Here is a 56925-nt window from a genome sequence, read left to right on the forward strand (position 1 = left end):
ATAAATTCTAAAAATTAAGACTATTCCAAGCCAGATCATAACATAGGTTGTGATCTGGCTTTTTTATGGATTATTCCGGAACGGAGGCAGGGAATTCAGCGTTTGTCTACCTGGGAGCTTTCGGCTCCTTTTTATATGGAGGTGGACATGAAAATGTTTCTGAAAGCATGCACGATTATTGCCACGGGCGGCCTTCTGTCGCCGATAGCCTTTGCAGACAATCCCCCTGCGGGGAACCCGGACCGCACGCAGGAAGCGCGTGAATGGGCTGAAGACCGCGCTGACCGTGCCGGAAATTGGGCATCTGAAACTGGCGATGCACTGAGCAACGCCATCCTTCCCGACCGTACGCGCCTGACGGCGCGGACCCTGACCTCTACCGACCTTCAATATGAAGGTGGCTCGGCGCCGATCCGTGACCTCCGCATGAGCACGGATGGCGAGATCGAGGCTATCGTGGTCGCCCATGGCGGTTTCCTGGGTGTGTTCGGTGACGAGGTTGAAGTTGATGCCGTGTCGGCGTCGGTTCGCCATGATCTGGACGACGGCGAGATTGTCGTCGAGGCCAATGTCACCGCGGCCCAGATGGAAGCCGTGGCAGAGGGCCAGCGTTCGGCCATGTCGCTCGAACTGGTTGAAGAGCGCTCCGATACGGCACTTTACTATTCTGACCTTTCAGGCGCGGAAGTCCACGGCGCAAACGGTGAAGCCATCGCGGTCATCCGCGATGTGGAACTGAGCGCAGATGGCCGGGCCGAGTACGCCATTGTACGCGATAACGGCTTCTTCAACATGCTGGGTGAAACGGGCCGTGTGGCCTTTTCCACCCTGTCACTTGAGCACAATGGTGACAGCTGGGAAGTACACGCCCGGTCGATCACCGAGGCTGATATCCAGCGTATTACTGCGGCAGATGATGCCCGCTAGATAGAATAGGCCTCCGCACCAGAATGGCCCCTGTGCAGCAATGCGCGGGGGCCTTTTTTATTCCGTGCCGGGCTGCAGGGTGAACAGGCCGCTCAACATGGACTGCTCGGCCCGGTGCAGGGGCAGGTCGAGAATGAATGCGGCCTCGGCCAGCGAGAAACCTTCTACACACACGAGTATCAGCAGGGCTCTTGCCGTAAATGGCAGGCCCCACAGGGCTGCCGCAAACGAGGCAGGGCTTGCCGGGGCCGACGCTGGAAATGACCGCAGATTGGTGTTGGCCACCGGGCTGGCGTACTGCAGCCGGGATGTAAACTGACGGAACAGCTCGCGCTCGGTGCTGGCCAGCTGCGCATCCGGGTCGTTGGCGGGCGTATCTGCCAGGAGCCGGCTGAGCACAAGGCCGGCGGCGGCCAGATCAGCGGTCAGCAGGAATCCGTACCTGTGAAGACGGATGGCGAGGGGGAGTTTGGTAACGGGCATTGGCTGACGGCATTGCCGCCTGCTCCTTTGTTTGACGCCCATTCCCCTTAGCAATCGCGCGCGTGAGGCGCGCTAACATAGATTGTCTGGCTACCTCATGCCTGCCCTGCGCCTGCGAGGTCCAGCGCATGGTCGGGCCGGGCCAGATGCAGATAGCGGGTATCGTAGTCGGCTTCGCGCGCCAGCGCGTCGATGTCGGTGATCCGCAGCCGACCTTGTGCTTCCAGGACAACCAGACCCTCACGCCGCAATTCACTTAACGTGCGCGAGACGTGGACAGGTGTCAGGCCAAGGCAGTCAGCCATCACCTCGCGGGTCAGCGCCACCTCGATAAGCCCGTCGCTGGGACCGCCGCCAAGCGCCTGACGCCGCACTAGTTCGAGCAGCAAATGCGCCAGCCGGACACGCGCGCTACGCCGCCCGATGCGCACGATGTGCTCGCGCAGAATGCCCTCTTCCTGAACCACGCTCCACAAAAGCGAGGTTGCCACTTCCGGATCGCCGTGGAGCAACTCCAGAAACCGCGCAGAATCCACTTCGCACAGCATGACAGCGGTCATCGTCTTGACGGAATGGTCAGCCCGGGTGTCGATCAGGCCTTGAAGATCGCAGATGTCGCCGGGCAGCAGCATGTTCAGTATCTGGCGCCGGCCATTGGCCAGATTGCGGTGACGCATCGCCCAGCCGCTTTCGATCCAGAAAAGCGAGTCCGTTTTCTCCCCCTGCCGCATAAGGCAGTGACCTGGCTCCACCAGACGGTTGCGTTTTCTGCAGGCGAGCAGCGCTTGTGCAGCGCGGTCACTCAGCCTGCCATGATGGCGCAGGCGCAAGATGAGAGGACTTGTCATCAGGGGGTATCTCCGTTGTGACCGCCCGCGCAACGGCCCGGACGACCTGAAGATATACGTCTCAGCGCGAAGCCCGGTTCCGGAGGCCCAATGCAAATGCGCCCGCCGGACCGGCGGGCGCATGGGAACATGCAGTCAAGACAGAATAGGAAAACTACAGGTCTTCCAGTTCCTTCTCCACCTCTTCACGACTCTTTCCGTAGCGCTCCTGTAGCTTGCCGACGAGCTTGTCCTTCTCGCCATCAATCTGTTTCAGGTCGTCATCGGTCAGCTTGCCCCAACGGCTCTTGATGTCGCCGGTCAGCTGCTTCCACTTGCCTTTGATTTCATCGGAATTCATCTGGTTCTCCTTACCATGCCCCGTCGGTAACGCTGCTCACGCCAGGCAGTTCCGCCAAAAAACTGGCAGATGGCAGGGATCGCGTTGGAAAGTGCCGCGTTAGATGGTCTACAGTGAGGAGGGCAGCTGTTTGCGGATTCGCCGCATACGGTTGAACTTCGTCTGTGACATCATATCTGGAAAACTCATCGTGGGGTCCGGCCGATCATCCGGATTTTTCAACAGTATTGATTTCAGGAGGCATTTTGTATGTGCGGTATTGCCGGTGAATTGCGTTTTGACGGAGAGCCTGCCGATATCTCCGCGCTTGGGGTGGTCACCGGCCGGATGACGCCGCGCGGACCGGATGCGGGCGGTCTCTATGTTCAAGGCGCGGCTGCCCTTGGTCACCGGCGTCTCAAGATCATCGATCTTACCGATGCCGCACAGCAGCCCATGGTCGATTCCGAGCTTGGACTGTCGGGCGTGTTCAATGGCTGCATCTATAACCATAAGGAGCTGCGCGCGGAGCTGGAGGCCAAGGGCTACCGCTTCTTTTCAGACGGCGACACCGAAGTGCTGCTCAAGGGCTATCACGCCTGGGGCGAGGATTTCGTCCAGCGTCTTAATGGCATGTTCGCCTTCTCCATTGTCGAGCGCGATTCAGGACGTGTACTGATTGGACGCGATCGTCTGGGCATCAAACCCCTCTATTATAACGAGACAAAAGGCGCGTTCCGCTTTGCATCGAGCCTGCCCGCGCTGCTGGCCTTTGGCGATATCGACACCTCGCTGGACCCCCAGGCGCTCAATTTCTATTTCTCCTTCCATGCTGTTGTCCCGGCGCCGTGGACGATATTGAAGGGCGTGCGCAAGCTGCCCCCGGCAACACTGCTGAGGATCGAGCCTGACGGCACGCGCTCCGAGCGCCGTTTCTGGACATTGCCCTTCGGCCCGCGCGATGACGAAGCCGGTCTGTCGCGCGGCGAGTGGAAAGAGCGTGTCGCCGATGCGATGCGCCTGGCGGTTAAGCGGCGTCTCGTTGCGGATGTGCCGGTCGGCGTATTGTTGTCGGGCGGGCTCGACAGCTCGCTGATTGTCGGCTTGTTGGCCGAGGCCGGGCAGACGGGCCTGAAGACCTTCTCCATCGGCTTTGAGAGCGTAGGTGAAGAAGCCGGCGATGAGTTTCAGTACTCGGACATCATAGCGCAACGCTTCCAGACCGATCATCATCAGATCCGCATTGATACCGCCCGCGCATTGCCCGCGCTGGAACGCGCGATCGGCGCCATGAGCGAGCCAATGACCAGCCATGACTGCGTGGGTTTCTTCCTTCTCAGCGAAGAGGTGTCAAAACACGTAAAGGTCGTTCAGTCCGGTCAGGGTGCTGATGAAATTTTTGCTGGATATCACTGGTATCCGCCCATGCTGGACGCGAACGACGCCGTCGAGACCTACGCCAAGGCCTTCTTTGACCGTGACAGCGCGGAAATGGGCGAGCTGCTGCATGATGGATGGGCCGATGGTGATCTCGCCCGCAAGTTCGTCGCCCAGCACTTCGCGAAAGGCGGGGCGGAGCGGCCGATAGACAAGGCCTTGCGCATCGATACCGAGATCATGCTGATCGACGACCCTGTAAAGCGGGTCGACAACATGACCATGGCGTTTGGGCTGGAGGCGCGCGTGCCTTTCCTTGATTATGAAGTGGTGGAGCTGGCGGCGCGCGTGCCTGCCGAGCTGAAAATCGCAGACGGAGGCAAGGGCATACTGAAGGATGTCGGGCGCGACGTGATCCCGTCCGAGGTCATCGACAGGCCCAAGGGATATTTCCCGGTGCCGGCCCTGAAATATCTGCGCGGCCCGTATCTGGAGCGGGTTCGTGACGCTGTCACATCAGACAGCTTCCGGTCGCGCGGCATTGTGCAGGATGGCTATGTCGACAGGCTTCTGGCTGATCCGGAGGCCCATATCACGCCTTTACGCGGCTCGAAGCTTTACCAGATCGGCTTGCTCGCCATGTGGCTTGAAGCGCATAATGTGTAATCGGGATGTGATCGGAGGCGGCACATGAGCCAGCCACGCAAGTCCGGCAAACGCAACCCGATGGGTCACCGCCTGAAGCGTATGCGCGATCAGTCCATGCGTGCTGCTGTTCCGGGTGCGGACGATGCGGCGCCCCCCTCTCTGCCTGCCAATGTTGTCGTTGATTGTGGCTGGGGGCGGCTGGCCTTTGCCCAGACCTTTGAAACCGCCGACGAGCTGGTGGACGTTCTACGCAGCGAGGAAAGCGCAAAGCGCGACATCGCCTTCTACATCCGTGACCCTCATGTGGTGCTGGCCGCTGCGCCGCAGGAGCTGTTTCTCGATCCGTCGCATACCTACAGGCTTGATCTTGCCACCTACCGCCCACGCCGCACCCCTGTTCGCGGCTATTTTGTCCGGCGGTTATGTTCCGAAGCGGATGCCAAGGCGGTAAACCGGATCTACCGGGCACGCGGCATGGTGCCCGTGGAACCAGAATTTTTCTGGCGCCAGCGCGACAGCCGCACACTGACAGTTCTGGTAGTCGAACACGATGAAACGGGCGAAATTCTGGGGGCCGTCACCGGTGTCGACCACAGCCGGGCCTTCAATGACCCCGCGCACGGCTCCTCGCTCTGGTGCCTGGCGGTGGACCCGCGTGCCAGCCAGCCCGGCATTGGAGAAGCTCTTGTGCGCCGCCTGGCGGAGCTTTTCCAGGCCCGCGGTGCGGCGTTTCTGGATCTCTCCGTGCTTCACGACAATGAATCCGCGATAGCGCTCTACGAGAAGCTTGGTTTCAAGCGCATCCCTGTGTTCACGCTCAAGCGCAAGAACACGATCAATGAAAAGCTTTTCATCGGTCCGTCTCCGGAAGAACAGCTCAACCCTTATGCCCGCATCATTATTGATGAAGCCCGGCGGCGCGGTATCGGCATCGAAGTGCTGGACGCGGAAGGCGGCTTCTTCAGGCTGAGCTGGGGCGGCAGGGCGGTAACCTGCCGGGAATCCTTGTCCGAACTGACGACGGCGGTGGCGATGAGCCGTTGCGATGACAAGGCCGTGACGCGCCGGCTGATGGAAGCGGCCGGGGTTCCGGTTCCGCGCCAGCTCAGCGCAACTGCCAGCGAAGCCGACCGTGCGGCATTTCTTGAGGCGTGCGGCTCGGTGGTGGTCAAGCCCGCGCGGGGGGAGCAGGGGCGCGGCGTCGTGGTCGGCATCGAGACGCTCGCTGATATGGATGCCGCACTGAAGCAGGCCGCGTCGACTGGCCCCCACATTCTGATCGAAGAGTGCGTGCAGGGCGATGATTTGCGCGTGGTGGTGATAAATGACGAGGTGGTCGCGGCTGCGCTGCGCAAGCCGCCTGAAATTCTCGGCGATGGCGAGCGCACCATCCGTCAGCTGATAGAGCGTTTGTCCCGGCGCCGGTCGGCGGCCACGCAAGGAGAGTCCCGCATCCCGCTTGACGAGGAGACGGACCGCTGTGTACGGGCAGGTGGCTACAGCCTGGATGATGTTTTGCCGCGCGGCGAGCAACTGCGTGTGCGCCGGACGGCCAATCTGCACACGGGCGGCACGCTGCACGACGTGACCGCGGAGCTTGGCCCGGCTATTGCGGCCAGTGCCCTGAAGGCGGCGCGCGCCATTGATATACCCGTGGCTGGCATGGACTTTATCGTCACCGATCCGGCAGGCACTCATCATGTCTTCATCGAAGCCAATGAGCGGCCGGGTCTTGCCAATCACGAGCCCCAGCCCACTGCCGAGCGCTTCATCGACCTGCTGTTTCCGCTGTCGGCGAGGCGCCCTGAATGAAGAATAGCGTCATGCCCCTTATCGACGACACCTATATTGCAGGCTTTCTCAAGACCTTACTCGAGACTCCAAGCCCGACCGGCTACACCGATGCGGTGACACGGGTGTGTTGCGCTGAACTGGAGCGCCTGGGTGTCAGCTACGAGATAACGCGCCGCGGCGCGATCCGCGCCCGGCTGCAGGGTGGCCGCCGGCAGCCGGCCCGCGCCCTTATCGCGCATGTCGACACGCTAGGCGCGCAGGTGAAATTCCTCAAAGAGAACGGACGCATGGAGCTGGTGCCGATCGGGCACTGGTCCTCGCGCTTTGCAGAAGGCGCGCGCTGCACGGTCTTTACCGCCGGGCACGGCGCGTTCCGGGGTACGATCCTGCCGCTCAAGGCGTCTGGCCACACCTTCAATGACGAAGTCGACACTCAGCCCGTGGCCTGGTGTCAGGTCGAATTGCGCCCTGACATAGTGGCTGAGAATGCGGAAGATCTGGCTGTTACGGGCTTCAATATCGGAGACTTTGTAGCCATTGATCCGCAGCCGGAGTTTCTCGATAACGGCTTTGTGGTTTCGCGCCATCTAGACGACAAGGCCGGTGTCGCGGCGATGTTTGGCGCCATCAAGGCCCTGGTTGAGGGCGAAGTGCAACTGGCGGTCGATACCTATTTCCTGATTTCAGTGACCGAGGAGGTGGGCCATGGCGCAAGCTCGGTTCTTACGCACGACATTGCCTCCATGGTGACCATCGATAATGGCACCACCGCGCCTGGACAGAATAGCCGGGAGTTTGGTGTCACCATAGCGATGGCCGACCAGACCGGGCCGTTTGACTATCACCTCACCCAGAAACTGTTGCGCCTGTGCCGGGAGGAAGAGATCGACCATCAGCGCGACATTTTCCGGTATTATCGCTCGGATTCGGCGGCGGCGATTGAATCCGGGGCCGATGTACGAACGGCGCTGGTCACGTTCGGCATAGACGCCAGCCACGGTTATGAGCGCATCCACATGCATGCCTTGCACTCAGTGGCGCGCCTGATTCATGCCTATGCCGCATCGCGCGTGGAGATTCGCCGCGACGCCGAACCGCTCACCGATTCGCTCAAAGGCTTTACCGGCCTGCCCATGGACCCGGCCAATGAGGAAAGCTGGGATGGGCGCGATGATGCACCGGAGCGCCCGTCTGAAGGCGGCCAGAACTAACCCGCAGCTGCCAGCCCGACAGGGGCCGGCTCCGGCCAGCTGATGTCCGGCAGGCCGGCGATTTGCGGGCGGGCAAAAAGGAAGCCTTGCATCAGATCAATGCCAAGCGACTGAAGCGCATGAAACTCTTCGACGGTTTCGATACCTTCGGCGACAACTTTCAGATCGAGAAGCCCGGCGGTCGCAACTATCCCTTTAAGGATGGCATTCCGGCCCTTGTCGGCGTGCACATTGCGCACCAGCCCCATATCCAGCTTGATGACGTCAGGGCGGAACTCTGCCAGCAGGCCGAGGCCGGAAAACCCGGCCCCGAAATCATCAATGGCGGTGATGAGATTACGGGCCTGATACTCGCGGATAATGGATTTGACGTGATCCACGTCCTCCATTTTTTCGCCTTCAGTAAATTCCAGCATGATCCGGTTGACCGGGAAGCCGGTCCGGTCTGCGGCGTCCAGTGTGGCGCGGATGCAGGCGGCTGGCACATAGACGGCGTTCGGCAGAAAGTTGATGGACAGGATCGGGCCGTCGGCCTCGTTGAACAGCGCTGCTGCCATCTCGATGGCTTTTACCCGGCAGGACTGGTCGAACGCGTAGCGGTTCTCGGCTGTCACCTGATCAAGGACCCAACCCGCTCCCTGGCCTTCCGGACCCCGAACCAGCGCTTCATAGGCCCACACCCGGTGGGCCCGGATGTCGATGATCGGATGAAACGCCATGGTGAAATCGAAGGGCGCCTTGACGCCGTCGCGGCATGCAGAACAGGGCATAAGGCTGATCCGTAAAGCTGAAATCGTCCTCAACCTTAGCTTCACAATTATAATAAATTCTTACAGTTAACAGGCATCGGCGGGGCCCGCTGCCTGCCAGGCTTAACAGGGCTTGCGTTGCGGCGAAAACTGCTAAGATACCTTCTGCATTGCAGCATAAACTGGATATTGCCCCATGAAATATGATCCCGCCCGCGCCGCCGAGCCCTTTCCCGTCGACAGTCAGGATGTGCAGGGGCTCGCCGATGGTTTGGCCCAGTTGCTGACCGTTGAAGAGCTGGACACCGATCTCTATCGGGGCCCGCGCAATCCCGGTGGCAAGGGCCGCGTGTTTGGCGGACAGGTGGTGGGCCAGGCACTGCGCAGCGCGGCAGCATCGGTCGATCCGGACCGCGTAGCTCACTCGCTGCACGCCTATTTCATGCGCGCGGGCAATGAGGACTACCCCATCATCTTCCGCGTGGAGCGCGATTTTGATGGCGGCAGCTTCTCCACCCGCCGTGTGATCGCCATGCAGAAGGGCCAGCCCATCCTCAACATGGCGGCCTCCTTCCAGCGCCACGAGGAAGGCCTCTCCCATTCGGATGACATGCCGGAGGTTCCGGGTCCGGAAGAACTCAAAAGCGAAGCTGAACTGGCGCTGGAGCAGAAGGATTCCCTGCCGGAAGCCTTCTTCAACATGGTCACCCGCCCGCGCCCGATAGAGCTGCGCCCTGTCGGCCCGTGGTCGCCCGGCAATCCGCCAAAGCTCGATCCCGTGCGCCATATCTGGTTTCGTGTGCGCGGCAATCTGGGCGATGATCCGTTACTGCACCAGGCGGCCCTCGCCTATGCGTCCGATATGGCGCTGCTGGGCACGTCCATGCAGCCGCACGGGGTCAGCTGGGTATCGCCGGGCCTGCAGTCAGCGAGCCTTGACCATGCTGTCTGGTTCCATGGGCGTGTACGCATGGATGAATGGCTGCTCTACACCACGGACAGCCCGTGGGCGGGCGGCGGACGTGGCTTTAACCGGGGTCGGCTCTTCACCCGCGATGGCAGGCTGGTCGCTTCTACCGCACAGGAAGGCCTGATCCGGGTACGCAAGAAGTAGGGCTGGGAAGATCCTCGCACATTGTCATCCTCCGGCCGCGAAGCGGTCCGGGGGACCCATGCCTCTTTTAGTTCCGCAACGCATCCGCGGTGCGATGTTCCGCGAAAAGTCGCGGGCAGCCGGTCGGCCTTGCGACCCCTGCCGGGGCCGGACTGGCTCCCCGGCGCGCACCGCCGCAAGCGCGAACGCGCGCCCGAGCTAATGCGAGGAGCGACGCACGGATGTGCGGAGCATCAAGAGAAAATGGGTGGCCCGGACAAGCCGGGCCATGACACCTCAAGAGCTTCTCAACGCCGCGAACCAAGGCTCCATGCGGGAAATCGCCTCCTTCACCTCCGGCGTCGATACCGCGAAGCTGAACCGCATAAAGCGGTGGCCATTGACCGGATCGAAATCGAGCCCAGGCGCGGTGGCCACAAAGGTGTCGCGCAGGAGGCGCTCGCAGAAGGCCAGCGAATTATCGGTCAGATGGCTGATATCGGCCCAGATGTAGAAGGCCCCGTCCGGCGGCGCGATTGAGCTCAGCCCCATGCGCGGCAGGGCCTCCAGCAGAGCGGCCCGGTTAGCGCGGTAGGTCTCCACATGGGCTTCCAGCTCCTCGCGGCAGTCCATCGCGGCGAGCGCCGCGTGCTGGCTTAAGGAAGGCGGGGAGAGGAAGAGATTGCCGCGATAGGCGCGCACCGTGTCGGCCTTGTCCGCAGGCGCGATCACCCAGCCCAGCCGCCAGCCCACCATGGAATAGTATTTGGAGAAGCTGTTGACGATGAAAGCCTCATCATCGAACTCCAGAACGCTGGGCGTCGGCTTGCCGTAAGCGATGCCGTGATAGATCTCGTCGGAGATGATCCGTATGCCGCGCGCCTTGCAGACTTCAGCGATGGCGGCGAGTTCTTCCGGTGGCAGGATGGTGCCGGTAGGATTGGCCGGGCTGGCGATGAGAATGCCCGCAGGCGCCGGGTCCATCTCCGCAATCATCTGCGCACTGAGCTGGTAGCGCGTCTCCGGCCCGCAATCGATCTCGACCGGCTCCAGATGGATGGCGCGCGAGGTGTTGCGATAGGCAACATAGCCGGGGCGCGCCATGGCTATCCGGTCTCCGGCTTCAAACCCCGCCAGCATGGATAGCAGCAGCGCAGGCGAGGCGCCTGCGGTGAGGATCACCCGCTCCGGCGCGACTTCGAGACCATAGGCCTCATGATACTGCGCGGCGATGCGGGCACGTAGCGGCGCGCTTTCCCAATAGCTCATCGCATCACTGTCGAGCACGCGGTGCGCGGCCTCTATCGCGGCTTTGGGCGCGCCGGTGGAGGGCTGGCCAAACTCCATATGGATGACGGGTTTGCCTTCGGCTTTCAGCCGGTGGGCAAGCTCTGAAATGGCGATGGCCTTGAAGGGTTCGATGCGTGTCGTCATGCGGCCTGTCTAGCCGCCAAACAGCCCCCGCAAAAGCCCCGATGCACGGCGCACCGGATCGCGCCGGATGGAGCGCTCCTCCTCACCAACATAGTGGAAGATGCCGCCCAGCGCGCGCTCCACGGCAAAGTCGGTCAACTGACCGCGCAAACTAGCCGCCGGGCTGTTCCCGCCGCCGCGCCCAAACAGCCCGCCAAGGCCTGAGCGCTGGGTCACAAGGCTCGACGCGCCATCGAGCGCGGAATACGCGCCGGATGCGGTGAGCGTTTCCTCCATGGGTGGGCGTAAGAGACGCGTCAGCGGCGTTTCAGTGCGGCCTCTCAAGTACTGCGTGGCGGCCGTATCCGGCCCACGCAAGATCGAGGCGGCATCCTGGATCGTCAGGGAGCGAATGGCATCCACAACAAGGCGGCGGGCAGGCGGCATGGCCTGTTCCGCCGCGCGGTTCATCCGCATCTCCACATCATCGAGCGGTCCGGCGAGACCCAGCGGTTGCAGGCGCTGCTGCGCGCTGCGCATCGTGCCGGGCAGGGGTATGCGCACCACCGGATCGCCAAAGAAGCCGTCACGCCGGCCAAGCCGCGTGGTCGCCGCTTCGGTGGCGGTGGTGAGAAGCTGGCGGATGGCCGCGCCGCCATCGGCTTGCGCAAAGCCCGCAGGCGTGATTGCGAAGGCCAGCCCCGTGGCCAGAAATGTGCGGCGGTCCATTGGTATAGCTCCTCAGCCCTTGATGCGTGCAAGAGTGACTATACGCCGATGAACGGGGGCTGACAGAAAAACCGGAGCCTATTTATTCCGCCGCGATTTTGTCGGCACCCGCCGCGCCTGCATCACGGTGGCGCAGCGCCCGGCCCAGCTTCGTCGTGCCATGATCCTTGGTAAAGCCGTTCTTGGTCCACACCAGCCCGCCACCGACCAGCACGTGGGTTACCACACCGTCAGAACGGTTCACCAGCTGCTCGTGGTCGAACACGTCGCGATGGATGAATTGCAGCCCGGCATCGGAATCGTAGGTCTTGAGGGCCTCAGGGTCGATGATCGCGATATCGGCGACATCGCCGGTTTCGATCCGCCCCGCCTCGATGCCGATGAAGTCTGCCGGATCACGCGTCAGGCGTTTGACCTGCGCGGCGACGCGCTCCATGCCGTCGGCCTGCGCCAGCTGCAGGCAACGCAAATTGCCGTCATAGAAGGCCATATTGGTCAGGTGCGCACCGGAATCGTTGAAGCCGGGGAATATCTGCGGATCAACCAGCAGCTTCTTCACCACCTCCATGTCCCGGTTGGCAGAGATCGTCCACCAGCGCAGATCGGTGTCGTAAAGCTGGAACAGGCCAAGCACGAAGTAGGGCTCGCCGACATCCGGCGTGGTCGCCATCAGCGGCAGGGCATCAAACGCCGCGCGCTCCTCCTCGGAGCGGATGACGTCCGGCATGCCAAAGCTAACCTGATAGCGCCGGAACACATCCTCGAAGGTTTCGCCCACCCAGTCGGCCGGGCAGCCTGAATGGAAGACCATCTGCGCCATGTCGCGGTCGAACGCCATCTGCTCGGCGCGCATCTTGCGCTTGAAACCAGCCAGCCCGCCCTGCTTGCCGTGCATCCACATGGCGGCAAAGCGCGCCTGATAGTCCGGGTCAGCAAGAATGCGCTGGCGCGCCTCGCGGTCTTCAAGATCAGGCTCGTTAAGCGCGCGCAGTTCGGGGATTTCCTCGGCCAGCGGATTGACCGGCCCGTCCCAGTAGAGCCGGAAGGGGGCGGCGAGAGCCTGAAAGCGGAAATGCCCCTTGAAGAGGCTGGAGTTGAGAAGCCGGGTGAGGATTTTCGCAAGCTTTACCAGGTTGCGGTTTGCGGCGACGTCCATCGCGGCGACGGCGGTGACTTTCAGTGGTTTGCCGTGCGCGCGTCCGCTGGTCAGCAGGAAGTTGCGGAACACTTCGGCCGGATTGTCCTTTGGCGGGGTCGCCTGCCACAGCCTGTCCCAGCGGCGCAGGATCGCCGTCAGGCGCTTCAATTCGGAGTAGCTGCCGAACTGGGAGGGGATTTTGGTCTTGCGGTGCGGGTCTTCGGCGAGGAAGTGGAAGGGCAGGGCGTCGGTGGAGAAGCCGACATAGCCCTCGCCCATAGCGGTCTCCAAAAGGCTCTCCATCTTCTGCAGCTCGTCTTCGCGCGGATCACGCGTGACGCTTTCCCTGAGCCCCATCACCTCGGCGCGCAGCATGGAGTGCGGCACCATCGGGATGACATTGATGCCGAGTTTCAGCGTATCGAGATGGTCCAGATACTCAGCCGTCGTCGTCCAGGTCGCGAGGTCGGCAGCTTTTTTCAGCACGTGCTTTGGCATGTTCTCCACGCGCGCAAAGCAATCGACGATCGGGTCCTCGCCATTGCGGCGCTGATGGCCAAAGCAGATGCCCAGCGAGCAGTTGGACATGAGCACGGTGGTGGTGCCGTGACGCACCGCTTCGGGCAGGCCCGGATCAAGCTCAACCTCAAGGTCGAAATGGGTGTGGATGTCGAGCAGCCCCGGCATCACCCACTTTCCATCCGCCTCGATGACGTCTGTCGCCATGGCCGGATCAAGCCCTGTCCCGCGCGCGGCGATCCGGCCATCCTTAATGGCGACATCGCCGGTCACCGGCATGGCGCCGGTCCCGTCAATGACGAGGCCGCCCCGGATCAGTGTGTCCCATTCGCGTCTGGCGGCCATCAGGGCCTCCCTTGTTTTGTTGCTCTAAAGAGTTTGCGGCATGCCGTGGAAATCCAGAAAGGCGGCCAGCACCGCGTCCGGCGCCTCCACCTGCGGGTAGTGGCCGATGCCCTCAAGGATCACCGTGTCGGGGTCCGGCACCAGCTCGCGATAGCGCGCGACCATGTGTGCGCCTGATACCGGATCAGCCCCGCCATCGATGACCCGCAAGCGGATTTGCGCCTCCTGCAGTGCGCCTACCCAGCGCTCGCGGTTCTCGCGCCGCTCGGCGATATAGCGGATCAGCTTGTGGCCAATGGCCGGCATGCCACCATTGGCGGTCACCAGCGTCCAGAAGTCCTTGAGCGCCGCATTATCGGGCTGGGTGTCGGGTCCGAACACTTCGGAGAAGCCCTTGCGGAAACGCTTCTCCGTCATCAGGCGCGAGACCAGAAAGCCGATCGGCGAATGCAGGAGCTTCTGGTTGAAGGTCGCGTGGTGGGTCTCCGGGAAGAGGCCGCCATTCAGGAACACGACCGATTGCAGCTTGGGCGTCCCGCCTTCGCTTTTGTTATGCCGGGCGAGCAATTCCTGCGCGACCGTATCGCCATAATCATGCGCCAGTACGTGGCATTCGGCGATCCCTAGCGCCGCGCACAGGCCCGCATGCAGGTCGGCCTGATCACGGATGGAATAGTCATAGGACGGGGGCTTCGCCGAGAAGCCGAACCCGATCATGTCCGGCGCGAGCAGGCGGAAACGGGCGCTTAGCGGCTCCCACATATCCACCCAGTCCCAGCTGGCGGTGGGAAAGCCGTGAACGAGCATCAGGACCGGCTTTGACGCGTCGGACCAGTCGCCGCCCTGCCAGAACGCGATTTCGTGCCCGCGCCACTCATGGCGCTGGGCGGTCTTGCGCCAGTCTTCCAGGCTCGGCCTTGCGGCCATGCGGTCTCCTCCCGTCATGCTTTTCGCTTCAGACTATTGTTCACTGACACATCACTCAACAGGTTTTGCCGTATTGCGGTGCGCGCCCGTATTGGGAATGGTGGGCGAACCTGTCTGGAGGTCTTGCGCGTGCGCCCCGATGTGGATGTCATCATTATCGGTGCAGGGCTTGCCGGCCTTATGCTGGCAGAGCGTCTGGCCGTTTCGGGCCGCCGCCGCATGCGGGTCGAGGTGCTGGAGCAGGCCGCCGCAATCAATTTATCAGGTCGCAGCTGGAGCTGGTATGAGGCGGGAAAGCCAAGGACCGCCTTCGCCGCCAGCTGGCCAGCCTGGCAGGTGGGCGGAGGCAATCTCACGGCCGGGCGCCGGTTTGCAGACGGCCGCTACGGCCTCATGCGCAGCGAGACGGTGGTTCAACGGGCGGTGGATACGATTCAAGCCAGCCAGGATGTTGAGCTGCGCACCGGAGTCACCGTGAACGCGATGTACAGGGCATCCGGTTTCGTCCGGCTGGAAACCTCTGATGGCACGTTGACCGCCCTGCGGGTGATCGACACCCGGCCCGCCGGAGCAGAGCTGATGGACGCCGCGCGCTGGGTGCGCACAGGCGTGCGCGCTGAAGTCCGTGCCGGCTCTGCTTGCTTTGCGCCTGACACGGCTATTCTGGTGCATCGCCTGCGCCAGGAGGGCCGCGCCCTGGCTTTTGAGACCATTCTGCCTCTGGCCCCTGATCAGGCGGTCGTGGAGGCCGTTCGCATAGCGCCTTCAGGTGATGAGCGCCGCCCCGAGTTCGACGGCGCGCTAGAGCGTATTACCGGGGGCGGTGCTGCTGATACCGGTGTGCGCACGCGCAGCGCCAGCCCTCTGGGGCTGTCTGACCATTGGCCGCTAATGGCTGGCCCGGCCCACCTCTCTGCCAGCCGCGGGGCGGGCCTTGCCCTTGTCGGCGCGCCGGGACGCGATGCGCACCGGGCACTTGCCTGGGTTGAACCGGCCTTTGGCGCGCTTGTCGATGGCCGCCAGCCGCCCGGCCTTCATGTGCAGCCTGTGCTGGCCTGGCTGGCTGGCCACGCCGTCATTAACCGCCTGATGTCCCGCCCCGCCCGGCTTGTCACGATGGCCGAGAGGACGGCTGGAGACGGCCTTGTGAGGTCACTGGGCGGGGCCGGCACGGTTCGCGGCGCGTTGAATCTACTCTGGGCCAGCCGCTAGGCGCTGGCGAACGGGAAGGACGTCACCGCGCCATCGGATGCCGATGATACCAGCGCCGCATACTTGGCATAGGCACCGGACGGGTAGCGTGGTGCGGGCGGCGTAAAGCCTTCCGCCGCGCGCGCTTCCAGATCGGCGTCCACGTCAATTCGCTGGGCTTCCACTTCGATGCGTATGCGGTCACCGTCGCGCAGGAAGGCAATCGGACCGCCATGGGCCGCTTCGGGCGCGACATGGCCGACCATGAAGCCGTAAGTGGCCCCGGAAAAGCGTCCATCCGTGATCAGGGCAACATCATCGCCAAGCCCTGCACCCTGCAGGGCAGCCGTGACGGCCAGCATTTCGCGCATGCCGGGCCCGCCGGCGGGCCCTTCATAGCGGATCACCACCACATCGCCTTTTGCGATGTGCCCGGACTGAACGGCGGCAAAGCAGGCATCCTCGCTGTCGAACACGCGCGCCGGACCCTCAAATGCCAGACGGTCATGGCCTGCCAGCTTGGCAACGCAGCCCTTCGGGGCCAGATCGCCGTATAATATTCCGAACCCGCCGCGCGCCTTGAGAGGTTTGTCCGCTGTAAGGATGACGTCCTGGCCTTCGGCCTCTTGCGCGTGGGCGGCAAGCCCGAACAGGCTATCGCCGGTAATGGTGGGCGCGTCGGTGATCTTGCCCGCTTCCATCAGCCTTCGGGCGAGGAGGGCGGTGCCGCCCGCCCTTGTCATGTCCGGTGCCATATAGCGTCCGCCGGGCTTCAGATCGGCGATGACGGGGGTCTGGCGCGAGATCGCGTCAAAATCATCAATGCCAAAGGCCTCAGGTCCCAGACCGGCCTCGCGCGCTATCGCCACAAGGTGCAGGACGGCATTGGTCGACCCGGCAGTGGCGCTGACGGCGGCGGCGGCGTTCTTGAGTGATTGAGGGGTAACATACTGTCTGGCATTACGCCCCTCACGGAAGGCTTCGACGACCAGCTCCCCGGCGCGCCGGGCGGCATCGGGCTTTCTGGGATCCGTTGCCGGAATATCATTGAGCCCCATCGGAGAAAGGCCCAGAACGGTCAGGGCCAGTGCCATCGTATTGGCGGTGAACTGCCCGCCGCACGCGCCTGCGCCGGGGCAGGCTTGCCGCTCTACCTCGCCAAGTTCGTCCTCGCTGATCTTGCCAGCAGCGCACGCGCCGACCGCCTCGAACACGTCCTGGATAGTGACTGCCTTGCCGTGCAGCTTCCCCGGCATGATCGATCCGCCATAGAGCACGACACTCGGCAGATCGAGACGTGCTGCGGCCATGGCAGCGGCCGGGATAGTCTTGTCGCATCCGGCCAGGAACAGGACCGCATCGAGGCAATGTCCCCGTACGGCCAGTTCGGCTGAATCGGCCACACATTCCCGGCTCATCAGGCTGGCGCGCATGCCCTCAGTACCCATCGCGATGCCGTCAGTGACCACGATGGTGTTGAAATCCACCGGCGTGCCACCGGCTGCGATGATGCCCTCGCGCGCGTAGTCAGCCAGCCGGTTCAGATGCATGTTGCAAGGAGTGACGCTGGTCCAGGTATTCACAATGGCGATCATGGGTTTCGCCATCGCCGCATCGTCATAGCCCGCAGCCCGTAACATGGCCCGTGCCGGCGCGCGGCTAGGCCCTTCGACAAGTGTTCGCGACGGTGAAGAGGGGCGCCTCGCCATTATACGTGTCCTGCTGCTGCTTGCGTGTACGGAAAGGCCGCGGCCAGCGCGTTGGCCAGTGCGCCGGAATTCGCTGCCAGCTCATCAACTCTCGACGGGCGGTCGATCACGGCTTTCAGCGGCGTGCTGGGCTCGATAGCCTGTCCGATTAGAGGTTCGACGATATCGGCAAACTTGTAAGGGTGAGCGGTTGCCGCCGCGATCCAGACGCGCTGTTCACGCGCGGCTTCAGGCAGGCGGTGCCAGGCCTCTGCCGCGATGGCGGAGTGCGGGCACCATATATAGCCTGTCCGCTCAAAATCGTTCCGGATCCGGGCGCGGATGGCGTCGTCATCGACAAGTTCAACGCTGATAGCGCGCTGGTCTGATGCCAGATGATCGAGCCGCTCGAAATTGCTGGGCGTGCCGATGTCCATCGCGTTCGCCAGCGTCGCGACCGAAGGACGCGGCCGGTATACGCCGGTCTGGTTCCATTCGTGCAAGGTGGCATTGGCATTGGTCGCGATGACCACCGGGCCGATGGGCAGGCCCATGGACCGCGCATATAGCGCCGCCAGTCCGTGCCCGAGATTGCCGCTGGGGATAATCAGTCCCGGGACAGTGCCGCTGGCGCGCCATGCTTTTAGCGCCGCGTCTGCCAGATAGACCATTTGTGGTAATAGCCGCACGATATTGATGGAGTTGGCTGATGTCAGCCGGAACCGGCGCACCAGCGTTTCGTCGGCAAACGCCTGCTTTACAAGGGCCTGGCAGGCGTCGAAATCGCCGCTGACGCGGTAGGCGCGTACCGGATCATTCCAGCAGGTCAGCTGGTGTTCCTGGAACCGGGACACCCGTCCTTCCGGGTACAGCACCGCCAGCCGCACACCCTTGCGGCCCTCTGCTGCCTGGGCTGCTGCGCCGCCAGTATCCCCGGAAGTGGCCACCAGAACCGTAAACGGATCATCTTCAGCGCCCAGATGATCCAGAGCACCCATCAGGAAGCGTGTGCCGAAATCCTTGAACGCGCCGGTAGGCCCGTGAAACAGCTCCAGCGCCCGCAGGCCGGGTCTCGCCGGGTCGGGAATCGTGAGGGGGACGGGAAAGTCAAAAGCGCCCGCGCACAGGGACGGCAAATGAGCTTCCAGTGCGTCGTCCTCGAAGAAAGGGCCGAGAAGCCTCTCCGCAAGGCCTGCCAGTGACAGGTCCGGACCCAGATCCTCAAGGGTCATCCGCGGCAGCGATTGCGGGATGAACAGCCCGCCTCCCGGCGCACTGCCCTGGCATATCGCCTCGCTCAGCCGGGCAGGCTGGCTGCCGCGCGTTGAGACGTATTTCACCCCACCGCCTCCGATACCGGCTCGAGCCTAGCGCCGCGCGAGTTTATCGCGGCGTGATAGGTGCGCGCCGACTGGCCTGCGGCGGCGAAAGCCGCGCGCATGGCCTCTTCAACACGGTCACGGTCGCCCTCCTGGCACCAGGCAAACATGGACGGTCCCGACCCGGAGAATGAACAGCCAAGCGCACCGGCCTGCAAGGCGGCAGCTTTCACGGCCGGGAGGGCGGGCAGCAGATAGCGGCGCTGGGGCTCGACCAGCACATCATCCAGTCCGGCACGGATCAGATCATTATCGTCTGCTGCGCAGCCCGCGACAAAGGCAGCCAGCCTGCGCGAATGTTCGACAACCGTCTCCATGGCCACGGACGGACGCAGTATCCCGCGCGCGGCGCGTGTCTCGATTTCGGCATCCGGGTGGGCAACGATGGAGACAAGGCCCGATGGCGCCGGTATGCGCCGCACCTGAGAGGCGTCCAGCCTGGCGGCAATAACCAGCCCGCCCAGAAGGCTTGCCATGACATTGTCCCAGGGCGGCGGATCAGACGATACGCGCTCGCCCTCAAGGCCGAAGGGCAAAAGCTCTGCATGAGGATAGGGCTTGTCGAGCAGGGCGTTGACGGCAACAGCGGCCGCAACCGCCGAGGCAGCAGACCCGCCCATGCCGGCGCTGAGCGGGACGCCTTTGTCTATGTCCAGCCTTACGCCGAAATCAGCTCCGGCATCATCCAGAAGGGCTTTGGCCGCCGCCAGCGCGGTATTGCGCTCGGGGGAATCGGGCAGGCTCTTCAGCCGGCCGGACACCTTGCCAAGCCGCACGCCGGGCTCGGCCTCGCGCCGCGCCGTGACCACGTCCTGAAGGGCGTCGAAGGCCTGGCCCAGAATATCAAACCCCGGCCCGACATTGCCGATACTGGCCGGCGCACTCGCTCTTGCGATGTCTGTCATCGCGCGCATCCTTTCCTTGCCGCCCATCGGTCAGGCCCTCAGCAGTGCAGGCGCTCTGGACGGTGCCGATGAGGCGGGTTCCGCGCGATCAGGCTCCGACAGTCCGCGATGAATGTCCATGATGTCTGCAAACACCGCTGCAGCGGTCGGCCAGCGTCCGGCGCCCTTGCCAAACAGGGTGATTTCGCCGCCATCTGCGCGGACAAGGATGAATCGGTTCTCCTCGTTGCGGGCGCCCGCCAGCGGGTGCGCCACGGGTACCGCGCGCACTCGAACTTCCGCCTTCACCTCTCCGTTATCAGATAGCTCGCAAACGCCGATCTGCTTGAAAGCCATGCCCTCGTCACGGGCAGACTTCACGGCTGAAGGGTCAATGTCGGCCAGCGAGTCCTTGGGTATGCCGGCGGGATCAAACGCCTTGCCGAAAGCGGCCCGGATAAGCAGGGACAGCTTGTCGGCAGCGTCATGACCTTCAACATCGGCTGCCGGATCGGCTTCAGCAAACCCCAGGCGCTGCGCTTCTTTCACCGCACGGTCGAACGCGTCGCCTGCCGCAAGCCGGTCAAGGAGGAAATTGGCCGTTCCGTTCATCACGCCTTCAATCCGCGCAGCTCCGCCAGTGGCGGCCAGCCGGTCCAGTGTTTCCAGAATGGGTGTGCCGCCACCGACAGCGGCGCTGAAGGAGAGCCGGGCTCCACCGTCACGCGCGGCGGCGTGCAGACGGTCATAATGGCGGGCAAGGGCCGCCTTGTTCGCGGTGACGATATGGGCGCCGCGGTGCAGGGCGTCGGCCATGATGTCCGCAGGCAGATCGGCGCCGCCCAGAAGCTCCACCACCAGATCCGGCTCGCCCGAGAGTGCGGCATCAAGGGTATCAGTGAAGCGTACCGGGCCATTGCCTGGCCGCGATGCCGTATTGCGGACGAGTACGGGATTGATCTCAAATAGATCTGGCCGCGAACGCAGATGGGCCAGCACGCCTGCGCCAACAGCGCCGCAACCCAGCAGAGAAACGCGTAAACGCCGCGCTGGCCTCGCTGCCGCCTTGCGGACCGGCGCGTTGCAGATGCGCGTGGCGTCGCCGGAGCCCATGGCGGCGATTTCGACGACCAGCCCGGCGGCCTTGGCAGCGGCAATCGCCTTGGGCTGGATGAGGCCCGCGCTGACGTGTGCTGCGGCGTCATAGTCCAGCTCGGCGTAGCGGTCAGCGGCCGGATTCTCCGCTGGGTCTTCGGCGTAGACGCCGTCCACGTCCTTGATCAGGCGGACGCGCGCCGCCCCGCACTGCGCCGCAAAGAAGACCGCCGTCAGATCGGTGCCGCCACGTCCGAGCGTGACCGCGCCGAAACGGGCATGCATGGCGGTGAACCCCGGTACGGCCAGCACTTCATGATTGCAAAGCGCGTCTGCCACCGCCCCTTTGTCCAGACCACACAGATTGGCGTCCATCGGATCGCCTTCGGCTTCCAGTCCGATTTCATGCGGGTCCAGAACGCTCGTGCGAACGCCGATCCGTCCCAGGGCCAGCCCCATCAGGGCGGCGGAGCGCAGCTCGCCCACCCTGGCAAGCCGTGCCATCGTGGCGGCGTGGGGCGTCGCCCCGCTGCCGCCAACCAGCTCGCCTTGTGCCAGCAGCGCATCGGTTTCTCCGGCGAGCGCCGAGACCACGGCGATAACCTTCTCGCCGCGCCGCACATGGCGGAAAACTTCCTGGGCTGCCGCGTCGTAATCGGCTTCCGATGCAAGCACGGAACTGCCGAACTTGAGCACGCAAAGAGGCGCTGCGCCGGCTTTCATCAATTGGGGTTTCATGGCGGTGTCCTGTCTGGTGCTGAAAGTCTGGCCGGGTGGTTCAAGGCATGAAAAAACCCGCTCGCCGGGTGGGGAGCGGGTCGGTTTGGTGTGGTGAGGTTTATCTGCCTCGTCAGACCATATCCGCTCCGCCCCCGGTACCGCCGGTGGTGGTGATGATGGTCGTGGTAATGGTGATCTGGAGCGCAGGCACAGCGCGGCCGGCTCGGGCTTCAGCCCGGACAGTGGCATTGCTGATGAAGGCGGTAAGCGCCGACATTGACCTGCTTCCTCATCTGACCGGCAAACGCATTGCTGCGGCTGCTAAGACCCGGTCAGCTTCGGTGCAAATTGTACGCGGCGTCAAACAAAATTTTCCAGAAATCTTCTAAATGCAGGCAGAACTGGGCTTCGACCAGCACATAAATAGCTGAAAAAACACAAGAAAAATAAAAATCACAACGACCGTCAAATTTCCTCTTGCGCTTTTGCTGCGCTTGGCTCACGGTTTTTGCAGATGCGAGACATATCGGTTTCGCACCACAAAAATGCAGCCGTCACGGCTGATGAAGGAACCAGAAGTATGAGCCGCCGCGCCATTGCCATGGCTGCCCGCGCAGAGCGCGAGACCCGGACACGGATGATTGCCGTGACCGGGCTCATTACGCTTGTACTTGTGATCGTACTTACCATTCCCATACCGGGAGCGGTTGTCCCTGCCTGACGGTCCAGACAAGACCTGAAATGCAAGAACCCCCGCTCCCACCCGGAAGCGGGGGTTTTCTTTTGCGCCAAACGCACGCCAAGGAGACCTCGAGAATGCAAGCCCGGATTTACACAGACAATGACGCCGATCCATCCGCGATAAAGCCGGGGCCGGTGGCCATTATCGGCTACGGCAGTCAGGGCCGCGCCCATGCGCGCAACTTGCGCGACAGTGGCCATGAGGTGATCGTTGGCGCGCGCGCTGGTGGCCGGGCCGAGGCTACAGCCAGGGGCGACGGTTTCACTGTGATGAGCGCAGGCGACGCCGCAACGGCCGCCTCGCTGATCGCGCTTCTGACCCCCGATATGTCTCACGCCGCAGTCTACACGCATGATATTGCGCCGAATATGAGCGCAGGCGACGCCCTGCTGGTGGCGCACGGCTTCTCCATCCACTACGGCCAGATCCAGCCCGCCAAGGATGTCGATGTCATCCTCGTTGCTCCCAAAGGGCCGGGCGATCTGGTGCGCCGCGAGTATGAGCGCGGGGCTGGCGTGCCCAGCCTGTTTGCCGTCTGGCAGGATGCGTCCGGCAAGGCGCGTGACAAGGCGCTGGCCTATTGCGCAGGCAATGGCGGCACGGCGGGCGGCGCCATCGAGACAACATTTGCCGAGGAAACCGAGACCGATCTCTTCGGAGAGCAGGCGGTTTTGTGCGGCGGAGCCAGCGAGCTGGTCATTGCTGGCTATGAGACGCTGGTGGAAGCCGGATACCAGCCTGAAGTGGCCTATTTCGAATGCCTGCACGAGCTGAAGCTGATCGTCGACCTCATGTATGAGGGTGGCCTCGCCAAGATGCATTCTTTCATTTCCGAGACCGCCAAGTATGGCGACCTGGTTTCCGGTCCGCGCGTTATCAATGCCGAGACCAGAGCGCGCATGCGCGAGGTGCTGCGTGACATCCAGACAGGCAGCTTTGCCCGCGACTGGGTGCTGGAAAATCAGGCGGGCAAGCCGCGCTACGCAGCTCTCCTGCGCGAGGATCTCGACCAGCCGATCGAGCACACCGGCGAGCGCCTGCGCGCGCGTATGGGCTGGCTGCAGCCCGGCGCCAATGCCGGTCAGGCGTAGAAAGCAGGAAACCGGATCATGACGCCCGCATCGCCCCCCAAACTGGATACAAGGCCGGACACGCGTTCGGGTGCCCAGCTCGTCATTGACGCGCTGGAGCATCACGGCGTGAGCCATGTCTTTGGCTATCCGGGCGGCGCGATCATGCCGGTCTATGACGCGCTGACGGCCTCCAGCCTGAAGCATATTCTGGTACGTCACGAACAGGCCGCGGCGCTCGCCGCCGATGCCTGGGCGCGGGTGACGGGCAGGCCGGGCGTCTGTCTGGCGACCTCCGGCCCCGGCGCCACCAATCTCGTCACCGGGCTGGCCAATGCCTTCATGGACTGTGTGCCCATGGTGGCCATCACGGGTCAGGTGGCGACACCTTTGATGGGAACCGACGCCTTTCAGGAAATCGACACGTTCGGCATCACCCTGCCGGTCGTAAAGCATTCCTGGCTGGTGCGCGATGCGGCCGATATCCCTGACATATTTGCCGAGGCTTTCCGCTTTGCCAGTTCATGCAGGCCTGGCCCGGTTCTGATTGATCTTCCCAAGAACGTAACGCAGGCAAACGGCATTTCCCCCCGTTCGTTGGCCTGCCGGACGGCGGCGCGGGCCGTGTTTCCCCTCGATGCGAAAGCGTTGGCCGCTGCCGACCGTCTTATCGCTTCGGCCCGTCGCCCCGTCCTCTATTTTGGCGGCGGTATCGCGCTGGGCGGGGCCGAGGACGCGCTGCGTACCTTCTTCCAGCGCTCACGCATTCCTGCCGTGGCCACGCTGAAGGGCCTTGGGGCATTGCCGACCGACTGGCCGGGCTTTCTCGGCATGCTGGGCATGCATGGTACGCGCGCCGCCAACATGGCGGTGCATGACAGCGATCTGCTGATCTGCGTCGGTGCGCGCTTTGACGACCGGGCAACGGGCCGGCTGGACACGTTCGCGGCCAATGCCCGAGTCATTCATATCGATGGCGATGCGGCGGAAATTTCCAAGCTGCGCCACGCCGATGTGGCGCTGGCGGGCGATGTTGCCGCCATATTGTCGGCCCTCTCCGGCCAGACGGGCGGGATTGATGGCTGGCGGCGCACCTGCGAGGAGAACGCCGGGCGCTGGGCCTTCCGCTATGACGCGCCGGGTTCGGGTGTTTATGCGCCAGCCTTGCTCAAACAGATTTCCGAGGCCGCCGGGGACAAGTTCATCGCCACCTGCGATGTCGGCCAGCACCAGATGTGGGTGGCCCAGCATTGCCGCTTCTCGCGCCCGCAGGCCCATCTGACCAGTGCCGGGCTCGGCACGATGGGCTATGGCCTGCCCGCCGGCATTGGCGCGGCGCTGGCCGAGCCGGATGCGACGGTTGTCACCATCAGCGGTGACGGCTCCATCATGATGAATATTCAGGAGCTGGCGACCCTGCGCCGCTATCGCATCCCGCTGAAAATCGTCCTTATCGACAACGCCCAGCTCGGCATGGTCCGCCAGTGGCAGGAGCTGTTCTACGAGGAGAATTTCTCCGAGGTCGATCTCTGGGATAATCCCGACTTTGCCGAGCTCGCCCGAGCCTTCGGCATCGAGGCGTTCACGCTGGACCGCCGGGCCGATGTGCCGGGCGCCGTGGAGCGTCTTCTGTCCACGCGCGGGCCGGTCCTGTGCCATGTGCGCATCGACCCGCGTGAGAATGTCTGGCCGCTTGTGCCGCCGGGCAAAGCCAATTCCGACATGATGGAGGCCTGAGCCATGACCACACAGATCGATATCGATTTCCTGCCCGCCGAAGGGGCCGTGGTGCGTCTTATTGGCCTTGTGGAGCGCCGGGGCTATGAGCTGGATTCAGTAAACTATGCGCCCGCCAGCACAACGCACAGGCTGACCATGACAGTGCGGCCGCGCCCGGGCCCGCGCCGGATTGAAACCCTGAAAGCGCAAATCGCACGCATGTATGGTGTGACCTCTGTCAGTGAGCGGATGGATTCGCCCAGACTGGAAGCTGCGTCATGACCCGGCAGATCACCATATTTGATACGACCTTGCGCGATGGCGAGCAGGCGCCCGGCTTTTCGATGAACGAGGCGGGCAAGCTGTCTATGGCCAGAGCGCTGGCCGCTCTGAATGTCGATGTCATCGAGGCTGGCTTTGCAGCCGCCTCGCCCGGTGACGCAAGGGCCATTGCCCGCATCGCTGCCGAGATTGAAGGCCCGCGCATCTGCTCGCTGGCACGGGCGTCGAAAGCCGATATCGATGCGGCGGCAGAGGCCCTGAAGGCCGCGCCGAAAAAGCGCATCCATGTCTTCCTCGGCACCAGCCCGATCCACCGCGAATTCAAGCTGAAAATGACCCCGGCGGAAATACTCTCTGCCATTGCCGACATGGTCGCTCATGCCCGCACCTATTGCGATGATGTGGAGTTTTCCGCCGAGGACGCGATCCGGACGGAGCCGGGATTCCTCGTTGAGGCCCTGTCTACCGCTGCTGCTGCAGGGGCCAGCACGCTCAATGTACCCGACACGGTCGGCTATGCGACGCCAGACGAGATCTATGAGCTCTTCCGTATGCTGGGCAAGAAAGTCAGCCGCGATGACGATGTGATTTTCTCGGCTCATTGCCACAATGATCTGGGCCTGGCGGTTGCCAACTCTCTGGCGGCGATCCGCGGAGGAGCGCGTCAGGTGGAGTGCACCGTCAACGGTATTGGCGAACGGGCCGGTAATGCCGCGCTGGAAGATATTGTCATGGCGATCCGTACACGGCGCGATGCTACGGGCGTCGCTACGGGCATTGAAACGCGTGAGATCATGACTGCCAGCCGTACCCTGTCGCGCATCACTTCCACCCTGCCGCCGCGCAACAAGGCGATTGTGGGGGCCAACGCTTTCGCCCATGAGGCTGGCATTCACCAGCACGGCATGCTGATGAACCGTGAAACGTATGAGATCATGAAGCCGGAAGATGTCGGCTGGCCATCCAGCTCGCTGGTACTGGGCAAGCATTCGGGCAAGCACGCGCTGGCGGCCCGCGCCGCCGAGCTGGGCTTCAAGCTGGATGACGAGGCCTTCGCGCGCGCCTTTGCCGAGTTCAAGCGTGTCGCTGACGAGATCGGTACCGTCGATACCGCGCGCCTCGCCGCTATCCTGTCGCGCAGTGAAGGCGCGTCCGATGACGAGCTGTGGGAGCTGTCGAGGGTCGAGATCCGCGCTCCTCTGGCCTCCAATGCCGAGCCGGTGGCGCGTGTGGAACTCAACCATCCCCGCCGGGGGCGTGTGACAGATGTCGCTGCAGCGCCTGGCGCCATGGACGCGGCGTTTCTGGCCGTCAGCCATATCATCGGTATCGAGGGCAGCGTCGACTCCATCGACATGCGCTACATCGCGGCCGAAGCTGACGAGGCTGGCAAGGCGGGTCAGGCCGCTGACGTGCTGATCGACATGACCGTGTCGAGCTGCGGTGAAAGCTTTACCGGCCGCGCACGCAATCGCGATATCCTGCCGGCCTGTGTTGGCGCGTATATAGACGCGTTGTGCAATGCCAGCGCCGTCGCCCGCCATCGCGCGGACAATGGCTCCGATCATCCAGCGGCCAATGGTGTCGCAGCAGAATAGGAATACGCCCATGAGCATTCAGGAAGTCGAACACATCTGGCACAACGGCCAGCTTATACGCTGGCAGGATGCCAAGGTGCATGTGCTCACCCACGCCCTGCACTATGGTACCTCGCTGTTTGAGGGTATCCGCGTCTACGACACGCCGGACGGGCCGATGGGTTTCCGCGTGCATGACCATATGCAGCGCCTGGTGGATTCGGCGAAGATTTACGGCATTTCGCTCGACTACGATGCGGCGGCGCTGACCAAAGCCTGTCTGGATACGGTGGCCGCCAATAATCTGCGTTCGGCCTATATCCGCCCTGTGGCATTCCTGGGCTATGGATCGATCGGTGTTGCGCCGCTGACCCTGCCGCCGGTTGAGATCTATATGGCCGCCTTCCCCTGGGGTGCCTATCTTGGAGACGAGGGCCGCACCAAGGGCGTGGATGTCTGCGTCTCCTCCTGGAACCGGCTTGCGCCGAACACGGCCCCGACCGGTGCCAAGGCCGGCGGCAACTACCTTTCCAGCTTCCTCATCTCGCGCGAAGCGAAGTTGAACGGTTTTGCCGAAGGCATTGGTCTTGATACGGAGGGCCGCCTCTCTGAAGGCGCGGGCGAGAACATTTTCGCGGTTAAAGATGGCCGCATCCTCACCCCACCGGCGGCCTCGTCCATCCTGCAGGGCATTACCCGCGACAGCATTATCAAGCTGGCCAAGGCCGAAGGCATTGAAGTCGTCGAGCAGGCTTTGCCGCGCGAGATTCTCTACCTCGCCGACGAGATCTTCTTCACTGGCACGGCGGTCGAGCTGACCCCGGTGCGCTCGGTCGACCGCAAGCCGACCCGTGCAGGCGGCCCCGGCGAGATCACCAAATGCCTGCAGGACCGTTTCTTCGGCCTGTTTGAGGGGCGCACGCCCGACCGCTGGAACTGGCTGGAGCCGGTTCCCGCCACCACTACTGACAAGGAAGCCGGAAATGGAACGCGCATCGCCGTCTGAACCGCGCACACTGTTCGACAAGCTGTGGGACAGTCATATCGTCATGCCGGAAAGCCCTGAGGCACCGGCCATGCTCTATGTTGATCTTCACCTTGTGCACGAGGTGACGAGCCCGCAGGCTTTCGCGATGCTGGACGAGCGGGGGCTGAAGGTGCGTGTGCCGTCACGCACCTTCGCCACGCTCGACCATTCCACACCCACCACGCCGCGCAGGAAAGGCCAGCGCCCGGCCTATATCAGCCCGGCGGCCAAGGCGCAGGTGGAGCGTCTGGAGGAAAACTGCGCCCGCCACGGGATTCCGCTGGCGGGCTGGGGCAGTTCAGACCGGGGTATTGTCCATGTGATGGGGCCGGAGCTGGGCCTGACCCAGCCCGGCATGACCATTGTCTGCGGTGACAGCCATACCTCCACTCATGGCGCATTTGGCGCTCTGGCCTTTGGCATCGGCACCACCGAAGTCGCCCATGTGCTGGCCACCCAGACCGTGCTCCAGCGCAAGCCGAAGACGATGAAAGTCCATGTCGATGGCCGCCTGCCCTACGGGGTGGGTGCCAAGGATCTGATCCTTGCGATCATCGCAAAGCTCGGCGCGGGCGGTGCCTCCGGCCACGTCATTGAGTATTGCGGCCCGGCCATCGAGGCGCTCTCCATGGAAGGGCGCATGACGGTCTGCAACATGTCGATCGAGGCGGGCGCGCGCGCTGGTCTGATCGCGCCCGATGAGGTGACGTTCGCCTGGCTGTCGGGCCGGGAGTATGCGCCCAAGGGCGCGGCCTTCGAGGCGGCGCGCCTGAAATGGAAGCAATTGCGCTCCGACAATGGCGCACATTTCGACCGCGAGGTGCGTCTCGATGCCAGCCGCCTTGCCCCCATGGTCACCTGGGGCGCATCCCCCCACATGGCTGCCCCCGTGGACGCGATGGTTCCGGCGCCCGCAACGGCCGATGATGTGAAGGCGCTCGCATGGATGGGCTTTACGCCAGGCGAAACGCTGATGGGCGAAGCGGTGCACACCGTCTTTGTCGGCTCGTGCACCAATGCGCGCCTGTCCGATTTGCGTGAGGCCGCCTTCATCATGGCTGGACGCCATGTGAAGCCCGGCGTGCGCATGCTGGTTGTTCCCGGTTCTGAACGCGTGCGCAAGGCGGCAGAGGCCGAGGGGCTGGATGCGATCTTCCGCACCGCAGGGGCGGAATGGCGCGAACCTGGCTGCTCCATGTGTATCGCCATGAATGGCGATAGCGGCAGGCCGGGAGAGCTGGTCGTCTCGACCTCCAACCGCAACTTTGCCGGCCGTCAGGGCCCCGGCGTGCGCACCGTGCTGGCAAGCCCGGCGACCGCTGCGGCTGCGGCTGTGGCCGGTGCGATTACCGATCCGCGAAAGATGATGGAGATGTGTGGTGCAGCGTGAACCCATAACCGAAATCCGCTCGCGCAGCTTTGCCTTGCAAGAGCACAATATCGACACCGATCAGATCATCCCGGCGCGCTTCCTGACCACGACAGAGCGCGGCGCGCTGGCCGATGCCTGCTTTCGCGACTGGCGTTTCGACGGGGCTGGAAACCGCACCGATCACCCGCTCAACAAGGTTGAGACAGAGACCCATTCTGTCCTCATCGCAGGCGATAATTTCGGCTGCGGCTCCTCGCGCGAGCATGCCCCCTGGGCCTTGCGCGATTTCGGCGTGCGCGCGGTCATCACCACGCGCGCAGGCGACATATTCAAGGCGAACGCTGCCAATAACGGGCTGGTCGTGGCCGAGATTGATGCTGAGGCGCACGCAGCGTTTCTGGAGCGAAACGGCGAGGAAGTGGTTGTCAGCCTTGCCGATATGAGCGTGACCAGCGGCAATGTGCGGGCCGGTTTCACGCTGGAGCCGTTTGCGCGCACCTGCCTGATTGAAGGCCATGATGCGCTGGGCTTCCTACTGGCGCGCGAGGATGCCATTACCCGCTTCGAGCAGGCCAGCGCGGCCTGAGACAGGCGCTGCCCGACGGGGCTTTGCCAGAAACGCTGGAGCCTAGTAGAAGCGGCGGTTCATCCGCCGCTTCGCCTGTTTTCAAGGAAGGTTGCCCGCCCGTGTCCGAGACCTACGATTTCACCGCGATTGAAACCAAATGGCGCCAGCTCTGGGCTGAGCGGGACACGTATCGCACGCCGGACCCGAAGCCCGGCGACAAGACCTTTTTCGTGCTCGACATGTTTCCCTATCCGTCGGGCGCAGGCCTGCATGTTGGCCATCCGGTGGGCTATCTCGCGACCGACATCGTGGCGCGCTACAAGCGCATGGCGGGCTTTAACGTGCTCCATCCCATGGGCTGGGACAGTTTCGGCCTGCCCGCCGAACAGCACGCGATAAAGACGGGCGAGCACCCGGAAGTCTCCACCGCCAAGAATATCAAGACATTCCGCCGCCAGATGGATCTGCTGGGTCTGGGCTATGACTGGAACCGCGAGATCACGACCTCAAAGCCGGACTATTACAAATGGACGCAGTTCATCTTCGTGCAGATGTACGAGGCCTGGTTCGACAAGGACCAGAACAAGGCCCGTCCTATCGCTGAACTGCCCATCCCCGATGATGTGAAGGCCGCAGGCAAGCTGGCCATTCAGGAATATCAGGATGCGCGCCGTCTGGTGTATTTCGACGATGCGCTGGTGAACTGGTGCGCGGAGCTTGGCACTATCCTCTCCAATGAAGAGGTGTTCGACGGCAAGTCCGAGCAGGGTTTTGACGTCGTGCGCGTGCCGATCCGCCAGGTGAAGATGCGCATTACAGCCTATACGGAGCGTCTTCTGGCAGGGCTTGAGGGGCTCGACTGGCCCGAAGGCATCAAGGACAGCCAGCGCAACTGGATCGGCCGGTCTGAAGGCGTCGAAATCCGCTTTGCGATTGATGGCTCAGGCGAAACCGTCACCACGTTTACAACGCGCGCCGATACGCTCGCAGGCGTCACCTTCCTCGCGCTTGCGCCGGAGCACCCGCTGGTCGCCAGCCTGGTGCCTGCCAGCCATCGCGCAGAGGTGGACGCCTATTGCGAGGCGGCAGCGCGCAAGTCTGATCTCGACCGCACGGTGGACGCCGAGAAGACAGGCGTGCCTTCAGGTCTCATCGCCATCAACCCCGTGTCGGGTGCGAAAGTGCAGATTTTCGTCGCGGACTATGTGCTGCCCGATTACGGGACCGGCGCGGTGATGGGCGTGCCAGCCCATGACGAGCGCGATTTTGCCTTCGCGAAGAAGTATGGCCTGCCTGTGGTCCCCGTTATCGATCCGGGTGCGGATGTCCCTGTGCGCGAGGCCGTGCTCAAAGGCGAAGCCTGCTGGACCGAAGACGGCATCATGCTCGACCCGCCAGCCGGGACCGAGGCCGGCCTCTACAGCGCAGGTCAGCGCTGGCGCGATGCGCGCGAGGCGGTTGCCGACTTCCTCACCGCCCGCAGCCTCGGCAGGCGTGTTGTCAGCTATAATCTGCGTGACTGGATATTCTCCCGTCAGCGCTATTGGGGCGAGCCAATCCCGATCATTCACTGGGAAGATGGCACGCGCACCAGCCTTGATGTGTCAGAGCTGCCGCTGACCCTGCCCCATGTCGATGACTACAAGCCGACGAGCTATGACGCGCCGGCTCTTGCGCGCGCGGCTGGCTGGGTGGAGGTGACCGATCCCAAGACCGGCATGAAGGGGCGGCGCGAGCTGAATACCATGCCGCAATGGGCCGGCTCGTGCTGGTATCCGCTGCGTTTCATGGACCCGAAGAACACTGATGCGCCGGTTGATCCGTCTAAGGAGAAAGCGTGGGGGCCGGTTGATCTCTATGTGGGCGGCGCCGAGCATGCGACGCTGCACCTGCTCTATGCGCGCTTCTGGTATCTGGCCTTGCACGATCTGGGCGTCATTTCGACGGCCGAACCGTTCAGCAAGCTTGTCAATCAGGGCATGCTGACCTCGTTCGCCTATCAGAATGCGCGCGGCGTTATCCTGCCCGTGGACGAGGTTGAGGAGCGCGGCGAGGGCGAGTTTGTCCACGTGCCGACAGGTGACAGGGTTGAGCGCATTGGCGCGAAGATGTCGAAATCCTTGCGCAATGTGGTGACGCCAGACGATGTGGTAGCGCAATACGGATCGGATGCGTTTCGTGTCTGCCTGATGTTCATGGGGCCGGTCGAGGGCGGGCGCGTCTGGGAGACCGAGAAGGCCGCCGCCTCGCTCAAATTCCTGCGCCGGGTCTGGAATTACGCCGTATCGGGCATTGCCAGCCCGGCTGAGTCTGAAAGCTCAGCTGTCACTATCGCCACCGGCAAGCTGGTCGAAGCCGTGACCGAGGATCTCGACAATCTCCGCCTCAACACCGCGATTGCCGAGCTGATGAAATTCCTCAATGCGGTAGAAGGTCAGCCTGTCACCAGGGACGGCCTTCTGACGTTCTTGCGTGTGCTGGCGCCTTTCGCCCCGCACATGGCCGAGGAGCTGTGGGAACGCGCCGGCCAGGCGGGCAGTGTCTTCCATGCGGACTGGCCAAAGGCTGATGCCGACATGCTGCGAGCTGCGGTCGAAACAATCGAGATCGTGGTGCAGGAGGGCGGCAAGAAGCGCGGCTCTGTGCATCTTGCTCCGCAGGCGGATGATGGGCTGGTGAGGGATGCTTCCATCGCCATGCTGAAGGAGACGGGCCGCGATGTTGCAGGGCTTGATCCGGCCCGCATCATTGTTGTGCGCGACAAGAAAACCGGCTGGGTGCGGCTGGTGAACATACCAAAGATGGGATAGCGCCATAACCTGCTTGCAGGTCCTCAAACACAGGCTACCCTCTCCGTTAAAGATGCAAATATCGGGGAGGGTTTCATGCGGCATATCTGGCTAGGTGTGTTGGGCGCGTTGGCGGTATCGGCCTGTACAGGCAGCGCGGAACAGCGCCCGCCCGAACCGCTGGAGGCAACCCTTCGCACGGTTGAGCAAGGCGAGCTGGTCGGCTTCCAGCATTCGCCCGGCGCCTGGGCCTGGCGCGGTGTGCCGTTTGCGGCTGTGCCCGAAGGCGATCTGCGCTGGCGCGCACCGCGCCCCGCCCCGGCCTTCAATGGCCGCTTCGAGGCGCTGGACCATCCTGAGCCCTGCCCGCAATTTACCAGCGCCCTTCAGGCTTCGTCTGGCGTATTGCCCGGCCAGCTGGTCGGCAGCGAGGATTGCCTGCGCCTCGACATTTACGCGCCCGAAGGGGCAAGCGCGGACAACGCCTCGCGTCCCGTGATGGTGTGGATTCATGGTGGAGCCAATGTATGGGGCTTTGCCGGGCAGTATGATGGCGCGCAGCTGGCCAAGGATCAGGATGTGGTGGTGATCGCCATCCAGTACCGGCTCGGCGGGCTGGGCTTCTTCGCCCATGACGCCATTCGCAGTGATGCCACGGACCCGCGCGATGCGGCGGCAAATTTCGCGCTTCTGGACCAGATCGCCGCACTCGAATGGGTGCGGGAGAACGCCGCCCAGTTCGGTGGTGATGCCGGCAATGTGACCATTTTCGGCGAAAGCGCAGGCGGGCATAATGTGGCGGGCCTGCTCGCCTCCCCGCTGGCGTCCGGCCTGTTTCACCGCGCCATCATTCAGTCGGGCAGCTTTGACAGTGTCAGCTGGGAAGTGGCCAGCGGCGCCGAACCTGGCCAGTCCAATACGTCAGCGGACATCGCTCTGCGTATAGCCGGAGACGGCTATACTGCCGACGCCCTGCGCAGCGCCGATCTGGAAACCGTATTCAACGCCTATCGCGGGGAGGATGGCGCGCCCTTTCTCAACCTTCCGCGCATGATCGAGGACGGGGTGACGATACCGCGTGATGGCCTCGCCAACGCGTTTGCTTCGCCCGACACGTTCAATGCCGTGCCGGTCATCACCGGCACCAACCGGGACGAGATGAAGCTGTTCAACGCGTTCCGGGACGATCTCGTGAAGCGCTATTTCGGCGTCATCCTGATCAGCCGCGATGCGCAATTCTACGACACCATAGCGGAGTATCAAAGCCGCACCTGGCGCATTCTGGCGGTCGATCAGGCGGCCAGCCTCATGCAGTCCGGCGGCCATCGCGATGTCTGGGCCTACCGGTTTGACTGGGATGAGCAGGGCCGTGCCCTGTTCGTGATGGACCTCTCCCATCTGCTGGGCGCAGCCCATGCGATGGAGATACCCTTCGTCTTTAACCATTTCGATTTCTTCGGGCGTCTGGATGGTGCGATGTTCAACAACAACAATGCCGGCGGGCGCGAAGCGCTGGCCGCTGCCATGGGTGCCTACTGGGCCGAGTTTGCCCGCACAGGCGAGCCCGGCACGGGCGGGCCGACCAACCTGCCAAGCTGGGAGCGGTGGAATGCTGACGGCCTGCTGATGCGTTTCGACAGCCCGGACGATAATGGACAGGAGCTCATCACGGGCACGGACAGTTTCGAGGCGCTGGAGGCTGACCTCGCCGCCGATACCCGCCTGGATGATGCCCAGCGCTGCGCGGTGGTTGAGGCTATCGCCGCCTGGCGTCCGCGCGGCAGTCTGGATACCATGCGCCAGCGGCTGAATTGCGGCTAGCCTGGAGGCTCTTGCCAGAGTGAAGTGAACAGTGTTCACTTTTCTTCAGGCAGAGGGTTCGGAGGCAAGGCGCCATGGCCGGTAATCATGCGCAGAGTGTGGACGTGCTGATCGTCGGGGCCGGTATTTCCGGTATTGGCACGGCCTGGCATCTGCAGCACCGCGCACCCGGACAGAGCTATGCCATCATTGAGGCACGCGCGCAGATCGGCGGCACCTGGGATCTCTTCCGCTATCCCGGCATACGCTCTGACTCGGACATGTACACGTTCGGCTATAATTTCCGCCCCTGGGTGGACGGCAAGGTGTTTGCCGACGGGCCGAGCATTCGCCGCTATGTCACCGATACCGCGCGTGAGGCCGGGATTGACCGGCATATCCGCTTCAATACCCGCGTCATCTCGGCTAGCTGGGATAGCGGGACTGCGCGCTGGACGGTGACTGTGGAAGGGCCGGAAGGCCGCCAGGCAATCTCCGCCCGGTTCCTGATGATCTGCTCTGGCTATTACCGTTACGAGCAGGGCTATATGCCCGAATTTGAGGGGCTGGCCGACTTCGCTGGTGAGATCATCCATCCACAGAAATGGCCTGAAGGCCATGATTATGCGGGCAAGCGCGTGGTGATTATCGGCTCTGGCGCGACGGCGGTGACGTTGGTGCCGGCAATGGCGGAGAAAGCCGCGCATGTGACCATGCTGCAGCGCTCGCCAAGCTATATCGCGGCGCGGCCCTCACGCGATGCCATTGCCGATGCCTTGCGCAAGTTTCTGCCCGGACGGCTCGCCTACACGCTCTCGCGGGTGAAGAATATCGCCCTGTCCATGTTCTTCTTTCAGCTGTCGCGCCTCTGGCCGGACTTCGTGAAGCGCGGCGTCATCAAGGCGATACGCGCAGAGCTGGGAGAGGATTTCGACGTCGAGCGCCATTTCTCCCCCCGCTATAATCCATGGGACCAGCGCTTCTGCCTTGCCCCCGATGGCGACTTCTTCGCGGCCCTGAAAAGCGGCAAGGCCAGCATCGTCACCGATCATATCGAACGCTTCGAGACAGGCGGCATCCGCCTGAAATCCGGCGCGCTGATCGAGGCCGACCTCATCGTGCCGGCGACGGGGCTGGAAATGCAGGTCGGTGGCGGCATGGACATAAGCGTGGATGGCGAGGCGCTGGTGCCGGCCGACAAGATCACTTATCGCGGCATGATGCTGTCCGGCGTTCCCAATGCGGCTCTGGCGTTCGGCTATACCAACGCCTCATGGACGCTGAAAATTGATCTTACCGCCGAACGGGTCTGCCGCCTGCTCAACCATATGCAGCGGCAGGGCCATGATTACTGCGTGCCAGTGCCGCCTGCCGATATTGAGCTGGCACCGCTGCTCGATTTCTCCTCCGGCTATGTCCAGCGCGCCCTGCCACACCTGCCCAGGCAGGGGACGAAAGCGCCCTGGCGGACCTATCAGAACTATGTGCAGGACATGCTGACCATACGTTTTGGCCGCCTCGAAGACGGGCATTTGCAGTTTCGAAAGGCGCAGACCGATGCAAGTGAAGCCGGTCTGCCGCGCGCTGCTGAATAGCTACTCGTCAGGAGCCTCAACGCGCTCCACGGGCGGCATGGCCCAGCTTCCATCCAGCACGCTTTCCTGCGGCCAGTAGAGGCGTGCCAGCAGGGTGAAATTGCCACGTGCCGGCGCAGGCAGCCAGTTCGCCTCGCGGCCCTCCTCTGGCGGTCCGGCGTGAATGTCGAGCGTGATGCTGCCATCCTCATCGGCCACCAGCGCATCCCGGCTGGTCAGGGCGAAACGGTCTGCCTCATTGGCGATGAAATACCCGTCAGCGTCATAGAGCGTCACCGACCAGAAGGCGTTGACGGGCGGCAGGTCATCGGCTTCGAACCGGATCTGATAGCGCTCACCGCCCCGCAAGGGCTCGCCATGCATATCCGTACGCGCCGCCGGATAAACCGCATCTTCGGGCAGGTTGGCGCCAAGGCCGTAGAGGGCTACCCCGGCCCTGTAGGCATAATCGGTCCCGTAGCGGCCAATATGGCTCTCCGGCACGACCCAGCCTGTACCTTGTGAGGGCCCTTCGGACAGCCGCTCGCGGGCCAGCCGTACCCCGCGCAGCATCGCCTGCATTGCCAGAATGCCGTACTCCGACCAGTCCACGCTCTCGCCGGGGCCAGCCCCCAGGGCCTGCATCCGCGCCAGCGCGGCGCGATCAGCATATGCAGGCGGATTGTCCATCATCAGGGCACCCAGCCGGCTGAAAAAGTCCGGCGCATCCATTGCCGCCACCCGTTCGGGCGGCGAGGGCAGGGACGGGGTTGCAGCGGGCCTTTCCAGCGCGATCCCATGGCCGCCGGGCATGGCGCGGTACGGATAGAGCCGCAGCGCATCCTGCAAGCGGTGGGCCGCCGACAGGTCGGTTTCGCCGTCTATTTCGATGCGGCCCAGCAACCAGGCGGTCCGGGTCGGCGAGCGGTAGAGCGTCATGCCCTCTGGCGCCGTGCCTTCAAAATCCGGCCCAGCGATCAGCACACTGACCGAACCATCCCCCAGAGTGCGCACGCCCGGATCGGCGAACACGTTCGTCCACGCATCCAGCCCCTGAAACAGCCAGTAGCGCCCTTCCATGGCGGGTATGTCGAGTTGCAGCGGGTGTACGCCAAGCTCAAGCCACGCGATGGAGTAAAGCGTATCCACGTTGGGACGCACCACCGCGGTGAAACCGGCGCCCGGCAGGCTACGGATATGCCCCAGCCGGTTGGGCGGCAGCCCGCCGCCTCCCGTCACATCGTGCCGTGTCTCGTCCATCAGGACCAGCGGATAGCCGTAAACATAGGACTGGCCGGCGGCTTGCCCCAGCTCCTGCAGGGTCAGTTCGAGCGGATTGCGTGTCGACCATACCCAGCCCATCGCCAGCACGCCCACCAGAGCGCTGACAATAACAGTGGCCATCAGAATACGGCGGCGGTTGCGGTGCATCGGCCCGGATTCCCTGTCGATTCCTGTTCGCAATAATTACCATCAACGCCCTGCTGCGGCAGCGCAAGGGCGCTGACAGCCCCGGCAGTTTGCGCTATCGCACGCACCATCATGGCTCCACCCCTTCTCACCTTGCAGGATATAAAGCTGAGCTTCGGGGTCACCCCCTTGCTCACCAGCGCCGAGCTGATGGTCGCACCCGGCGAACGCATCTGTCTTGTGGGCAGGAACGGGTCTGGCAAGTCCTCCCTGATGAAGATCGCTGCAGGCCTGTTGGAGGCAGATGCAGGGGAGCGTTTCATCCATCCCGGCGCCACCGTGCGCTATCTGCCGCAGGAACCCGACCTGACGGGCTTTGACACCGTGCTCGCCTATGTCGAGGCCGGGCTGACGCCCGGCGATGATCCGTGGCGCGCGCGCATGCTGCTCGAAGCGCTGGGGCTGACCGGCGAGGAAAACCCGGCCCGCCTGTCGGGCGGGGAGGCGCGCCGGGCCGCTCTGGCGCGTACGCTGGCCCCCGAACCCGACATTCTCTTCCTCGACGAGCCGACCAACCATCTCGATCTTCCGGCTATCGAGTGGCTGGAGGATGAGCTGTCGCGCACGAAAAGCGCGCTCGTGCTGATCAGTCACGACCGGCGCTTTCTGGAAAACCTCTCGCGTTCCACGGTCTGGCTGGATCGGGGCATCGCCCGGCGGCTCGACAAGGGGTTTGCCCATTTCGAGGACTGGCGCGACGAGGTGCTGGCGGCCGAAGAGCTCGAACAGCACAAGCTCGCCCGCCAGATCGCGCGCGAGGAAGACTGGATGCGCTATGGTGTTACCGCCAGGCGCAAGCGCAATGTGCGCCGTGTGGATGAGCTAAAGGCCCTGAAAGCCCGCTATCGCAGCCATTCCGGACCGCAAGGTGTGGCCAATCTGGAAGCCTCCGATGCTGAACAGTCCGGCAAGCTCGTGGCCGAGGCGAAGAACATCTCGAAGCGCTTCGGCGAGCGGGTGGTGGTGCGCGATTTTTCCACGCGCATCCAGCGCGGTGAACGTCTCGGACTTGTCGGGCCGAACGGGGCTGGCAAGACGACGCTGCTCAACATGCTCATCGGTAATCTGCAGCCCGACACCGGATCGGTGCGGCTGGGTGTCGGACTTGAGATCGCCCAGCTCGACCAGAAGCGCGCGCAGCTCAAACCCGGCTGGACGCTGGCCGAGGCGCTTACCGGCGGGGGCGGCGATCATGTCGAGATCAACGGCCAGACGCGCCACATCGCGGCCTGGATGAAGGATTTCCTGTTCCGTCCCGAACAGGCGCGCACGCCGGTTCACGTGCTTTCGGGCGGCGAACGCGCCCGCGTCATGCTGGCACGGGCGTTGGCCCTGCCGGGCAATGTCATGGTGCTGGACGAACCGACCAATGATCTCGATCTGGAAACCCTCGACCTCTTGCAGGATCTGATTGCCGACTATGCGGGCACGGTGCTGCTGGTCAGCCATGACCGCGATTTTCTCGACCGCACGGTAAACCGCGTCATCGCCTATGAGGGCGATGGCGACTGGCAGGTCTATGCGGGCGGCTATTCCGACATGGTGGCCCAGCGCGGCGAGGGCGTGCGTGCGCGTGCCCAGCAGGAAAGCGCGCAAAAGCAGACGGCTGCACCCGCCGCGAAATCACCGGCCTCAACGCCGCCGCAGCAGCGGTCCAAGCTCTCCTTCAAGGACAAGCATGCGCTGGAAACCCTGCCCGGAGAGATCGAGGCGCTGGGAAACAAAATCGCCAAGCTGGAGGCAGAACTCGCCGATCCGGCGCTGTTCTCCCGCAATCCGGAGCGCTTTCATGGCGCCAGTTCTGAGCTGGCGAAGGCCAGTGAGGAGCGCGAGGCGAAGGAAGAGCGCTGGCTGGAGCTGGAAATGCTGCGTGAGGAACTGGAAGCCGGGCGCTAGCCCTCCTCATTGCGCAATGCTGCGCCTGCGATATGGTGTCCCGGATTATTGGATCTGAAGGATAATGTGCCGTGGCTGCGTCCGCATCCGAGCTGGTTTCCGGTGCGCGCCGCGCCGTGGTGAAAATCGGTTCCTCCCTTCTCATTGATGCGCAAACGGGCGGTCCGGACACCGCCCGTTTCGAGGCGATTGCCGGAGCGCTGGCGCGCTGGCGTGCGCGCGGTATTGAAACCGTACTGGTATCCTCTGGCGCCGTGGCGCTGGGCCGCAAGCGGCTAAACCTGCCCGCCGGCAAGCTCGCGCTCGATCAGAAGCAGGCTGCCGCCGCCGCAGGACAGACCGCCCTGATGATGGCGTGGAATGGCGCGCTGGAACCCCATGGCATGCCCGCCGCGCAGGCGCTTTTGACTTTTGATGACATGGAAAGCCGCCGCCGCTGGCTCAATGCGCGCGCGACACTGGATGCGCTGCTGGCTGCCGGTGCGCTGCCCGTCATCAATGAGAACGATACGGTTGCCACCGCCGAGCTGCGCTATGGTGATAATGACCGGCTGGCCGCGCGCGTGGCGCAGATGTGCGATGCGGAACTGCTCGTCCTCCTGTCGGACGTGGACGGGCTCTACAGCGCTGATCCGTCGCGTGTTCCCGGCGCAAAGCTCGTCGCCCATGTCGCGGCGATAACGCCGGAGATCGAGGCGCTGGGCGGGGAGCCGGGCAAGGCCGGCACAGGCACGGGCGGCATGGCGTCCAAGATTGCCGCTGCGCGCATCGCCGCGCGGGCAGGCATTGCCACGATCATTGCCGCTGGCGCTGAAGATGATCCGCTGGACAGGTTGAGCAGAGGCGCGCCCCATACGGTGTTTGCCCCGGAGACCTCACGTAGCAATGCGCGGCGCAGCTGGATCTCCGGTGCGATAGCGCCGCGTGGAAAGCTGCATCTCGATGACGGCGCGGCGCGCGCCGTGCGTTCGGGCAAAAGCCTGCTGCCCGCCGGGATCGCGCGGGTGGACGGTGAGTTCTCGCGCGGGGAGACAGTGGCGCTGGCGGGCGGTGATGGCGCGGTGCTCGCCAAGGGAATTTCTGCCTACGGGGCGGAGGAATTGCGCCGGATTGCGGGGCTGCGCTCTGCCGATATTGAAGCGGTGCTAGGCTACCGGCGCGGCGTGGCGGCCATCCATGTCAATGATCTGGTGCTGGAGGATCAGGGATGAGCAAGTATCAGCCCGGCTGGGCAAGCCGCGCTGGCGCAGACCTTCGCGCCGCTGCGCGCACGCTGGCAGACACAAGCGCGGACAGGCGTACCGCCGCGCTCACCGCCATGGCCGATGCGCTGCAGGCAGCGTCCAAAAGCGTGCTGGCCGCCAATGCGGATGATGTGGCCCGCGCTCAAAGCAATGGCACCAGCGGCGCCATGCTGGACCGGCTGCGCCTTGATCCACAGCGGCTTGACGCAATCATTGAGGGTGTCCGCGCCGTCGCCCGTCACCCAGACCCGATAGGCCGTGAGATCATGCGCTGGACGCGGCCCAACGGCCTCGTCATGGCGCAGGTGCGTGTACCCATCGGGGCGATCGGCGTCATCTTTGAAAGCCGTCCCAATGTCGCGGCAGATGCGGCGGCCCTGTGCGTGCGTTCAGGCAATGCGGTGGTGCTGCGAGGCGGATCGGACGCGGCCTCCAGCGTCGCAGCCATTATCGCGGCACTGCGCAACGGATTGCGCGAGGCGGGCCTGCCCGAAGCCATCATCACCACGCCGCCTTCCACCGATCGCGCCTATGTAGGTGACATGCTGGCCGGAATGGATGGCGCGCTGGATCTGGTCATTCCGCGCGGCGGCAAGGCGCTGGTCAAACGTGTGCAGGAAGAGGCGAGGGTGCCGGTGCTCGGCCATCTCGACGGGCTCTGCCATGTCTATGTGGACGGCGCAGCAGACGCGGACATGGCCGAACGCCTGGTGGTGAACTCCAAGATGCGCCGCACCGGCGTGTGCAATGCCGCTGAATGCGTGCTGATCGACCGGCAGGCCGGCGAAGCGATGGTGACACGGCTTGTATCGGCACTACAGGCGGCCGGGTGCGAGGTGCGCGGTGACAGCTCGGTGCAGGCGTTCGCCCCGTCGGTAACGCCTGCCAGCCTTCAGGATTTTGACACCGAGTATCTCGACGCCGTTGTTTCGATGGCGGTGGTGGACGGTGTGGAAGGGGCGTTGGCTCATATCGCCCGCCACGGCTCTGGCCATACCGAGGCGATCATCACCGGCGACGAGACGGCAGCGCACATCTTCCTCGCCCGCGTGGATGCCGGCGTTGTCATGCACAATGCCTCGACCGGGTTTTCAGACGGCGGCGAGTTCGGCTTCGGCGCCGAGATCGGCATTGCCACGGGCCGCATCCATGCGCGCGGACCCGTGGGCGCCGATCAGCTCACCAGCTGGAAGTACCAGGTCTTCGGGACGGGGCAGGTTCGAACCTAGCGCGCCTCCAGCCCCAGCGTCTCGAACATCTGCGCATCGCGCGTCAAAGACGGGTTGGGCGTGGTCAGCAGCTCCTCGCCGACGAAGATCGAGCCCGCACCGGCGAGAATGCACAAGGCCTGCAACTCCCGGCTCATGCCTTCGCGGCCTGCCGACAGGCGCACCACCGAGAGCGGCATGATGATCCGGGCGGTGGCGATGGCGCGCACGAAATCAAGCCCGTCCAGCGGGGCCGAACCCGATAGCGGCGTGCCCGATACCGGCACCAGATGATTGATCGGAACGCTTTCCGGGTGCGGGTCCAGCCGGGCCAGCTCGGTCAGAAGACCAATACGGTCCTCCTTTCCTTCACCCATGCCGATAATACCGCCGCAGCACACCTTGATGCCCGCGCCGCGTACCCGGTCCAGCGTTTCTATCCGGTCCTCCCAGGTACGGGTGGTGATGATCTTCTCGTAGTATTCCGGCGAGGTATCCAGATTGTGATTGTAATAGTCGAGCCCCGCCTCTTTGAGCCGTTCGGCCTGCCCCTCTTCGAGCATGCCAAGCGTCATGCAGGTCTCCAGGCCTAGCGCCTTCACGCCTTCAATCATCTCGCAGATTTTCGGCTCGTCGCGTGTCTTTAGCGAACGCCAGGCCGCGCCCATGCAAAAACGCGTGGCCCCGCCGGCCTTGGCCGCGCGCGCCTTTTCCAGCACCGTATCCGTGTCCATGAGCTTGGAGGCCTTAAGCCCGGTATCGAACTTGGCGGACTGATTGCAATATCCGCAATCTTCTGCGCATCCGCCTGTCTTGATGGAGAGGAGCTGGCTCTTCTGCACCTCGCCAGCACGGTGGTGGAGCCGGTGAATCTGCCCTGCCGCATGCATCAGATCGGCAAAGGGCGCATCATGGATCGCCTTGACCTCTTCGCGGGACCAGTCAGAACGGGGCGTGCCCGCAGCGCGAATCGTGTCGATCAGTGAAAGCGTCATGATGTTGTTCAAATCCTCAAATGGCCGGAGCGCCACATTAGGCGAGGGCGGCAGGCCGCCTCAAGCGCGTTGGGCGGCCAGGCTGGCAGACGTGTTCAGCCCCTGGTGGGGCTGGCTTTTTCTGGTGGCACTTCTGGCCACCAGCGTCTTCGCCCTTTGGCCAGGCAATGCCAGCTCGCCCTCAGCGCTGGGCTGGCATGTGGTTCACCATCTCGCCGCCTTTATCATACTCACCATGCTGGCGCGCGCCGCATGGCCCGGCCTGCGCCGGGTCTGGCTCTTTGCGCTTCTCTGGGCCTATGGCGGGCTGATAGAGCTTCTGCAATCGCTGCCGGTCATCAACCGTTCCATGTCGCTCTATGACTGGGCCGTGGATGCTGCCGGGATCATGCTGGGCTTTGTTCTGGTCTGGATCGCGGGCCGCCTGGCCGGTGAGCCATGGTAGAAACCGGACGCACGCTGCACACACCCTGGCGCGATGGCCCGCCGCGCTTTGCTGTTGGCCTGAAGCCCATACCGCCGGAAAGCTGGCTTGCCCCCGATACACAGGCCGCCAGCCTGCCGGAGCGCCGCAGCCTGCTGGCGAACCGCGCCCTGACGAGTTTTGAGGCCGCTCCGGCAGGCCCTGCAGCGCGTGAAGCGGCAGCGCGGGCGATAGGCCATCTGCAGGACGCCGGCATGGATGCGCCCGAGCTGGCGGAGGGTCTGCCCCCGCTCTGGCAGCTCGCCCATCATGTCAGTGACGATCTGGTGGTGATGATGCCAGGCAGGGATGGCTGGTATGTGGGCGCAGCCGTGCTCACCTCGCCCACCTTCTTCTCCCTGCCCCATGCGGCGGGAAAGACACTTCACGCACTGCACCAGCCCGTCCCCGGCGGGGACCAGCTGGCCAGCCGGATTGCCCGCGTGTTCGACCATGTGCGGCCCGGACAGGTGCTCGAACGCTTCAACTGGACCCTGCAGGCGGGTGATGACCGTTTCACGCCGGACGGCGCGCCATTGCGCGCCCGTGCGCTGACGGCCAGGCCGGGCGACGCCGAAGCGCTCCTGCATGTGCGGGTGGAGCGTCAGACGATCAGGAAACTCGAAGATAGCGGCGCGGTCCTCTTCACCATCCGCATCTGCCTTGATCCGGTGGCGGCGCTGGATGCCAAAGAAAAGGCCGCCCTTGGGGCGGCCTGGCACGGTGCGGATGATGCCGCACGCGGCTACAAGAAATGGGCAGTGCTGGACCATCTGGTGGCAACAGCACTGCCCCTTCCCTGATTTACCCGGCGGGCTTCTCGCCTTTCACACTCTCTGACTTGGCCGAAACCACCGGCTTGCCGTCCGCATCACGCGGGGTATCGCCGTGCCAGGCAGGCGGCACGATACCCTTGCGGTCATATTCCTGCGTGTAGCGGATCACGACGCCCGTCAGCAGGAGAATGGCAATGACGTTCGGGAACAGCATCATCGAGTTGGCGACATCGCCCACCCGCCAGAGCCCGTCCACATTGACGATCAGCGTGCCGCCAAAAGCCACCGCCACCCAGACAAAGCGGAACGGACGCGCAGCCCAGTCGCCAATAATGTAGGTGGCCGACGTTTCGGCATAATAGGACCAGCCGATTATGGTGGTGAAGGCAAAGAGCGCCTGCGCCGTCAGGATGATCCAGCCGCCCGCATAAATGCCCTCCGCAAAGGCAGCGGTCGTGATTGCTGAGGCCTGAAGGGCGTCGGACTGCCAGGCAAACTCCACGATGGAGCCGTCCAGATTGGCATAGCTGCCCGATACGACGAGGATGACCAGCGCGGTCATGGTGCAGATGATCATCGTGTCGATGAACACGCCCAGCATGGCGATCTCGCCCTGCTTGACGGGGTTGCTGGTCTGTGCGGCGGCGTGCGCGATGGGCGCCGACCCTTGCCCCGCCTCGTTGGAAAACAGGCCGCGCGCCACACCGGCGCGGATGGCCGCCAGGATGACATAGCCGGCAAACCCGCCTGCCGCTTCCCTGAAGCCGAAGGCCTCGGTGAAGATCAGTACGAAGGCGTCGGGGATCTCGGATGCATGAGTGATCAGTATGATCAGGGCGATCAAGATATAGGCCGCCGCCATGAACGGCACCACGCGTCCCGCCACCGTGCCGATGGACTTGATGCCGCCAATGATGACGGCAAAGACCAGCAGGGCGAGGCCAGCGCCGACAACCCAGCGCGGCAGATCAATGCCGAGCGAGTTGCTGGCTTCGACGGCGGACTGGGTGACCGAGTTCGCCTGGATCGCGCCGCCGGTAGCAAGTGCGGACAATATGGTGCCGATGCAGAACAGCACGGCCAGCCATTTCCAGTTTTTGCCCAGCCCGTTCTGGATGTAGTACATCGGGCCACCATGATAGTGGCCGTCGGGATGTTTTTCGCGGAAACGCACGGCCAGTGATGACTCGGCATAGGCGAGCGCCATGCCGAAAATGGCCGTTACCCACATCCAGAAAATCGCGCCCGGGCCGCCAAGCGTAATGGCGGTTGCCACACCGGCCAGGTTGCCGGTGCCGACCTGACCGGAGAGCGCGGTCGACAGCGCCTGCCAGGGCGTGATTTCACCCTCACCGCCGCTTTTGCGCCCTGCCCACAGCTCGGCAAAGGCCGGGAAGAGCCGTTTGAGCGGACGCCCGCCCAGCACGATCATCGTGAAAATACCAGTACCCAGAAGGGCGATGGTGATGATGCCAACGGGCAGGATGCGCTGCTCGCCCCACGTGCCTCCCCAAAGGAAGTCACTGAAAATCGTGACATTGTCGAAGAAAGTGTCCATTCCCGCTCCCCGGAATTTACTGATTTTGGCAAGACCCTAGGCAGGCGCATGCAAGACGGGAAGCCCCCGCGTGCAAATGGCGCTGAATTTCTACGGCGTGCCTGCCGGTTGATACGGCGTGATGGCAAACACGCCCCACGGCCACAGATCATCGTTCATGTCGGCCAGATCATTCTGGTTAAGGCGCGGCCAGACCAGCATGACGGGCCCCAGCCCGCCAACGGCCAGCGGATCGCCATCCGCCCTGAGCGCCAGTATCGGCTCGTAGCGCGCGATTAGCTCTGCCGGCACCTCGGCCTCGTACCCGTCAAAAGCGGTCAGACGGACGCTGGCCCCCTCCAGCCCGGCGCTGCGCAGCACATCAGACAGGCGCGGACCATCGAAGACGCGCGGCGCGCTGCCGACGGGAAAGTCCGCCCGTATCTGGCGCCAGCTCATCGCGGTCAGCTCCGGCCGGGTAAATCCGCGCGCGCCCTGCATCTCGATGCCGTAAATGGCATAGAGGCCCTCATAGGCAACAGGCCGGCTGCCACGATGGTCGCTATCGACCCCGGTAATGACCAGAACCACCGGGCCGGTGCGGGCGATCGCGTCTGGGTCCACACTGCCCCGGCCACAGCCGGTCAATATCAGACCCGTTGCAAGAATTGTGATGAGGCCCACAAACCCGGCCAGGGTGATACGCCGAGCGCGTGTCGCAATTTTCCAAGCCATCCGGTCTTCCCCTGTCGTGTCTGTCCCGGTGTTTTCACCATGCGCGAGTGCGCGGTGAAACGCTAGTGTGCAGTGCCCTGCAGGCTCGCGCGGAGGCGGGCTGCGAACCAGTCATGGGCAAAGGCTGTAGCCTCCGCATCATGACGGACGCGCGGATCGAACCGCTCGTCAGGCGCGTCAAAGGCATGGGTCAGGCCATCGAGCACCTGCCATTCAATCTGCGCGCCGTCTTCGCTCTGCCATGTGAACATGTCGGCGCAGGCACCCGGATTGGCGATCATATCATCAGCGGCCAGAAGGGCGTGGACGGGCGGAGAGGCAGGCAGGGCGTGGCGATGCACCCGGCTGAGAAAGCCGCACCACGGATAGACCAGCATGACCGAGTGAACACCTTCCAGCGCATTGTCCGGCATCGCGTCCATCCCGCCGGGCGGCGCGCCGTCATGGGCCAGCGTCAACGTGTCCAGCAAGGTCCAGCCGCCATGGCTCCAGCCGATGAGGGCCAGCCGGGAGGCATCAATGCCGGGCAGTGACCGGGCATGGGCGAGGGCGGCAACAACATCACCCGCCCGTTCATCGCCCCGCATCCGCGCAGCGGTACATACCGTCAGGCGGGCGCCCATCCGGCCAATCCCGCGAGCCGCGTGGGAGTCCACGATCAGCGCGGCTACTCCCGCCTCATTGGCAATGGCGGCGTAGTCATGCTGGACGGAGATCACCCCGCCGCAGCCGGAAAACATCAGCACCGCCGGGACAGGTTCCGAGGTGTCTTGAGGCATCTGAACGCTGATATACGGCTCCAGCATGGCGATACGCTGTTCAAGCGTATCAGGCGCATTGCTGCAGGCTGCCAGCAGCAGCGCGGTGAGCGCCACAATGGCGGCCCGCCAGACCATCAGTGCCGGAAATGGCGCATGCCGGTGAAGACCATGGCAAGGCCGGCCTCGTTGGCGGCCTTGATGACTTCCTCGTCGCGGATCGAGCCGCCCGGCTGGATGATGGCCGTGGCACCGGCCTCAATGGCCGCGTTCAGCCCGTCAGCAAACGGGAAGAAGGCATCCGAGGCGCACACAGAGCCGCGCGTGCGCGGTTCGTCCCAGCCATTTTCCTGCGCGGCCAGCTCTGCCTTGCGCGCCGCCAGCACGGCCGCATCCAGCCGGCTGGTCTGGCCCATGCCGATGCCGGAGGTGGTGCCGCCCTTGGCATAGACAATGGCATTGGACTTCACATGCTTGACCACGCGCCATGCGAACAGCAAATTGGCCAGCTCGGTTTCGCTCGGCGCGCGTTCGGTGACGGTTTTGAGATCCCTGGCCAGTACATGGCCGGTATCGCGCGACTGGACCAGCAGGCCACCCGCCACCGACTTGACCATCCAGGCGGCCTGCGCCGGATCGGCGAGGCCACCCGTCACCAGCACGCGCACATTCTTCTTTGCCGCGAGGATTTCCATTGCCGCATCATCGGCTTCCGGCGCGATCACCACTTCGGTGAAGTGCGAGGCGATGAGATCGGCCGTATCCGCATCCAGCTTGCGGTTAAGAGCGACAATGCCGCCAAACGCGCTGACCGGATCGGCAGCAAACGCACGGTCATAGGCGGTGGCAAGGCTGTCGGCAGCGCTGACCCCGCACGGATTGGCGTGCTTGACGATCACGCAGGCCGCCTGCTCTTCAGCGTCAAACTCGCTGACCAGTTCAAACGCGGCGTCTGCGTCGGCCAGATTGTTGTAGGACAGCTCCTTGCCCTGCAGCTGCCTGGCCGAAACAATGCCGGGCCGCGGCGCGGGGCTGGCATAGAGGGCCGCGTTCTGGTGCGGGTTCTCGCCATAGCGCAGGCCTTGTGACAGCGTGCCGCCAATAGCAAAGAAGCGATTGTCGGGCTCTTCCGTCTCGGCCGCCAGCCGCTCGGCAATCGCGCTGTCATAGGCGGCGGTGCGGGCAAAGGCTTTGGCTGCCAGATGGCGGCGCAGGGCGAGCGTGGTTTGCCCCTCATGCTTTTCCATCTCGCCAATGACCTTCTCCAGATCATCGCCTTCCACGCACACTGTTACATGGGCGTGGTTCTTGGCGGCAGCGCGGATCATGGCCGGGCCACCGACATCGATCTTGGCAATACAGCCCTCAATGTCCGCGCCGGAGGCCACGGCTTCCTCGAACGGGTAGAGATTGACCATGAGAAGGTCGATGGCCGGAATGCCATGCTCTTCCATCGAGGCCAGATCATCTTCCCGGTCGCGCCGGGCCAGCAATCCGCCATGAATGCGCGGATGCAGGGTTTTTACCCGCCCGTCCATCATTTCAGGGTATCCGGTGACATCGGCTGCGTCGCGCGCTTCCAGCCCGGATTCGCGCAAGGTGGCGAGCGTACCGCCGGTGGAGACCAGCTCGACACCCATCTCTGACAGCCTGCGGGCGCGGGCCACCAGGCCGGTCTTGTCCGATACCGAGATCAGCGCACGGCGTACCGGCGCAAGGAATTCATCCGACATGAGGGGAATGCTCCATACAAATCTGGCGTCTGGCTATCACGCCCCGCCGACGCGACCAAGGCGCTGGAACGCCCATCTTACACGGTTTGGCGGCCGCTCGCCTCCCCCATAGGATTCTGCCTCGCCGGAAATCACCAGCTGGGTGGAACGCACAGGCGTGGCACCGCTTGCCAGATAGACCGACCGCTCCAGGCGGACAGGGCCGCCATCGGTGCGGAACCGCCAGCCATCGCCATTGGGAAGGACCAGCAGGGCGCTAAGGGAATCGCGAGACAGCGACGCTTTCACGCCCGGATGCAGATGGAAGCGTATGGCGTAGCTGAGAAGCTTTTCAGGATCATCGGGCGGGCCGTCCTCGACGGGGCGGTAAATACCGTCCTCGCCGCGCAGATCGCCGCCATCGACAGCCAGAAACAGTCGCCGGCGTATGCCGACGCCAAACTGTGCCCGATAGCCATCATGACTGGATTCCAGCCACACCCCGACATCTTCCTCATTGCGCCGGGCCCGAACCGGATCAGGCCCCGTTTCAAACCGCTCGCCCAGAAGGTTGCGCTTCCAGCCCGGACGGATGAGGCGGGCCGACGATGTCTCTTCAAGGGTCAGCGCAGAATGGGCCGCTGTGGCGCGCACGGCCTCGCGCCAGCCCGGAGGCTGGTCGTCGCTCCAGCCGCAATTAACAATCAGGCGGCCGCCCGGCGGCGCAAACTCGAAGGACAGGGCGCTGGCATGGGCGTTCACCCCGTGCGCGCCTTTGGCCGGCCCGGCAGCATCGAGAATCACGACCGAGCCGCCTGCCTCTGCCCGGTGATAGCCGGAATGGGGCGCGACATTGAAGGGCTTTACCTTCTCGCGCCCGCGCATTGCGGTTTCGATGAGCCGCGTTGATCCTTCGCCGCCGCCATGAAAGCTGGCCAGGCCCTTTGGTCCCATGCGGAAGAAGCGGACCCCGCCTGCCAGCCGGTCCATCGCCCGGTTGATTTCGGTGTCGAGGGTCAGCCCTTGCGCGTTGGCCAGCGTATCGAGCTGCACCAGTGCGGCGAGGATGCGCGCGCTGGTCAGTGGTGCGCGGCTGATATGGCCGCCATCGGAAAGAATCTGGGCCTTCAGATCGGCTGCCAGCTGGCGCTCACCGGCCTGCCGTATACGCTGGCCCAGCTCCATGCTGATTGCGGCTGCCGTCAGGGCGATAGCAGCGTCAATCCGATCAGCACTGGCAGGCAGGAGTTGCAATGCGCGCCGCAGCCGCGCGGTTTGCCGGACGAGGCTTTTCATCCGGGTGTCGCGGGCGCGCCGGTCCTCTCCGCTGTCCAGCAGGGGCAGGACTTGCAGCCAGACATGCACCCGGCGGGCCAGAATGGCCGGGCTCCAGGCAAAGCTGTTCCACCGGCCAAACCATGACAGCCAGTCATCTATCAGCGTGAGGGCCGCGTCCTGCGCATCGCCCTCGCGCACTGCCAGCAGGTCGGGGAGCCATTCAAAGCTGTGCAGCCGCGCAGCAAAGGCGCGCGAGGGCGCGGGTAGGGCCCAGACGCTTTCGCCTGCGGGCACGTTCAGCGTCTCCCCGCCCAGCGTGAACCGGCCGGCCAGTAGCGCCGCGCCGCGCGCGGCATCGCCGCCGGGCAGCGGTTCAAGCGGGTGAAGCGTGCGCCTGCCCGCGCCGCCTGACAGAGACAACATGCGGTAGGGCGGCAGGAAATTGGCAAAATCGGAAAACTCGCGGCGCATCGCGCCAAGGGCGGCCTGACCTATATCCCGGCTCGTGACGAGAGTGCCCATGGACGCTGTGTCAGCCTCCGCGCAGAGCTTTGATATTGGCCGCGTAGCGTGCCGGTCCGCCGGTGAAAACGGCAGAGCCCGCCACCAGCGCATCCGCGCCCGCGTCCACGCATTGCCGGGCGGTCTCAGGGTTCACCCCGCCATCGACCTCGATCAGCGTGCCGCAGCCGGCTGCATCGATCAGGCTGCGCAGCGCTTCGATCTTCTTCAGCTGGCTGGCAATGAAGCTCTGCCCGCCAAAGCCGGGATTGACGCTCATCACCAGCACCAGATCCAGATCCTCGATCACAGGCGCCAGTATTTCCGCTGGCGTGGCCGGGTTCAGCGCGGCCCCGGCCTTCACGCCGTGCGATTTGATCGTCTGGATGGTGCGGTGGAAGTGCGGCCCGGCTTCCGGGTGGGCGGTAATCATGTCCGCGCCCGCATCGGCAAACTGGGCGATATAGGGATCGACCGGCGAGATCATCAGATGCACGTCGAACGGCTTTTTCGACCAGCCGCGCAGCGCCTTCACCACAGCCGGGCCAATGGTGAGGTTCGGCACGAAATGCCCGTCCATCACATCGACATGAATCCAGTCGGCCCCGGCCTCGTCGATAGCCTTCACTTCTTCGCCCAGCCGGGCGAAGTCCGCAGAGAGGATGGAGGGTGAAATCTTGACCGTGCGCGCCATGGTAACGGGCATATCAGCGCCCCCCGCCAAGGGCAAGCTGGCCCTGCCAGTCAGGATTAATCAGGCTTCACCAGGCGTGCGATGAAGAAGCCGTCCAGCCCGCCTTCGCTTTCCCACATATCCGGCCGCGTGCGCACATCGCCCTCCGGCGTGAGGGCATCGGCCAGGCCCGGCAACTCCTCTGCTGAGACTGCCGTGCGGCGCGCTTCGGGCGTGCGTTTCAGGAAAGCCTCGATCTGCGCTTCGCCCTCTTCCGGCTCCAGCGAGCAGGTGCAGTAGATCAGCCGCCCGCCGGGTTTGAGCATGACAAACGCATTGTCGAGCAGAGCAGCCTGCAGGGCGGCAAGGCTCGCAATATCCGCCTCCCCCTTCGACCACGCCACGTCCGGGCGGCGGCGCAAAGTGCCGGTCGCGCTGCAAGGCGCATCCAGCAATACGGCGTCGAGTTTGGACTCTGGCTGCCAGCTGGTGGCATCGGCGGTGATGATTGTGGCTTTGAGGCCTGTCCGGGCGAGGTTCTGTGTCACGCGTCTCAGGCGTTTCTCCGAGCGATCAACCGCGACGACATCGGCCCCTATGGCGGCCAGTTGCAAGGTCTTGCCACCCGGCGCCGCGCAGATATCGGCAATGCGCTCGCCTGCCTTGGGCGCCAGCAGCTTTACCGGCAGGGCGGCGGCTGCGTCCTGCGCCCACCAGTTCCCGGCCTCGAAGCCGGGCAGGGCGGTGACATCGCCAATGCCGTCCTTGCGCACCGTGCCGGTGGGGAGCACAGCGCCCCCAATTTCGCCCGCAAAGCCAGCCGCATCGAAACCGGGCTTGGTGGAGAGGTCCAGCGGCGGCGCACCGGCTCTGGCCAGCGCCATCGCGCGCGCCGTTTCCTCGCCGTAAATCTCGCTCCATCGCGCACGCAGCCAGTCTGGCAGATCGGGCAGCGGATCGGCGGCGACGAATGCCTCCGCACCCCGCTCTGACACGCGGCGCAGCACGGCGTTGACCAGCCCTTTCAGGCGGCGGCCCTCTTCGGCGGCTCCGGTAATCCTGACCCAGCCATCGACCACGGCATGGGGCGGCGTCATCAGCACCAATAGCTCGGCGGACGCGAGGGTGAGCACGGCCCGGCCAAACACCTCGCGCGGACGCAAGGGCTTGTCGAGAAAGCTGTTGTAAGCCGCCTCCAGCGTGCCCCGGCGGCGGATGGCGGCAGAGAGGATCGCGCGGGCAAAGGCGCGGTCGCGCGCCTCCATCGCCTTGTAGCCGGGTTGGGCGGAGAGCGCACTGTCCAGCGCTACGCCGTCCGCCTCCATGGCGAGAAAGGCTTTGAGCGCCGCCTCACGGGCGGTCAGCGGGCGGGGTCTGGGGCGAGTGGACCTGCCCGGACTGTTCCGGTTCAAGCCCCCGCCTCTCTCTCCAGACGGCGCTTTTCGCTGGCGCGCTGTTTCACGCTTTCAGAGCGCAGCTGACCGCAAGCGGCAAGGATATCGCGCCCGCGCGGCGTGCGGATCGGGCTGGCATAACCGGCCTTGTTCACGATGTCGGCAAAGCGCTCGATCGTGTCCCAGTCAGAACACTCATAAGGCGAACCCGGCCACGGGTTGAACGGGATCAGATTGATCTTCGACGGAATGCCCTGCAGCAGGCGCACCAGCGCCTTGGCCTCGCCGGGCGAGTCGTTGACGCCCTTGAGCATCACATATTCAAACGTGACCCGCTTGGAGTTGGAAAGTTCCGGATAGGCGCGGATCGCCTCCAGCAGCTCGGCAATCGGGTATTTTTTGTTCAGTGGTACCAGCTCGTCGCGCAGCGCATCATTGGTGGCGTGCAGGGAGATCGCGAGCATCGTGTTGGTGCGCGCGCCCAGCTCCTCGATTTTCGGCACCACGCCAGAGGTGGAAACCGTGATGCGGCGGCGGCCAATGCCGATGCCCTCGCCATCGGAGATGACGTCAATCGCATCAGAGACATGGTCGAGATTATAGAGCGGCTCGCCCATGCCCATGAACACCACATTGGTGATCTGGCGGTCTTCCAGCCGGCTCGGCCACTCGGCCAGATCATCCTTGGCGATCAATACCTGCTGGACGATCTCGGCGGCGGTGAGATTGCGCACCAGCGCCTGCGTGCCGGTATGGCAGAACGTGCAGTTGAGCGTGCAGCCCACCTGGCTGGACACACACAGCGCGCCCGAACGGCCAACGCCCGGAATGAACACCGTTTCGCATTCCACGCCCGGTGATAGCTCGATCAGGTATTTGCGCGTGCCGTCGACGCTCACCTGACGCTCGGTCAGGCGGGGACGGGCAAGGGTGAAATGCGCGCCGAGGCCCTCGCGCAGCTCCTTGGAGATGTCCGTCATCGCGGCAAAACCAGTGATGCCGTACTGATAGACCCAGCGCCATATCTGGCCTGAGCGCATCTTGGCCTTCTTCTCCTCGACCAGCCCGGTGGCGATTAGCGAATCGCGAATCTGGTTTCGCGTCATCCCGGCAAGGGATGGCGTGATGGCGGGCCGGTTGGCGGCGGAAAGATCAAGGGTCGTGCTCATGGCCGCGCGATATACGCCAATCAGGGCGAAAATGCGAGACCGCCTGCCCGATGCGGGTTCTCTGCCGTGACAGCGCGCGCTAGGCTCGCTCTGCAAGCCAATATCCGGACTGACCCATGAAACTTCTCTGCCATCCCCTCGCCGCGCAGGCCCCCACCATCCGCGCCGCCTCCGGCCGCCGCCAGTGGATGGATGACACGCCTGAAAGCTTTGCCTATCGCTGCCTGCCGCTGGCGGTGGCCAACCAGCATGGCTGGGAGGTGTTCACGCCCTCAGGCCTCACCGCGCGCTGGAATGGCGGGGTGCGGGTGGAGGATGTCGAGGTGATCCTCGATGATCCGCTGACCATGCACCAGCCGGGCAGCGCCATGACCAATTTCGGCTCGGGCATCCTCACTTTCGAGATGAGTTTCCTGCTGCGCACGCCGCCGGGCTGGAACACATGGGTCACCGGCCCCATCAACGGCATCAAGGACGGGATTGCGCCTCTATCGGGCGTGATCGAGACCGACTGGAGCCCCTATTCCTTCACCATGAACTGGCGCTTCACCCGGCCCGGCGAAGTGCGCTTCGAGGCCGGGGAGGCGGTGGCCCATTTCTTCCCTGTACGCCGCGATCTGTTTGACCGGATCACGCCGGAACTGCGCCCCATCCAGTCCGATCCGAAGACGCTGGAACAGCTCAATAACTGGCGGGTGAGCCGGGAGGATTTCGCAGGCCGCCTGAAGACCGGCGACAAGGACGCGGCGGAAGAAAAATGGCAGAAGGGCTATTATCGCGGCCTGATGCCGGACGGCAAAAAAGGCCCCGCCGATCACAAGACCAAGCTGCGCGTGGCGGAGTTCAAACCGGCCGCGCCAAAGCCGGGGAAGGGGCGGTAGTGGGTAATACTTAGCCAAAAACGTGATAAGAGAGGTTGTCTGTATGGCATATGTGCATCTGTTGATTGAGAGATAGGGGAGTCGTATGAATCCGATTATAGGTAGGAGTCATATTGTAGCAGCTCTGATTTTTATAAACTATGCAATAGTAAATGCTGTTATTTTTATAGGGTTTAGAGAAAGCTATCATTCTGCTGCGGTGTGGTCCTCTTTTTCATTTGTAATTGGCGTAAACACTTTTACGGCGCTAGATTACCATAGAAAAATGAGAATTCTGTCGATTGCATATGCTATTGTCGGTATTATTGTATTTTTGTACTTTGCTTTAGCGCTGTAATTGTGACGGAAAAGCGCCGCATCAGACGAAGGTGCGCGTGGCGGAGTTCAAACCCGCCGAGCCAAAGCCGGGGAAGGGGCGGTAGGGCGATGAGCCTTGTCAGCAGAATGCTGCGGATGTTGGGCTTCAAGTCCTACGTCAAGATTCCCGGCAAGGGGTTCGATGACCTGACACACCGCGAACTCGCCTCCATGATCGAGGCATGCCTCGATGGCGAAAACAGCGATTTCGAGTATAGCGCATTATATGAGCTCACTCTCATGAAATACAAAAAGGAGCATCTCGAGAACGCGCGCCGGGCTATTATGGAAATTCAGGAAAACTGCAAAAGTCCCGTGGAGTACGATGGCTTTCGGACTGTCGAAGGGAGAAAGGCCCTTCGGCTGTTGATGGAGGAATGGCGCCGTTGATTGCCGCCAGCCCCGCCTAACGTAGCCGCGTTTTCTTCTTCGTCCGTTTCGCTGCGCCGCGCGCGGTCATGATCAGCACGGCAGACAAATGTCGCTTCATTCAAGGTGAATGATATGAATTTATTCGAATTTTACCGGCCTGCAATTCACTATGCGCTTTATTCTGGCCTTTTTATATTGATGGCCGTACCGGATTCGGTAGCACTGGGGCGCACCATTGCGGCGGTGCTTTTAGTTTACATCGTTTCCCTACCATACGCCGTGATTACACAGGCAAGAGAAGGCAAGAAACTCTCACTTACCCTGCTTGCGTCTATAATCGTCCTGGCGGCCGCCAGCGTGTACCTAAACAACTTAGGTGCGCTCCAGAACGCATCATTTGTTGATATCACCCTGAATGCGTTAATTACGTTTTTTGGGGCATTTTATTACATTCACGCCGCAAATATATTGTCCCAAGAACTGATCCGGTCTAGAAAAATCCGGCCAGAAGACAAGTCCGGCCAGACGCTACTGCTGGCGCTGGCGATGTTCTTTTCACTATTGGGAATATTTTATGTCTCATCGAAAGTGACGCAGGTTCGCGCTGGCTAACCCGCCCTACTTCCGCACCAGCGGCCAGGCGAGTTCGCGCGCGGTGCTGACAGGCTCCAGCCCTTCAATCCCGTAGTGTTCGGGATAGCGCCGCGTGATCTTGGCGGTGCCGAACAATACATCCCAGAAGAAGAGCAGATTGCCGTAATTGCCCTTGTAGTGCGTCACGCCGTCTTCCTTGTGAAGGCCGTGATGGGCGGCGTGCGTGGCGGGCGTGGAGATGGTGCGCTCGATCACCCACATGAGCGGTGAGAGCGCCTTGATCCGGTAGAGCGGCTCGTCCCAGCGCCAGGAGGAATGGGCGCCGAAAATCACACTCATTTTCACGATCAGATAGGCGATATAGACTGGGCCGAACCCCAGATGGACCAGCACCGCCGACACCCAGATTCCGGGCATGAACAGATAGTAGAAAAGATTGTTCCGGTAAGCGATGCGCACACTCATATACCCGCCCGAATGGTGCGCGCGGTGAAGGTTATAGAGCCAGGGAAAGGTGTGGCTCGCCCGGTGCCACCAGTACTGCGTCATGTCATCGCCGATCAGCAATATGGCCAGCATCATCCACCATGGCAGGAAGGCCAGCGCGCCTTCAGAACCGGGCCGCACCCACTCCACCAGTAGCGGCGCAATCGCGAAAATGGCCGGCACGGTCAGAAGGATGATGGTCAGCGTGGAAACCCCCTCGATCACCGCGTCGCGCGTCGAGACCCGGCCCTTGGGGCTGAACCGCCCCACAAGGATTTCCAGACACGCAAAGCCGATGAAAATGGCCGGGATGACAAGCTTTTCGTCGAACATGGATGAGGCTCCTCCTGACCCCACCATCTGTGATCCTTGCCATAACGTCCAATACAAATAATTGATCTATCCATAACCAAACGGCATGATTGGGCC

General features: G+C 63.5%; 51 protein-coding genes (1 of these 51 running past the window's edge). 27 read left to right on the plus strand and 24 right to left on the minus strand.

The window, feature by feature from the left end; translation table 11 throughout:
- Both ACTIGC_RS01605 and ACTIGC_RS01610 read left to right on the plus strand, forming a co-directional pair.
- A protein-coding gene (locus ACTIGC_RS01605) for a DUF1328 domain-containing protein (RefSeq protein ID WP_439632743.1) crosses the window boundary here: on the plus strand, positions 1–4 show its 3' portion. The gene continues 170 nt to the left of window position 1, outside the view; the window shows 4 of its 174 coding nt (coding positions 171–174); its start codon lies beyond the left edge, outside the window; the stop codon is at positions 2–4.
- 143 nt (positions 5–147) lie between these two features.
- The gene (locus ACTIGC_RS01610) at positions 148–927 is read left to right on the plus strand and encodes a PRC-barrel domain-containing protein (protein ID WP_439632744.1); all 780 of its coding nucleotides are present in this window, start codon (positions 148–150) and stop codon (positions 925–927) included.
- Positions 928–984: 57 nt separating this feature from the next.
- Here the strand turns inward: ACTIGC_RS01610 and ACTIGC_RS01615 are convergent, their stop codons facing one another.
- The 3 genes from ACTIGC_RS01615 to ACTIGC_RS01625 all read right to left on the minus strand — a co-directional run bounded on the left by ACTIGC_RS01615 (position 985) and on the right by ACTIGC_RS01625 (position 2598).
- On the minus strand, positions 985–1410 hold the full coding sequence (locus tag ACTIGC_RS01615) for a hypothetical protein (RefSeq protein ID WP_439632745.1): 426 nt from the start codon (positions 1408–1410) through the stop codon (positions 985–987).
- A gap of 95 nt (positions 1411–1505) precedes the next feature.
- Complete coding sequence (locus ACTIGC_RS01620; protein WP_439632746.1) at positions 1506–2258, minus strand: Crp/Fnr family transcriptional regulator; 753 nt, start codon at positions 2256–2258, stop codon at positions 1506–1508.
- A 154-nt stretch (positions 2259–2412) separates the two neighbouring features.
- On the minus strand, positions 2413–2598 hold the full coding sequence (locus ACTIGC_RS01625) for a CsbD family protein (protein ID WP_439632747.1): 186 nt from the start codon (positions 2596–2598) through the stop codon (positions 2413–2415).
- A gap of 249 nt (positions 2599–2847) precedes the next feature.
- Between ACTIGC_RS01625 and ACTIGC_RS01630 the strand changes: the two genes are divergently transcribed.
- The 3 genes from ACTIGC_RS01630 to ACTIGC_RS01640 are packed head-to-tail and all read left to right on the plus strand — an operon-like array spanning position 2848 to position 7607.
- Complete coding sequence (locus tag ACTIGC_RS01630) at positions 2848–4620, plus strand: N-acetylglutaminylglutamine amidotransferase (RefSeq protein WP_439632748.1); 1773 nt, start codon at positions 2848–2850, stop codon at positions 4618–4620.
- A 24-nt stretch (positions 4621–4644) separates the two neighbouring features.
- Complete coding sequence (gene ngg / locus ACTIGC_RS01635) at positions 4645–6414, plus strand: N-acetylglutaminylglutamine synthetase (protein WP_439632749.1); 1770 nt, start codon at positions 4645–4647, stop codon at positions 6412–6414.
- On the plus strand, positions 6411–7607 hold the full coding sequence (locus ACTIGC_RS01640; protein WP_439632750.1) for an osmoprotectant NAGGN system M42 family peptidase: 1197 nt from the start codon (positions 6411–6413) through the stop codon (positions 7605–7607). Before ngg ends, ACTIGC_RS01640 begins: the two co-directional genes overlap by 4 nt.
- Here the strand turns inward: ACTIGC_RS01640 and ACTIGC_RS01645 are convergent.
- Positions 7604–8377 (minus strand): EAL domain-containing protein, encoded by a 774-nt coding sequence (locus ACTIGC_RS01645; RefSeq protein WP_439632751.1) that lies wholly within the window; start codon positions 8375–8377, stop codon positions 7604–7606. The two genes, ACTIGC_RS01640 and ACTIGC_RS01645, sit on opposite strands and share 4 nt — an antisense overlap.
- 175 nt (positions 8378–8552) lie before the next feature.
- Between ACTIGC_RS01645 and ACTIGC_RS01650 the strand changes: the two genes are divergently transcribed.
- Positions 8553–9470 carry an acyl-CoA thioesterase gene (locus ACTIGC_RS01650; protein ID WP_439632752.1) on the plus strand — a complete coding sequence of 306 codons (918 nt, stop codon included), beginning with the start codon at positions 8553–8555 and terminating at the stop codon, positions 9468–9470.
- 276 nt (positions 9471–9746) lie between these two features.
- Here the strand turns inward: ACTIGC_RS01650 and ACTIGC_RS01655 are convergent, their stop codons facing one another.
- The 4 genes from ACTIGC_RS01655 to ACTIGC_RS01670 all read right to left on the minus strand — a co-directional run bounded on the left by ACTIGC_RS01655 (position 9747) and on the right by ACTIGC_RS01670 (position 14520).
- On the minus strand, positions 9747–10883 hold the full coding sequence (locus ACTIGC_RS01655) for a pyridoxal phosphate-dependent aminotransferase (protein ID WP_439632753.1): 1137 nt from the start codon (positions 10881–10883) through the stop codon (positions 9747–9749).
- A gap of 9 nt (positions 10884–10892) precedes the next feature.
- A complete protein-coding gene (locus ACTIGC_RS01660; RefSeq protein ID WP_439632754.1) occupies positions 10893–11591 on the minus strand; it encodes a DUF4197 domain-containing protein in 699 nt (232 codons plus the stop codon).
- Positions 11592–11673: 82 nt separating this feature from the next.
- Positions 11674–13593, minus strand: coding sequence for an N-acyl-D-amino-acid deacylase family protein (locus ACTIGC_RS01665; RefSeq protein WP_439632755.1), 1920 nt, complete (start codon positions 13591–13593; stop codon positions 11674–11676).
- A 24-nt stretch (positions 13594–13617) separates the two neighbouring features.
- The gene (locus ACTIGC_RS01670) at positions 13618–14520 is read right to left on the minus strand and encodes an alpha/beta fold hydrolase (RefSeq protein ID WP_439632756.1); all 903 of its coding nucleotides are present in this window, start codon (positions 14518–14520) and stop codon (positions 13618–13620) included.
- A 78-nt stretch (positions 14521–14598) separates the two neighbouring features.
- Between ACTIGC_RS01670 and ACTIGC_RS01675 the strand changes: the two genes are divergently transcribed.
- Complete coding sequence (locus tag ACTIGC_RS01675) at positions 14599–15732, plus strand: lycopene cyclase family protein (RefSeq protein WP_439632757.1); 1134 nt, start codon at positions 14599–14601, stop codon at positions 15730–15732.
- Here ACTIGC_RS01675 and ilvD read toward each other — a convergent pair.
- From ilvD to ACTIGC_RS01700, 5 genes are all read right to left on the minus strand, one after another.
- Entirely contained in the window at positions 15729–17420 is a 1692-nt protein-coding gene (gene ilvD / locus ACTIGC_RS01680; RefSeq protein WP_439632758.1) for a dihydroxy-acid dehydratase, read from the minus strand. The two genes, ACTIGC_RS01675 and ilvD, sit on opposite strands and share 4 nt — an antisense overlap.
- Positions 17420–18739, minus strand: a complete 1320-nt coding sequence (gene thrC, locus ACTIGC_RS01685) for a threonine synthase (protein WP_439632759.1) — start codon at positions 18737–18739, stop codon at positions 17420–17422. The genes ilvD and thrC overlap by 1 nt, the downstream gene beginning before the upstream one ends.
- Complete coding sequence (locus ACTIGC_RS01690) at positions 18736–19683, minus strand: homoserine kinase (RefSeq protein ID WP_439632760.1); 948 nt, start codon at positions 19681–19683, stop codon at positions 18736–18738. The genes thrC and ACTIGC_RS01690 overlap by 4 nt, the downstream gene beginning before the upstream one ends.
- 30 nt (positions 19684–19713) lie before the next feature.
- Positions 19714–21495, minus strand: a complete 1782-nt coding sequence (locus ACTIGC_RS01695; RefSeq protein WP_439632761.1) for a homoserine dehydrogenase — start codon at positions 21493–21495, stop codon at positions 19714–19716.
- A 112-nt stretch (positions 21496–21607) separates the two neighbouring features.
- Positions 21608–21754: a hypothetical protein gene (locus ACTIGC_RS01700; RefSeq protein WP_439632762.1), complete on the minus strand. Its 147-nt coding sequence runs from the start codon at positions 21752–21754 to the stop codon at positions 21608–21610.
- 303 nt (positions 21755–22057) lie between these two features.
- On the opposite strand from ACTIGC_RS01700, the gene ACTIGC_RS01705 reads away from it, so the two are divergent.
- The 11 genes from ACTIGC_RS01705 to ACTIGC_RS01755 all read left to right on the plus strand — a co-directional run bounded on the left by ACTIGC_RS01705 (position 22058) and on the right by ACTIGC_RS01755 (position 36018).
- The gene (locus tag ACTIGC_RS01705; RefSeq protein WP_170175414.1) at positions 22058–22198 is read left to right on the plus strand and encodes a hypothetical protein; all 141 of its coding nucleotides are present in this window, start codon (positions 22058–22060) and stop codon (positions 22196–22198) included.
- A gap of 95 nt (positions 22199–22293) precedes the next feature.
- Positions 22294–23310, plus strand: coding sequence for a ketol-acid reductoisomerase (gene ilvC / locus ACTIGC_RS01710; protein WP_439632763.1), 1017 nt, complete (start codon positions 22294–22296; stop codon positions 23308–23310).
- Between the two features lie 18 nt (positions 23311–23328).
- A complete protein-coding gene (gene ilvG / locus ACTIGC_RS01715) occupies positions 23329–25026 on the plus strand; it encodes an acetolactate synthase 2 catalytic subunit (RefSeq protein WP_439632764.1) in 1698 nt (565 codons plus the stop codon).
- Between the two features lie 3 nt (positions 25027–25029).
- Entirely contained in the window at positions 25030–25290 is a 261-nt protein-coding gene (locus ACTIGC_RS01720; protein ID WP_439632765.1) for an ACT domain-containing protein, read from the plus strand.
- A complete protein-coding gene (locus ACTIGC_RS01725; RefSeq protein ID WP_439632766.1) occupies positions 25287–26888 on the plus strand; it encodes a 2-isopropylmalate synthase in 1602 nt (533 codons plus the stop codon). Before ACTIGC_RS01720 ends, ACTIGC_RS01725 begins: the two co-directional genes overlap by 4 nt.
- A gap of 10 nt (positions 26889–26898) precedes the next feature.
- The gene (locus ACTIGC_RS01730; RefSeq protein WP_439632767.1) at positions 26899–27873 is read left to right on the plus strand and encodes a branched-chain amino acid transaminase; all 975 of its coding nucleotides are present in this window, start codon (positions 26899–26901) and stop codon (positions 27871–27873) included.
- Entirely contained in the window at positions 27851–29284 is a 1434-nt protein-coding gene (gene leuC / locus ACTIGC_RS01735) for a 3-isopropylmalate dehydratase large subunit (protein WP_439632768.1), read from the plus strand. The genes ACTIGC_RS01730 and leuC overlap by 23 nt, the downstream gene beginning before the upstream one ends.
- On the plus strand, positions 29274–29852 hold the full coding sequence (leuD, locus tag ACTIGC_RS01740; protein ID WP_439632769.1) for a 3-isopropylmalate dehydratase small subunit: 579 nt from the start codon (positions 29274–29276) through the stop codon (positions 29850–29852). Before leuC ends, leuD begins: the two co-directional genes overlap by 11 nt.
- A 101-nt stretch (positions 29853–29953) precedes the next feature.
- Entirely contained in the window at positions 29954–32644 is a 2691-nt protein-coding gene (gene leuS / locus ACTIGC_RS01745) for a leucine--tRNA ligase (protein ID WP_439632770.1), read from the plus strand.
- Between the two features lie 75 nt (positions 32645–32719).
- The gene (locus ACTIGC_RS01750) at positions 32720–34444 is read left to right on the plus strand and encodes a carboxylesterase/lipase family protein (protein ID WP_439632771.1); all 1725 of its coding nucleotides are present in this window, start codon (positions 32720–32722) and stop codon (positions 34442–34444) included.
- A gap of 74 nt (positions 34445–34518) precedes the next feature.
- The gene (locus ACTIGC_RS01755; protein WP_439632772.1) at positions 34519–36018 is read left to right on the plus strand and encodes a flavin-containing monooxygenase; all 1500 of its coding nucleotides are present in this window, start codon (positions 34519–34521) and stop codon (positions 36016–36018) included.
- Here the strand turns inward: ACTIGC_RS01755 and ACTIGC_RS01760 are convergent, their stop codons facing one another.
- Positions 36019–37428, minus strand: coding sequence for a DUF1254 domain-containing protein (locus tag ACTIGC_RS01760; protein ID WP_439632773.1), 1410 nt, complete (start codon positions 37426–37428; stop codon positions 36019–36021).
- A gap of 111 nt (positions 37429–37539) precedes the next feature.
- Between ACTIGC_RS01760 and ACTIGC_RS01765 the strand changes: the two genes are divergently transcribed.
- The 3 genes from ACTIGC_RS01765 to ACTIGC_RS01775 all read left to right on the plus strand — a co-directional run bounded on the left by ACTIGC_RS01765 (position 37540) and on the right by ACTIGC_RS01775 (position 41836).
- The gene (locus ACTIGC_RS01765; RefSeq protein ID WP_439632774.1) at positions 37540–39363 is read left to right on the plus strand and encodes an ABC-F family ATP-binding cassette domain-containing protein; all 1824 of its coding nucleotides are present in this window, start codon (positions 37540–37542) and stop codon (positions 39361–39363) included.
- A gap of 71 nt (positions 39364–39434) precedes the next feature.
- The gene (proB, locus tag ACTIGC_RS01770) at positions 39435–40574 is read left to right on the plus strand and encodes a glutamate 5-kinase (RefSeq protein WP_439632775.1); all 1140 of its coding nucleotides are present in this window, start codon (positions 39435–39437) and stop codon (positions 40572–40574) included.
- Complete coding sequence (locus ACTIGC_RS01775; RefSeq protein WP_439632776.1) at positions 40571–41836, plus strand: glutamate-5-semialdehyde dehydrogenase; 1266 nt, start codon at positions 40571–40573, stop codon at positions 41834–41836. Before proB ends, ACTIGC_RS01775 begins: the two co-directional genes overlap by 4 nt.
- Here the strand turns inward: ACTIGC_RS01775 and bioB are convergent.
- Positions 41833–42810, minus strand: a complete 978-nt coding sequence (gene bioB, locus ACTIGC_RS01780; RefSeq protein ID WP_439632777.1) for a biotin synthase BioB — start codon at positions 42808–42810, stop codon at positions 41833–41835. The genes ACTIGC_RS01775 and bioB overlap by 4 nt on opposite strands.
- Positions 42811–42901: 91 nt before the next feature.
- Here bioB and ACTIGC_RS01785 point away from each other — a divergent pair, with 91 nt between their 5' ends.
- Positions 42902–43255 (plus strand): VanZ family protein, encoded by a 354-nt coding sequence (locus tag ACTIGC_RS01785; protein ID WP_439632778.1) that lies wholly within the window; start codon positions 42902–42904, stop codon positions 43253–43255.
- A complete protein-coding gene (locus ACTIGC_RS01790) occupies positions 43249–44076 on the plus strand; it encodes a heme-dependent oxidative N-demethylase subunit alpha family protein (protein WP_439632779.1) in 828 nt (275 codons plus the stop codon). The genes ACTIGC_RS01785 and ACTIGC_RS01790 overlap by 7 nt, the downstream gene beginning before the upstream one ends.
- Position 44077: 1 nt before the next feature.
- Here the strand turns inward: ACTIGC_RS01790 and ACTIGC_RS01795 are convergent, their stop codons facing one another.
- The 8 genes from ACTIGC_RS01795 to rlmN all read right to left on the minus strand — a co-directional run bounded on the left by ACTIGC_RS01795 (position 44078) and on the right by rlmN (position 53806).
- Positions 44078–45607: an alanine/glycine:cation symporter family protein gene (locus ACTIGC_RS01795; RefSeq protein ID WP_439632780.1), complete on the minus strand. Its 1530-nt coding sequence runs from the start codon at positions 45605–45607 to the stop codon at positions 44078–44080.
- Positions 45608–45697: 90 nt separating this feature from the next.
- The gene (locus ACTIGC_RS01800) at positions 45698–46321 is read right to left on the minus strand and encodes a hypothetical protein (RefSeq protein ID WP_439632781.1); all 624 of its coding nucleotides are present in this window, start codon (positions 46319–46321) and stop codon (positions 45698–45700) included.
- Positions 46322–46383: 62 nt separating this feature from the next.
- Positions 46384–47217 (minus strand): dienelactone hydrolase family protein, encoded by an 834-nt coding sequence (locus ACTIGC_RS01805; protein WP_439632782.1) that lies wholly within the window; start codon positions 47215–47217, stop codon positions 46384–46386.
- Complete coding sequence (gene purH, locus ACTIGC_RS01810) at positions 47217–48812, minus strand: bifunctional phosphoribosylaminoimidazolecarboxamide formyltransferase/IMP cyclohydrolase (protein ID WP_439632783.1); 1596 nt, start codon at positions 48810–48812, stop codon at positions 47217–47219. Before purH ends, ACTIGC_RS01805 begins: the two co-directional genes overlap by 1 nt.
- Before the next feature lie 36 nt (positions 48813–48848).
- Positions 48849–50591, minus strand: a complete 1743-nt coding sequence (locus tag ACTIGC_RS01815; RefSeq protein ID WP_439632784.1) for a heparinase II/III family protein — start codon at positions 50589–50591, stop codon at positions 48849–48851.
- 10 nt (positions 50592–50601) lie between these two features.
- On the minus strand, positions 50602–51264 hold the full coding sequence (gene rpe / locus ACTIGC_RS01820) for a ribulose-phosphate 3-epimerase (RefSeq protein WP_439632785.1): 663 nt from the start codon (positions 51262–51264) through the stop codon (positions 50602–50604).
- A 56-nt stretch (positions 51265–51320) separates the two neighbouring features.
- Positions 51321–52655 carry an RsmB/NOP family class I SAM-dependent RNA methyltransferase gene (locus ACTIGC_RS01825; RefSeq protein WP_439632786.1) on the minus strand — a complete coding sequence of 445 codons (1335 nt, stop codon included), beginning with the start codon at positions 52653–52655 and terminating at the stop codon, positions 51321–51323.
- Positions 52652–53806: a 23S rRNA (adenine(2503)-C(2))-methyltransferase RlmN gene (gene rlmN / locus ACTIGC_RS01830; RefSeq protein WP_439632787.1), complete on the minus strand. Its 1155-nt coding sequence runs from the start codon at positions 53804–53806 to the stop codon at positions 52652–52654. The genes ACTIGC_RS01825 and rlmN overlap by 4 nt, the downstream gene beginning before the upstream one ends.
- 116 nt (positions 53807–53922) lie before the next feature.
- On the opposite strand from rlmN, the gene ACTIGC_RS01835 reads away from it, so the two are divergent.
- From ACTIGC_RS01835 to ACTIGC_RS01850, 4 genes are all read left to right on the plus strand, one after another.
- The gene (locus ACTIGC_RS01835) at positions 53923–54687 is read left to right on the plus strand and encodes a DUF6065 family protein (protein ID WP_439632788.1); all 765 of its coding nucleotides are present in this window, start codon (positions 53923–53925) and stop codon (positions 54685–54687) included.
- Positions 54688–54772: 85 nt separating this feature from the next.
- Entirely contained in the window at positions 54773–55024 is a 252-nt protein-coding gene (locus tag ACTIGC_RS01840; RefSeq protein WP_439632789.1) for a hypothetical protein, read from the plus strand.
- An 89-nt stretch (positions 55025–55113) separates the two neighbouring features.
- Complete coding sequence (locus ACTIGC_RS01845; RefSeq protein ID WP_439632790.1) at positions 55114–55434, plus strand: hypothetical protein; 321 nt, start codon at positions 55114–55116, stop codon at positions 55432–55434.
- A gap of 114 nt (positions 55435–55548) precedes the next feature.
- Positions 55549–56028 carry a hypothetical protein gene (locus ACTIGC_RS01850; RefSeq protein WP_439632791.1) on the plus strand — a complete coding sequence of 160 codons (480 nt, stop codon included), beginning with the start codon at positions 55549–55551 and terminating at the stop codon, positions 56026–56028.
- A 6-nt stretch (positions 56029–56034) separates the two neighbouring features.
- Here ACTIGC_RS01850 and ACTIGC_RS01855 read toward each other — a convergent pair whose 3' ends face one another.
- Positions 56035–56829, minus strand: a complete 795-nt coding sequence (locus tag ACTIGC_RS01855) for a sterol desaturase family protein (protein WP_439632792.1) — start codon at positions 56827–56829, stop codon at positions 56035–56037.
- Positions 56830–56925 lie beyond the last annotated feature (96 nt).

The sequence above is a fragment of the Glycocaulis sp. genome (genome assembly GCF_051859565.1).
Lineage (GTDB): Bacteria > Pseudomonadota > Alphaproteobacteria > Caulobacterales > Maricaulaceae > Glycocaulis.

Excerpts from the sequence above, each read along its gene's own strand:
- ACTIGC_RS01615 (WP_439632745.1), bottom strand. The coding sequence starts at position 1,410 with ATGCCCGTTACCAAACTCCCCCTCGCCATCCGTCTTCACAGGTACGGA.
- ngg (WP_439632749.1), top strand. The coding sequence starts at position 4,645 with ATGAGCCAGCCACGCAAGTCCGGCAAACGCAACCCGATGGGTCACCGC.
- ACTIGC_RS01660 (WP_439632754.1), bottom strand. The coding sequence starts at position 11,591 with ATGGACCGCCGCACATTTCTGGCCACGGGGCTGGCCTTCGCAATCACG.
- ACTIGC_RS01765 (WP_439632774.1), top strand. The coding sequence starts at position 37,540 with ATGGCTCCACCCCTTCTCACCTTGCAGGATATAAAGCTGAGCTTCGGG.
- rlmN (WP_439632787.1), bottom strand. The coding sequence starts at position 53,806 with ATGAGCACGACCCTTGATCTTTCCGCCGCCAACCGGCCCGCCATCACG.
- ACTIGC_RS01755 (WP_439632772.1), top strand. The coding sequence starts at position 34,519 with ATGGCCGGTAATCATGCGCAGAGTGTGGACGTGCTGATCGTCGGGGCC.
- ACTIGC_RS01800 (WP_439632781.1), bottom strand. The coding sequence starts at position 46,321 with ATGGCTTGGAAAATTGCGACACGCGCTCGGCGTATCACCCTGGCCGGG.
- ACTIGC_RS01625 (WP_439632747.1), bottom strand. The coding sequence starts at position 2,598 with ATGAATTCCGATGAAATCAAAGGCAAGTGGAAGCAGCTGACCGGCGAC.
- ACTIGC_RS01805 (WP_439632782.1), bottom strand. The coding sequence starts at position 47,217 with ATGGTCTGGCGGGCCGCCATTGTGGCGCTCACCGCGCTGCTGCTGGCA.
- ACTIGC_RS01815 (WP_439632784.1), bottom strand. The coding sequence starts at position 50,591 with ATGGGCACTCTCGTCACGAGCCGGGATATAGGTCAGGCCGCCCTTGGC.
- ACTIGC_RS01835 (WP_439632788.1), top strand. The coding sequence starts at position 53,923 with ATGAAACTTCTCTGCCATCCCCTCGCCGCGCAGGCCCCCACCATCCGC.
- ACTIGC_RS01620 (WP_439632746.1), bottom strand. The coding sequence starts at position 2,258 with ATGACAAGTCCTCTCATCTTGCGCCTGCGCCATCATGGCAGGCTGAGT.
- ilvC (WP_439632763.1), top strand. The coding sequence starts at position 22,294 with ATGCAAGCCCGGATTTACACAGACAATGACGCCGATCCATCCGCGATA.
- ACTIGC_RS01695 (WP_439632761.1), bottom strand. The coding sequence starts at position 21,495 with ATGAAACCCCAATTGATGAAAGCCGGCGCAGCGCCTCTTTGCGTGCTC.
- ACTIGC_RS01645 (WP_439632751.1), bottom strand. The coding sequence starts at position 8,377 with ATGCCCTGTTCTGCATGCCGCGACGGCGTCAAGGCGCCCTTCGATTTC.
- ACTIGC_RS01840 (WP_439632789.1), top strand. The coding sequence starts at position 54,773 with ATGAATCCGATTATAGGTAGGAGTCATATTGTAGCAGCTCTGATTTTT.
- ACTIGC_RS01650 (WP_439632752.1), top strand. The coding sequence starts at position 8,553 with ATGAAATATGATCCCGCCCGCGCCGCCGAGCCCTTTCCCGTCGACAGT.
- ACTIGC_RS01690 (WP_439632760.1), bottom strand. The coding sequence starts at position 19,683 with ATGACAGACATCGCAAGAGCGAGTGCGCCGGCCAGTATCGGCAATGTC.
- ACTIGC_RS01795 (WP_439632780.1), bottom strand. The coding sequence starts at position 45,607 with ATGGACACTTTCTTCGACAATGTCACGATTTTCAGTGACTTCCTTTGG.
- ACTIGC_RS01610 (WP_439632744.1), top strand. The coding sequence starts at position 148 with ATGAAAATGTTTCTGAAAGCATGCACGATTATTGCCACGGGCGGCCTT.
- purH (WP_439632783.1), bottom strand. The coding sequence starts at position 48,812 with ATGTCGGATGAATTCCTTGCGCCGGTACGCCGTGCGCTGATCTCGGTA.
- ACTIGC_RS01630 (WP_439632748.1), top strand. The coding sequence starts at position 2,848 with ATGTGCGGTATTGCCGGTGAATTGCGTTTTGACGGAGAGCCTGCCGAT.
- ACTIGC_RS01700 (WP_439632762.1), bottom strand. The coding sequence starts at position 21,754 with ATGTCGGCGCTTACCGCCTTCATCAGCAATGCCACTGTCCGGGCTGAA.
- leuC (WP_439632768.1), top strand. The coding sequence starts at position 27,851 with ATGGAACGCGCATCGCCGTCTGAACCGCGCACACTGTTCGACAAGCTG.
- ACTIGC_RS01845 (WP_439632790.1), top strand. The coding sequence starts at position 55,114 with ATGAGCCTTGTCAGCAGAATGCTGCGGATGTTGGGCTTCAAGTCCTAC.
- rpe (WP_439632785.1), bottom strand. The coding sequence starts at position 51,264 with ATGGCGCGCACGGTCAAGATTTCACCCTCCATCCTCTCTGCGGACTTC.
- ACTIGC_RS01855 (WP_439632792.1), bottom strand. The coding sequence starts at position 56,829 with ATGTTCGACGAAAAGCTTGTCATCCCGGCCATTTTCATCGGCTTTGCG.
- ACTIGC_RS01760 (WP_439632773.1), bottom strand. The coding sequence starts at position 37,428 with ATGCACCGCAACCGCCGCCGTATTCTGATGGCCACTGTTATTGTCAGC.
- ACTIGC_RS01730 (WP_439632767.1), top strand. The coding sequence starts at position 26,899 with ATGAGCATTCAGGAAGTCGAACACATCTGGCACAACGGCCAGCTTATA.
- ACTIGC_RS01775 (WP_439632776.1), top strand. The coding sequence starts at position 40,571 with ATGAGCAAGTATCAGCCCGGCTGGGCAAGCCGCGCTGGCGCAGACCTT.
- ilvG (WP_439632764.1), top strand. The coding sequence starts at position 23,329 with ATGACGCCCGCATCGCCCCCCAAACTGGATACAAGGCCGGACACGCGT.
- ACTIGC_RS01655 (WP_439632753.1), bottom strand. The coding sequence starts at position 10,883 with ATGACGACACGCATCGAACCCTTCAAGGCCATCGCCATTTCAGAGCTT.
- ilvD (WP_439632758.1), bottom strand. The coding sequence starts at position 17,420 with ATGGCGAGGCGCCCCTCTTCACCGTCGCGAACACTTGTCGAAGGGCCT.
- ACTIGC_RS01725 (WP_439632766.1), top strand. The coding sequence starts at position 25,287 with ATGACCCGGCAGATCACCATATTTGATACGACCTTGCGCGATGGCGAG.
- ACTIGC_RS01640 (WP_439632750.1), top strand. The coding sequence starts at position 6,411 with ATGAAGAATAGCGTCATGCCCCTTATCGACGACACCTATATTGCAGGC.
- ACTIGC_RS01750 (WP_439632771.1), top strand. The coding sequence starts at position 32,720 with ATGCGGCATATCTGGCTAGGTGTGTTGGGCGCGTTGGCGGTATCGGCC.
- bioB (WP_439632777.1), bottom strand. The coding sequence starts at position 42,810 with ATGACGCTTTCACTGATCGACACGATTCGCGCTGCGGGCACGCCCCGT.
- ACTIGC_RS01790 (WP_439632779.1), top strand. The coding sequence starts at position 43,249 with ATGGTAGAAACCGGACGCACGCTGCACACACCCTGGCGCGATGGCCCG.
- ACTIGC_RS01665 (WP_439632755.1), bottom strand. The coding sequence starts at position 13,593 with ATGGCCGCCAGACGCGAATGGGACACACTGATCCGGGGCGGCCTCGTC.
- ACTIGC_RS01850 (WP_439632791.1), top strand. The coding sequence starts at position 55,549 with ATGAATTTATTCGAATTTTACCGGCCTGCAATTCACTATGCGCTTTAT.
- ACTIGC_RS01670 (WP_439632756.1), bottom strand. The coding sequence starts at position 14,520 with ATGGCCGCAAGGCCGAGCCTGGAAGACTGGCGCAAGACCGCCCAGCGC.
- ACTIGC_RS01720 (WP_439632765.1), top strand. The coding sequence starts at position 25,030 with ATGACCACACAGATCGATATCGATTTCCTGCCCGCCGAAGGGGCCGTG.
- ACTIGC_RS01705 (WP_170175414.1), top strand. The coding sequence starts at position 22,058 with ATGAGCCGCCGCGCCATTGCCATGGCTGCCCGCGCAGAGCGCGAGACC.